Origin of the sequence: Paucibacter sp. M5-1, assembly GCF_027498415.2 — a bacterium.
Taxonomy (GTDB): Bacteria; Pseudomonadota; Gammaproteobacteria; order Burkholderiales; family Burkholderiaceae_C; genus Roseateles_E.
In genome coordinates, this window is the sequence record NZ_JAPZLM020000001.1 from 4,739,031 (window position 1) to 4,794,236 (window position 55,206).

The following is a 55,206-nucleotide window of genomic DNA, read 5'->3' on the forward strand; positions in this document are numbered from 1 at the left end:
CCACGATGCCGCTCGCCCGCTACGCCTGTGATCCTCTGAGCAGCCGTGGCCGGCGTTTCGCCGAGCCGCCGGCCCCGACGCGCAGCGAGTACCAGCGCGACCGAGACCGCATCGTGCACAGCACCGCGTTCCGGCGCCTGGTCTACAAGACCCAGGTCTTCCTGAACCACGAGGGCGATCTGTTCCGCACCCGGCTGACGCATTCGCTGGAGGTGGCGCAACTGGGCCGCTCGATCGCCCGCACCTTGCGGCTGGATGAGGATCTGGTCGAGGCGATCGCGCTGGCCCACGATCTGGGCCACACGCCTTTCGGCCATGCGGGCCAGGACGTGCTGGACGAGTGCATGCGCTCGCATGGCGGTTTTGAACACAATCTGCAGAGCTTGCGCGTGGTCGACCAGCTGGAGCAGCGCTACCCGGCCTTCGACGGGCTCAACCTGAGCTTCGAGACCCGCGAGGGCATTCTGAAGCACTGCAGCAAGCGCAATGCGCAGTTGCTGGAGGCGGCCGAGCCGGGTGGGGTGGCGGCGCGCTTTCTCTGCGGCCAGCAGCCCGGCCTCGAAGCTCAGCTCTGCAATCTGGCCGACGAGGTGGCCTACAACGCCCACGACATCGATGACGGGGTGCGCTCCGGGCTGATCGAGCTGGAGCAACTCGAAGAGGTCTCGCTGGTGCAGCGCTATCTGCGCCAGGCGTTGGCCGAGTTTCCGCATCTCAAGGGAAAACGGCTGCTGTTCGAAACCATACGCCGCATGCTGTCGGAGCAGGTCTACGACATCATCAAGGCCAGTCAGGCCGCCTTGGATGCGGTGGCGCCAGCCGACGTCGACGCCGTCCGCGCGCAGGCGCCGCTGCTGTGCTTCAGCCCCGAGATGCGCGCCGCCAGCACCGAGCTCAAGCGCTTTCTCTTTGCCAAGCTCTACCGCCACCCGCAGGTGCAGGACACGCGGCTGCGCGCCGAACAGGTGCTGCGAGAGCTGTTCGAGATCTACATCAACGACAGCCGCCAGCTGCCCGCCGAGTACACGCAGACCGAGGATGCGCACCGCGCCTGCGCCGACTACATCGCCGGGATGACCGACCGCTTTGCACTGCGCGAGCACCAGCGCCTGACCGGCAAGCAGCTGTTCTGATCTTCCCCTTCATAATGGGGTCAGGTTCAATTAAAGCCCGATCCCATGGCCCGACTTCCCCGCCTGGTGCTACCCGGCCAGCCCCACCACATCATTCAGCGCGGCAACAACCGCCAGGCCATCTTCGTCGATGACCAGGACCGGCAACACTTCCTCGCCACCTTGCGGGAGTGTGCGCTAACCCATCAGGTCGCCATCCATGCCTATGTGCTGATGGACAACCATGTGCACTTGCTCGCCACACCACAGCACCTGGATGGCCTGAGCCGCATGATGCAGTCGCTGGGGCGGCGCTATGTAGGCTGGTTCAACCATCGTCATGGCCGCAGCGGCACCTTGTGGGAAGGGCGCTTCCGGGCGGCGCTGATCGAGGGCGAGCGTCATCTGCTGGCCTGTGCGCGCTATATCGAACTGAATCCGCTGCGGGCCGGCATGGCGGTGGATGCTGGCGCCTACCCCTGGTCCAGCTGCGCCCACCATCTGGGGCGCCGGCGCGATCCTTTGGTCACCGAACATCCGATGTACTGGGCGCTGGGCAACACGCCTTTCGAGCGCGAGGCGGCCTACCGCGAACTGCTGGAGCAGGGCCTCAGCGCCGAGGAGGTCGGGGCACTGACGGCCTCGGCCCTGAAGGGCTGGCCGCTCGGCTCGGCAAGTTTCTTGCAAGGGCTTGCCGCACAGGTCGACCGCCCGATGGCGCCTCGCAGCCGGGGGCGCCCGCGCAAGCGTGTCGGTGACTCTGTCCCCAATTAATCGGCGCAGCCTGATTCAATGGGTTTTAAATTGAGTCTGACCCCATTTAATCGGACTTGATGGTTTTGCTGCGGCGCAGTACGCTTCGCGCCATTGCTGATAGCGTGGAGAGAGCCATGACCAAGGCCACAGAGTTGCAACAAGCCGAAATCCAAGACCTGACCGAACATGGCTTGTATCGCCCGTCGAACGAAAAGGATGCCTGCGGCCTCGGATTCGTCGCTCACATCAAGGGGCTGAAGGCCCACTCCATCGTTCAGCAAGGTCTTAAGATCCTCGAAAACCTGGACCATCGCGGTGCTGTCGGCGCCGACAAGCTGATGGGCGATGGCGCCGGCATCCTGATCCAGATCCCGGACGACTACTACCGCGCCGAGATGGCCCAGCAGGGCATCACCTTGCCGCCCCCGGGCGAGTACGGCGTCGGCATGGTGTTCCTGCCCAAGGAGCATGCCTCGCGTCTGGCCTGCGAGCAGGAGTTGGCCCGCGCGATCAAGGCCGAGGGTCAGGTCTTGCTGGGCTGGCGCGATGTGCCGGTGAACCGCGAGATGCCGATGTCGCCGACGGTGCGCGAGAAGGAACCCATCATCCGGCAGATCTTCATCGGCCGCGGCACCGATGTGATCGTGCCCGACGCGCTGGAGCGCAAGCTCTATGTGATCCGCAAGACCGCCTCGAGCGCGATCCAGGCGCTGAAGCTGACCCACAGCCGCGAGTACTACGTGCCCAGCATGAGCTGCCGCACCGTGATCTACAAGGGCCTGCTGCTGGCCGACCAGGTGGGCAGCTATTACAAGGACCTGGCCGACCCACGCGTGGTCTCGGCCATCGCGCTGGTGCACCAGCGCTTCTCGACCAACACCTTCCCCGAGTGGCCGCTGGCCCACCCGTATCGCATGGTCGCGCACAACGGCGAGATCAACACGGTCAAGGGCAACTTCAACTGGATGCGGGCCCGCGAGGGCGTGATGAAGTCGCCGGTGCTGGGCGAGGACCTGAAGAAGCTCTACCCGATCAGCTTCGAGCACCAGTCCGACACCGCCACCTTCGACAACGCGATCGAGCTGCTGACGATGAGCGGTTATCCGCTGGCGCATGCGGCGATGATGATGATCCCGGAAGCCTGGGAACAGCACGAGCTGATGGACCCGCGCCGCCGCGCCTTCTACGAGTACCACGCCGCGATGATGGAGCCCTGGGACGGCCCGGCCGCGATGGTCTTCACCGACGGCCGCCAGGTCTGCGCCGCACTGGACCGCAATGGCCTGCGCCCCGCCCGCTACTGGGTCACCGATGACGATCTGGTCATCCTCGCCTCCGAGTCCGGCGTGCTGCCGATTGCCGAGGGCAAGGTGGTCAAGAAGTGGCGTCTGCAGCCGGGCAAGATGTTCCTGATCGACCTGGAGCAGGGCCGCATCGTCGATGACGAGGAGCTGAAGAACCAGTACGCCAACGCGCGGCCCTACCGCCAGTGGATCGACAACGTCCGCGTCAAGCTCGACGACATCGAAGTGACCGAGGTCAAGCCCGTGGTCTTCGAGACGCCGCTGCTGGAGCGCCAACAGGCTTTCGGTTTCACGCAGGAAGACATCAAGTTCCTGATGGCGCCTATGGCCACCAATGGCGAAGAGGGCATCGGCTCGATGGGCAATGACTCGCCGCTGGCGGTGCTGTCGAGCAAGAACAAGCCGCTGTACAACTACTTCAAGCAGCTTTTCGCCCAGGTCACGAACCCGCCGATCGACCCGATCCGCGAGAACATCGTGATGAGCCTGAACAGCTTTGTCGGCCCCAAGCCCAATCTGTTGGACATCAATGCGGTGAACCCGCCGATGCGGCTGGAAGTGACCCAGCCCATCCTGGACTTCAAGGACATGGCGCGCCTGCGCGGCATCGAGTCGCACACCAACGGCAAGTTCAAGTCCTACGAGCTGGACATCACCTACCCGCTGGCCTGGGGTCATGAAGGTGTCGAGGCCCAGCTGGCCTCGCTGTGCGCTTCAGCCCAGGACGCGATCCGCAGCGGCCACAACATCCTGATCATCTCGGACCGGCACCTGAGCGCCAGCCGTGTCGCCATCCCCGCGCTGCTGGCCCTGTCCGCCGTGCACCACCATCTGGTGCGCGAAGGCCTGCGCACGACCGCCGGCCTGGTGGTCGAAACCGGCACGGCCCGCGAGGTCCATCACTTCGCCGTGCTGGCCGGTTTCGGGGCCGAGGCCGTCCACCCCTATCTGGCGCTGGAAACGCTCAGCAGCATGCATGCCGAGCTGCCCGGCAATCTGAGCGCCGACAAGGCCATCTACAACTACATCAAGGCGGTCGGCAAGGGTCTGTCGAAGATCATGTCCAAGATGGGCATCTCGACCTATATGTCCTACTGCGGTGCGCAGATCTTCGAGGCCATCGGCCTGAAGAAGGACTTCGTCGAGAAGTACTTCCGCGGCACCGCCACCCAGGTCGGCGGCATCGGCGTGTTCGAGGTGGCCGAGGAATCGATCCGCCTGCACAAGGCCGCTTTCGGCGACGACCCGGTGCTGGAAACCATGCTGGACGCCGGTGGCGAGTACGCCTGGCGCGCCCGCGGTGAAGAGCATATGTGGACGCCCGACGCGATCGCCAAGCTGCAGCACAGCGCGCGCTCCGGCAAGTTCGAGACCTACAAGGAATACGCGCAGCTGATCAATGACCAGAGCAAGCGCCACATGACCCTGCGCGGCCTGTTCGAGTTCAAGATCGACCCGAGCAAGGCGATCCCGCTGGACGAGGTGGAGCCCGCAGCCGAGATCGTCAAGCGCTTCGCCACCGGTGCGATGTCGCTGGGCTCGATCAGCACCGAGGCCCATGCGACCCTGGCCGTCGCGATGAACCGCATCGGCGGCAAGAGCAATACCGGCGAGGGCGGCGAAGATCCGGCCCGCTACCGCAATGAGCTCAAGGGCATCAAGATCACGGCCGGCACCAAGGTCAGCGATGTGATCGGCAACAAGGTCATCGCGGTCGACTACGAGTTGAAGGAAGGCGACAGCCTGCGCTCCAAGATCAAGCAGGTCGCGTCCGGCCGCTTCGGTGTCACGACCGAGTACCTGGTCAGCGCCGACCAGATCCAGATCAAGATGGCCCAAGGTGCCAAGCCCGGCGAAGGCGGCCAACTGCCCGGCGGCAAGGTGACCGACTACATCGGCATGCTGCGCTACTCGGTGCCCGGCGTCGGCCTGATCTCGCCGCCGCCGCACCATGACATCTATTCGATCGAGGATCTGGCCCAGCTGATCCACGATCTGAAGAACGTCAACCCGCGCGCCGATGTGTCGGTCAAGCTGGTCTCCGAAGTCGGTGTCGGCACGATCGCGACCGGCGTGGCCAAGGCCAAGGCCGACCACATCGTGATCGCCGGCCATGACGGCGGCACCGGCGCCTCGCCCTGGAGCTCGATCAAGCATTGCGGCACGCCCTGGGAGCTGGGCCTGGCCGAGGCGCAGCAGACCCTGGTGCTGAACCGCCTGCGCGGTCGCGTGCGCGTGCAGGCCGATGGCCAGATGAAGACCGGCCGCGATGTCGTGATCGGTGCGCTCTTGGGCGCCGACGAGTTCGGCTTCGCGACCGCGCCGCTGGTGGCCGAGGGCTGCATCATGATGCGCAAATGCCATCTGAACACCTGCCCGGTCGGTGTGGCTACGCAGGACCCGCTGCTGCGCGCCAAGTTCACCGGCAAGCCCGAGCATGTCGTCAACTATTTCTTCTTCGTCGCCGAGGAAGCGCGCCAGATCATGGCCCAGCTGGGTCTGCGCAAGTTCGACGAGCTGATCGGCCGCAGCGACCTGCTGGACACCAAGAAGGGCATCACGCACTGGAAGGCCAAGGGCCTGGACTTTGCCCGCGTGTTCCACCGCCCGGTCATGCCGCCCGAGGTGGCCCGCATCCACAACGACACGCAGGACCACGGCCTGGATCACGCGCTGGACGTCAAGCTGATCGAAAAGTGCCTGCCCGCCTTTGAGCGCGGCGAGAAGGTGCAGTTCATGCAGCAGGTCAGCAATGTGCGCCGCACCGTTGGCGCGATGCTGTCCGGCGAGCTGATCCGCCGCAAGCCCGAGGGCCTGCCGGACCAGACCATCTTCATCCAGATGGAGGGTACCGGCGGCCAGAGCTTCGGCGCCTTCCTGGCGCAGGGCATCACCTTCTATCTGATCGGTGACGCCAACGACTACACCGGCAAGGGTCTGTCCGGCGGCCGCGTTGTCGTGCGCCCCAGCATCGACTTCCGCGGCGACGCCACCAAAAACATCATCGTCGGCAACACCGTGCTGTATGGCGCGACCCGCGGCGAGGCCTTTTTCCGCGGCGTGGCCGGCGAGCGCTTCGCGGTGCGGCTGTCGGGCGCCTCGGCGGTGGTCGAGGGCACGGGCGACCATGGCTGCGAGTACATGACCGGCGGCACCGTCGTCGTGCTCGGCAAGACCGGCCGCAATTTCGCGGCCGGCATGAGCGGCGGCATTGCCTATGTCTATGACGAGGATGGCCAGTTCGCCGGCCGCTGCAACCCGGCCATGGTGGCGCTGGACAAGGTGCTGCCGGCCGCCGAGCAGGAAGCCACACTGGAGCGCGCGGTCTGGCACCACCTGGCCGGGGCCGAGCAGCAGACCGACGAGGCCATCCTGAAGAAGATGATCGAGGATCACCACCGCTGGACCGGCAGCCAGCGCGCCCGCGACATCCTGGACCACTGGGCCGCATCGCGCGCCAAGTTCGTCAAGGTCTTCCCGCACGAGTACCGCCGTGCGCTGGGCGAGATCCATGCAGCCAAGGAGGCTGCCGACACCATTGCTCATGCCAAGGCGCCTGCCTCGGCCGCCAAGGTTTAAGAGAGAAAGCAAGTCATGGGAAAAGTCACCGGCTTTATGGAGTACGAGCGTCTGGAAGAGGGCTATGAGCCCGTCGCCACGCGCGTGAAGGGCTACAAGGAATTCGTCATCGGCCTGAATGCCGACCAGGCCAAGATCCAGAGCGCGCGCTGCATGGACTGCGGCACGCCCTTCTGCAACAGCGGCTGCCCGGTCAACAACATCATTCCGGACTTCAATGATCTGGTGTATCGCGGCGATTGGAAAAACGCCATCACCGTGCTGCACTCGACCAACAACTTCCCGGAGTTCACCGGCCGCATCTGCCCCGCGCCCTGCGAGGCGGCCTGCACATTGAACGTCAACGACGATGCGGTGGGCATCAAGTCCATCGAGCACGCCATCATCGACCGCGCCTGGGAAGAGGACTGGGTCAAGCCCCAGCCGCCCAAGACCCGGACCGGCAAGACCGTGGCCGTGGTCGGCTCCGGCCCGGCCGGTCTGGCGGCGGCTCAGCAGCTGGCACGCGCCGGCCATGCGGTGACGGTGTTCGAGAAGAACGACCGCGTCGGCGGCCTGCTGCGCTACGGCATCCCCGACTTCAAGATGGAGAAGTCCCACATCGACCGCCGCGTCAAGCAGATGGAGGCCGAGGGTGTGGTGTTCCGCACCGGCGTGCTGGTGGCCGAGCTGCCGGCCGACAGCAAGATCACCAACTGGGCCAAGGAAAGCATCAGCCCGGACGAGCTGAAGAGCCAGTTCGATGCGGTGCTGCTGGCCGGCGGCGCCGAGACCTCGCGCGATCTGCCGGTGCCGGGCCGCGAGCTGGCGGGCATCCATTACGCGATGGAATTCCTGCCGCAGCAGAACAAGGTCAATGCCGGCGACAAGCTCAAGGGCCAGATCCGTGCTGACGGCAAGCATGTGATCGTGATCGGTGGCGGCGACACCGGCAGCGATTGCGTGGGCACGAGCAACCGCCACGGCGCCAAGAGCGTCACCCAGTTCGAACTGATGCCCCAGCCCCCCGAGGTCGAGGACCGCCCGCTGACCTGGCCTTACTGGCCGATCAAGCTGCGCACCTCGTCCAGCCACGAAGAAGGCTGCGAGCGCGAGTTCGCGATCGCCACCAAGGAGTTCCTGGGCGAGAAGGGCAAGGTCACCGGCGTCAAAACGGTGCGCGTCGAGTGGCAGGGCGGCAAGATGGTCGAGGTGGCCGGCTCCGAGCAGGTGCTGAAGGCCGATCTGGTTTTCCTGGCGATGGGTTTCGTCGCCCCGGTCGCGACCGTGCTGGACGCCTTCGGCGTGTCCAAGGACAACCGCGGCAACGCCAAGGCCACCGTTGATTTCACCGGCGGCTACCAGACCAATGTGCCCAAGGTCTTTGCTGCCGGCGATATGCGCCGCGGCCAGAGCCTGGTCGTCTGGGCCATTCGCGAAGGCCGCCAGGCGGCGCGGGCGGTGGATGAGTTCCTGATGGGGGAGAGTGAGTTGCCGCGCTGAGCAGCGGCCAAGCCCATCTCCAAAACGACAGCGCCGGCTTGATGCCGGCGCTTTGCTATTGGACTTGCTTACTGGTTGAGTTGGCGCCAGTTGAGTCGCCTCAGGCCTTGGCTTCCGCTGTACTTGCCGGGCAGCGGCGTGATCTTGCCCGTGTCCGTGCCTGCCAGCAGCCTCGGCTTGCCACTGACGCTGTAGAAGCGCAGATCGGTCACAACGCCGGCCAGATCGATGAAGGTCTTGTTGTTGGGTTCGAACGCTGACTGGCCAGTGCCCAGATCGATCGCATAGACCCGGCTGCTGCCCGACGGCGCACAGGCGTCGGCCGAGGAAGGCACCATCGCGGCGAAAGCCACAATGCCGTTGAAGGAGGCCGGGTCCGAGATCACCCGCCAGCCGGCGCCGGCACCCAGGCGCCCCAGGTCCACATACCAGCCGATCTCGCTTTTCAGATCCAGATCGATAGTCCGGGTCAGATCGGTCAGCTGCTTGAGTTTGGCATTGCCAATCGGGAAGCTGATGCCAGCCGGCAGGTCCGACGCCTTGTTGGGGCGCACGCCGACGCCGTCGATGATGGCGTAAAGGCGCTGGCCCTGGGTGTTGCCGCTGTCGGTGCTGTGCAGCAAACGGCCGGTGCCCACCGTCACATAGCGCCTGTTGGTTTTGGGCTGTATCACCACCAGGGGTCGCGAGGTGATGGGCAGGGCGACCGTGCCGGTCGAGTCCTTCAACTCGGCGAAGAGTTGCGGGCTCGGATAGTCGCCGGCATCGGTCTTGGTCAGGTCAAAGCGCCACAACTGGCCGAACAGATCACCGGCATAGACGCTCTCGACGGTGTTGTCGGTCAGGTCCGGCACATAGGCCTGCACATGGGCCATGCCCGTAGGTGCGGCGGCAGTGCCCTCTTTGCCGCCTTTCGCCTCGATCTTGGCAAGCAGCTCGCCGGTGCGCGCGTTGAGAATGAAGAGATAGCCCTTGCCGTCCTTGTTGTTGTAACCGGAGCCGAAGACCACGACCCAACCATACTTGCGTGTCTTGACCAAGGCCGGTTCGCCATAGGTGAAGCCCAGGCCGTCCTTGTCGCTAAACTCCCACAGCACCCTGGTGGCAGCGCCGCTCTCGGTGGCCATATTGGCCGCTTCAGTCGCGTCGGTCGTGCCGGCCGGGTTGGTGACATCAATCGCAAAAATGGATTTTCCGCCCTTGCCCAACGAGCCGATCAGCAAGGTGCGCCAGTTGGTACCGCTGCCGCCAACTGTGCGGCCGAGGTCGACGTCGGCCACCACCGGCGAGCCATCGACGAAGTTGTAGTGGGTGAACTCGGGCTTGCCCAGCGCTTGCAGGCCGTTAACGGCGGGTGTTTCGTTGGGGCCTTCATAGAGCGCGCCGGGCACATAGGCAAACACCTCATTGCCAGCCGTTGTGGTCGATGAGGCATCGACACCGTGCAGCATGCCTGCATTGGTCCCCACATAGACCATGGCCTTGCGCTTGGCGTACTTCTTCTTGAAGTCGTTGTAGCCGGGATTGGTGGCATCCGAGTAGCGCTCGTTGGGCTCCACCACGACACGTACGCGGGAGTTGACAATATCGCCTACTAGGCTGCTGCGATCCCTGTATACCTTGTCGGTTTTTTCGGTCGCTACCGATATCTCGTACTTGCGTTCGCCGCGCAGGTAGTTCACGTAGTCCTTGCCATCGTCGCCGCTGCGGTAGGCCGTGTTCAGGGCCGTTTTCTGCGATGCGGCCAGGCTGTCGTAGCGGAAGGGCACGCCACTGGTGCCGTTGTGCGTGACGATCACTCGGCCGGTGTCCCAGCCGGTGCCCTTGGCCTGGTTGCCAAGCTTGGCAGAGAAGCTCCAGGACTCGGTCTGCACCGGTCCGCCGGTGGTTTCATCGAAGGTCGATTTCGAGGCGACCAACTCACCGCTCCAGGTGGTGGCGTCAAACAGCGCCGCAAAGCTGGCTGAGCCACTGGTCGTGACCTGAGGCATGGCGGTCTGCAATGTGGTGGTGTTGGCCTTGAGCTTGGAGGCGATGCTGGCAAAGGCCTTGGTCAGGCCGTCCACCATCAAATCCGGGCGGTCGGCGGTGAAGTAGTTGTCCGGGCGCGGGATATTCGTTCCCACCGTGTCCGTGTTGGTGCGCCACCAGGACTCTGGCAGGGCATCAGTTCGCGCATCGGGGTCGAAGCCCTCAGGCACGGTGAAGCCGCCGAACTTGGTGGCCAGATAGAAGGGGTTGGTGTTCTGATTCTTGAACCCGGTTTCCAGCACGTCCAGCCAGTAGGTCTGGACGGCCTGCCGGCCCGGCCATTTCGACTCATCCGGTCGGATGTCCTTGGTGTTGGCGTAGTACGCCATGCCGGCCATCAGCGCACCGGCGTTGTTATTGGCGATGTTTTGCTGCGTGCCCAGAGACTTGTTGGAGTTCTGCAGCTCGCCGACCTTGTTGGTGGCTTTCACGGCATCGAACATTTTGTCGTTCGTCACCTCGCCGGGCTGCGTGGGTTCGGAGGCACCAGTCGCGCCCGGCAAGTTGCGGTCGGCATGGCTGTTGGTATCACCGATTCCCAGGATGAAGTTCTTCTGACATGAATAGAGCATGGGGTCTACCCAGTTCGTGACAACTGGGAACCCGTCGACCCAGGCTTTCTTGGTGGCCTCGCCCGCGTTGCCCATCGACGACCAAGCCGGCACATTGCCCGAATTCATGAAGTAGCGCAGGGCGGCATAGTGCAGTTCGCTCACCGGGTCATAAGTCTTGTAGCTCTTGTTGAACTGGCCGAACTGGTTCAGATAATTCATCACTCCGCTGCTAGTAATCGACACGCCAGTGGCCGCCAGCGTGACGGCCGCGTCGTCCTTCTCGGGGTCCTTGTCAGCATTGGGGTTGGGGGGCATGACTCCGTCGGTTGCGCTCCACTCGGGCTTGTCATTGCCTACCGGTAGACCTCCTGGCACCGGGCGTGTGGGGCCGACGAACTTCTGCGCGGCGCGCAGCACCGCGCCGTCGCGTTTGAGATCGCCATCATTGAGATAGCCAAAAGCGCTGTAGCGGATCTGGTCGGAATATTTCTGGATCAGCCCGGTGGGCTTGTAGTTGCCGGCCGGGTACTTGGTGCAGTTCTTCTCCATGTTGTCGACGCCAAGCGCCGGGTCGCAGACCTTGACCCTCACCGAGAGCTGGTAAACGGTGGCCGAGTCCAGGGGCTTGGTCGGGTCGTAGCGCGTGGGACTGGCGCCTGCCAGATTCCCGCTCGCCGTGAATCGCATGACATTGCCCAGGCCATAGGTTCTCGTGTTGAACGTCGTCCAGTTGACCGGCGTGGCCTTGGGTATGCTCGCGGCCGGGCTGATCGCGCGATCGGGGAAGTTGCCGATGCCACCCTGGACCGAGGCCCAGGCTTTCTCGAGAATTGTCTCCGTCGCCGTGTCGGTAGAGCGGTAACCGCCGGTCAGGGCCCAGCGGAACGGGTCGATGGTCTGCATCGTGGCCCAGTTCATATAGTTGCCGCTCCACTGGCCGCTGCAGGTACGACTCGTCGCCAGGCTAGCAGGGGAAAAATAGCTCGAATCCACCTTCGTGGTGGTGTCGTACTTGTAGTTGTACTCGTAGCACTTGTTGGGGTCGAAGTAGCCCAGATAAGTGTTCGCGCTGCTGTAGGTGCCACCCTTGTGCGCGACGCTGATCGCTGTCGGGAACTCCACCGACAGGGCCAGTGCCATATTGCCCGGCACGCTGACCGAGGAGAACACGGGCTGGTCGGCGAGCTGTATCTGGGCCCAGCTGCTGTTCAACAGGGACAGCAGCAGCAGGCCGGTGCAGTACCGGCGTGCCGGTGCGCTGATAGGCTTGGTTTTCATGAGACTCTCCTGCGGGCGGCCGGTCACGGCGTCGCTCAGTTGCTGTTCGTGAACGTGGATTGGAAGAAGGACTGGGTGCCGCGCGGCCCGTTGACACGGATGCTGACGCGGTACACCACCTGCAGGGGCACGGCGCCGGCGCCGGCGCTCGAGCTGTCCTCGGCGCGCAGCCGTTCGGACCAACTGACGCCGGACGGCGGCGGTGGGCCGGCCATGCTGCAGCGGGACGGGTCGACCGCGCCGGTGTCGCTGCACAGCCGGTCGATCACGTAGCGCACCTCGACGCCCGTGTCGGCCGGTTTAATGTCTCTGGTCGCGACTCCGACCTCAGCGAAGGCGGTGTCGGTGAGCAAGGCCAGCGGCACGCCTTGCGGATTGGTGGGCAGAATGACTTCGCTGTAGTTCTCGGCCTTGTTGGCCACAAGCCGGGCGGCTTCGGTACGGAGGTTGCCCGTGCTGAGTACGTCCACCACCTGGTTCATCGCGAGCTCGCCCTGGTTGGTCAGGTCGCGTTTGAAGCCGATATTGCCGGCGTTGGTCAGCGAGACATTCATCGAGCGCATCATCGCGGCTGCACCGACCAGCAGCAGCACCAGGGCGATCAGCGCGAAAACCAGGACCACGCCGCGCTGGCGGGCTGGGAGTCGGGGGGCTTGGAAGCGTTTCATGGCCGTACCGTCAGCATGATGTTGCGAAGAGGCACGGTGAACTCCACCGTGCGATGGCGTTGCCGCTGCTGAAGGCTGCTGATCTTGACCTCGTGCTGCAGCCCGTTCGGCATGCTGGCGAACAGCGTCAGTTTGTCTGGCGTGACCTCCTCGCCCTCCTTCTCCACCCGGTCGCTGCGCAGCACCAGTCCCACGCGCACCGCCATGATGCTCATCAGGCGGGCCTGGGCATCTGCCGAACCGTCGGTGAGCTTGGCCGGCTCGAAATCACCGGTCGGGGTCACCCATTGGGTCACGGTAAAGGGGGCTGTGGCGGGGGTGCTGTCGATGCCGTAAAGCACCCGGAGGTCAGCAATGCCATCGGCCATCACCTGTACCGCATCCTGCGCGCCGAGTTGCAGCAGGTCGTAGGACACCAGGGCCGAATCAGCATTCACGCCCAGCAGCTGAAAAGAAGGCTGGTTGCCCGCCACATTGCCGAGCGCGGCTACCGAGGCACTGCCTGTCGTCGCGAAGCCTGCCATCGCCACACCGTTGATAACGGCGCTGGCATAAACACCACCCAGGTTGAGCTGCTGGGTGGCACCGCCTGCGAACGGACTGGCGACCTCCTGCATCATGCAGCCCACACCCGGTTCGGCCACCAACAGCAGATCGCCGCCGCGCATACCGACGGTATTGGGCACACGCAGGGACGTGGCCGTGGTCGAGGTAGGCAGCACGGTGGAAGTGGTCTCGGCCAGGCCCGAGGTGCCGGTTGCGATGGCGAGCACATCCGAACCGCCGTTGCCGGCACCCGGGAAGACCAGCACCGGGGCCAGGCGCACTTGCTGGGGCACGGCGGCGAAGGGGGCGGGGAAGGGCGCCAGGCGCGGCAGGATCTGCTGACCGTTTCGAGAGACATTCAGCAGGCAGCTGAGATTGTCTCGCCAGCCCTGGATATAGCCCGAGCCCGCGCTGCGCAGCTGACGGTCGAGCTCGTAGGAGACGAAGTTGCCGTTGGCCGTCATGTCATTGGCCGTGCCCAGCACCCGCTTGCCGCTTTCATACCTGACGGTGATCATGGTCATCGCCAGGGTCAGGGTCAGGCCGATGACCAGGGCCACCATCAGCTCGATCAAGGTCAGCCCTCGCGCCAGGTGGCGCCCAAGGATTCGATAGGTTTTGATCGGATTCATGGCGCGGGGGCTGGAGGAGGAGGGACTGGCGCCACAGGGATGACCGGTATGGCCACATCGGTCGTGTAGCGGTTCTTGGACTCGTCCGTGGCCTTGGGAGGGCTCCATTCGACAGTGATCCTCACTGTGTTGGCGCCAAGGCCTGCGACCGTGACGGTGCCGTTGGGAAGCCCGCCGCCAGTCGGAGCCTTCGCCAGCTGTCCCCACTTTTTCAGCGTTTCGGCATCGAGATTGACGCTGCCAAGCCCCCACATTTCCGATGCCAGCTCATTGGCCAGCAGCGCGGCGCGGGCGCGATCATCGGCGCCGACCGAGAACTGGGTGGCGCGCGACTGCAGCGAGATCAGGCCCAGCAGGCCGAAGGAGATCAGCAGGGCTGCGACCAGCACCTCGATCAAGGCAATGCCACGCTGGGAGCGGCGCCTGCGGTGTACGCGCGAATTCATGGAGGGCATCCTTCCGGGGTGTCGGCGGCAAAGGTCTTGGACTTGTCGCACATTCGTACGCTGCCGCCCAAACTGATACGCACGCGCATCGGCCGGCTGCCTTCGCTGGTACCGCCGCTGACGTCGTAAACGCTGGCGACGCCGTTGATGGCGCAGGTCGGGGCTCCCACGCCGGGTGCCGCATTGGCCATCAGGCGGCCGTTGGAACTGAAGCAGATGGCTGTCGGGCCAAAGACTTCGACGCCCGAGCCGGCCTCCACCAGTGATCCACAGTGCACTGTTTCGGCCGGCGGACCGCCGGCGTTCGGCACGGTGCGAATGGCCCAGACGGCGCCGGTGGCCGAGGCCGTCGTGGCCAGGGGGCAGTTGGCCTGCTCGGTTCGGAAGAAAACCACCTGCTGATAGCGGCGCACGGCCTCGGCCTGTGCGAGTCGCACGCCCGACTGCAAGGACTCGCTGACCGAGCGCACCTGGGCGTTGCGAATCCAGGTGCGAAACGATGGCGCGGCCAGGCTCATCAGCAGCGCGCCCAGCGCGACCGTGACCATTAGCTCGACCATCGTGAAGCCGCGCATGCGCACTAGCATGTCTCGCCTTTCTTCATCATCCATTTGGTCGCGCAGGTGTTGTAGCCTTTACCAGGCGGCACGTTCGTCGTGCTCTTGACATCTGCTTGATTGACCTTGAAGGTGAAGCCTGACACGGTACCCGCGCCCACCGCCTGCAAGACGTAGGTGTTGTCCTCGGGTGTGCCGTCACAGCTCACCACGAAGCGTCCAAAAGTGCGTCCCGCTTCGGCAGCCGCGCAGGGCGTCGTGAAGGCCCCAACGGTTTTGTAGCTGCGGTTGTCCTGGTAGTGGCGCTCCATCTGCGCCCGCATGGTGGCCAGACCGCTGTTGGCGTCGGCCAGACTGCCACGCACGATGTAGTCGGTGTAGGCGGGGTAAGCCACCGAGGCAAGAATGCCGATGATGGCGACCACCACCATCACCTCGATCAGGGTAAAGCCTTGGAGGCGGCGAGTTCGGCGATTGAGGTTCATGAGCGACATGGGTCTGGTTCTCCGGCTGTGAGCTGATTGTTCCGTCTCGTCGAGATATCGTGGCGCCGTTAGTCGGGGCTCTGTGAACGCTTGTCGTCTGCTGGCGTTCATTCGTGAAATGCCTCACGTTCAGGCCGGTCTGGGACCTGAAAGAAAAGGTAACGAAACTCAACGCCGTATGCATCTCAAGGGACCGTTCGCTGTTTTTGCAGATGAGGAAAAGGCGTTCTCGTCAACAGCGGCAACTCGTGCTTTCCCCTATGATGCCGACTTTGCAAGCCGGGCCCTGGGCCCTCTTTTTGCGCCCACATGGCTCCACAACACACGGTATCGGCAGTTTCTGAGACCCCCTTAGTCGAACTCCGCGACGTCAGCTGCGGCTACGGCGACCGGATCATCCTGGAGCGTGTCAATCTGCGGGTGCCGCGTGGCAAGGTGCTGGCGCTGATCGGCACTTCGGGCGGGGGCAAGACGACGGTGCTGCGCTTGCTGGGTCGGCAGATCAAGCCGATCTCGGGCCAGGTGCTGTTTGACGGCCAGGATCTGGCGGGCCTGGATCAGGATCAGCTGTACGCGGTGCGCCGGCGCATGGGCATGCTGTTCCAGTTCGGCGCGCTGTTCACCGATCTGTCGGTATTCGAGAACGTCGCTTTCCCGCTGCGCGAGCACACCCGGCTGCCCGAGGCGATGATCCGCGATCTGGTGCTGATGAAGCTCAACGCCGTGGGCCTGCGCGGCTCGCGCGATCTGATGCCCTCCGAGGTGTCAGGTGGGATGGCCCGGCGGGTGGCACTGGCGCGGGCGATCGCGCTGGACCCGGATCTTGTGCTTTACGACGAGCCCTTCGCCGGCCTGGACCCGATCTCGCTGGGCGTGGCGGCGCGGCTGATCCGCGACCTCAACGACGCGCTGGGACTGACCAGCATCATCGTCTCGCATGATCTGCATGAGACTTTTGCGATTGCGGACCAGGTGGCGATGATTGCCAATGGCAGGGTCGTCGCGCAGGGCACGCCGGAGGAACTGCGGCGCAGCGAGGATCCGCTGGTGCAGCAGTTTGTCGGCGCCCAGCCCGATGGCCCGGTGCATTTCCACCAACCGGCGGTGCCGGTGGCCGAAGATTTTGGTGTCGGAGGTCGGCGATGATTTTTTCCCCTGTTGGGCGTGCGGTGCGCTTGTCGCTGGCCGATATCGGCGCCAGCGCCCGCCTGTTCTTTCTGCTGCTGGCGCGCAGCCCGCAGGCCTTGCTGCGCTTTTCGCTGGTGCGCGAGCAGGTGTTCTTCCTGGGCAACCGCTCGCTGTCCATCATCGGCGTGTCGGGCCTGTTCGTCGGCTTCGTGCTGGCCTTGCAGGGCTACTACACCTTGCAGCGTTATGGCTCGGCCGAGGCGGTGGGGCTGCTGGTGGCGCTGAGCCTGGTGCGCGAGCTGGGCCCGGTGGTGACGGCGCTGCTGTTCGCCGGTCGTGCCGGCACCTCGCTGACGGCCGAGATCGGCCTGATGAAGGCCGGCGAGCAATTGACGGCGATGGAGATGATGGCTGTCGACCCGGTCAAGCGGGTGCTGGCGCCGCGCTTCTGGGGCGGCGTGATCGCGATGCCATTGTTGGCGGCGGTGTTCTCGGCGGTGGGCATCATCGGCGGCTGGCTGGTGGCGGTGCCGCTGATCGGCATCGATGCCGGCGCCTTCTGGTCGCAGATGCAGGGCGGGGTCGATGTCTGGGCCGATGTCGGCAACGGCGTGGTCAAGAGCCTGGTGTTCGGCGTGACGGTGAGCTTTGTCGCGCTGCTGCAGGGCTATACCTGCAAGCCGACGCCCGAGGGCGTTTCCCAGGCCACCACCCGTACCGTGGTGGTCTCGTCGCTGGCGGTCTTGGCACTGGACTTTGTGCTGACGGCCATGATGTTTTCGATTTGATTCTGGAGAGATGGGCATGCAATCTCGTCGCGATGCGTGGGTGGGTTTTTTCGTGCTGCTGGGGGCCGCGGCCCTGCTGTTCCTGGCGCTGAAGGCCGGCAATCTGCTGAGCCTGAACTTCGATGAGACCTATCAGGTGACGGCCCGCTTTGACAATATCGGTGGCCTGAAGCCGCGCGCGGCCGTCAAGAGCGCCGGTGTCGTGATTGGCCGGGTCGAATCCATCGAGTTCGATGACAAGACCTTTCAGGCCCGGGTTGTTCTGAATCTGCACAAGAATGTGGCTTTTCCAAAGGACAGTTCGGCCAAGATCCTGACCTCGGGTCTGCTGGGCGAGCAGTACATCGGCCTGGAGCCGGGTGCGGAGGAGAAAAACCTGGTTGCCGGCGACCGCATCTCGCAGACGCAGTCGGCCGTTGTGCTTGAGAACCTGATCGGCCAGTTCATCAATAACAAGGCGGCCGATATGGGCAGTGCTGCTGGAGAGAAGCAATGAACAAATCCCATGCCGGCGCGTCCTGGCGTCGGCTTGCTCTGCTGGGTGTGATGGCCTTGAGCCTGGGCGGCTGCACCAGTCTCAAGGGGCCGGGCTCGCCCGGCCAGAAGCTCGATCCCTGGGAGAACTGGAACCGCAAGGTCTTTGGCTTCAACGAGAAGATCGACGAGAACGTCCTCAAGCCCGTGGCCACCGCGTACAGCGAAGTGGTGCCGGCGCCGGCCCGACTGGGTGTGGACAATTTCTTCGGCAATGTCGCCGATGCCTGGTCGGCGGTGAACCTGTTCCTGCAAGGGCGCCTGAAGACCGGTGTGCTGCAGACCATGCGGTTTGCGGTCAACACGACGCTGGGCTTTGGCGGCGTGCTGGACATCAGCACCGAGGTCGGGCTGGAGCGCCATAGCGAGGACCTGGGCAAGACCTTCGGTCGCTGGGGCACCGGCACCGGCGCCTATATCGTCTGGCCCTTGTTGGGTCCTTCGTCGGTGCGCGACTCGTTTGCGCTTCCTTTCGACCGGCGCGCCAGCCCGGCGCTGCTGCTCGACTCCGGCAATGCGCAGTTCGGCATCACCGTTCTGCAAGCCGTCAATGCGCGCTCGAATTTCCTGCGCGCCGGTGAGATGCTGGACGGCATCGCACTGGACAAGTACACCTTTATCCGCGACGCCTACCTGACCCGGCGCGGCAGCTTCGAGGAAGATGGCGGCGACGAGTACGAGGTCATCAGCCCGGAGCCGCCGAGCGATCCTCAGGCCGGGCGTTGAATCCCTGAATCAAGAAGGACCCTCATCGATGAATGCAAACAAACGTGGCCTGATGCGCACCCTGCTGGCCCTGGGCTTTGCCGCAGTGAGCGCGCTGCCGCTGGCGGCGCGGGCCGCCGACGCCAGCGCTGCCGACACGCTGATCCGCCAGCTCTCGCTGGAGACCATCGAGGCCGTCAAGGCCGACAAGGCGATACAGGCCGGTGATGTGCAGAAGATCATCGCCCTGGTCGACGCCAAGGTGATGCCGCATATCAACTTCCAGCGCATGACGGCCTCGGCCGTCGGCCGCTTCTGGCGCCAGGCCACGCCCGAGCAGCAAAAGCGCCTGCAAGACGAGTTCAAGATCCTGCTGGTGCGCACCTATGCCGGTGCGCTGACCCAGGTCAAGGACCAGACCATCGCGCTGCGCCCGCTGCGCGCCAGCCCGGACGATACCGAGGTGGTGGTGCGTACCGAGGTGCGAGGCCGCGGCGACCCGATCCAGCTGGACTACCGGCTCGAGAAGGCCGGCAATGTCTGGCGCATCTACGACGTCAATGTGCTGGGCATCTGGCTGGCCGATCAGTATCGCAACAGCTTTGCGCAGGAGATTGGCGCCAACGGCATCGATGGCCTGATCAAGACCCTGGCCGAGCGCAACCAGAAGGCGGCGGCCGCTCCGGCCGCCAAGTCCTGAGTCGATGCCGGCCTCGATGCTGAAGCTGCCCGAGTCGGTGCGGCTTGATGAGGCGCCCCAGCTCTGGGCGCATCTGCAGGCCGGCCTGCAGGCCGAGGCGGCCCAGGTGGGCAACGCGGCGGGCAAGGCTGTGCAGCTCAATGCCGGCGAGCTGCGCCATTTCGACTCCGCGGCGCTGACCCTGCTGCTCGGCGCGGCGCGGCTCTGTACCCAGCAGGGCTTGAGCCTGCAGATCCACAACGCACCCGACAAGCTGCAGGAGCTGGCTCGGGTCTACGGCGTGACCGAGCTGCTCTGGCCGGTGGCGTCCTGATTAGGCCGCGTAGCGCTTGCTGCGCAGATTGCGCTTGATCTCCTGTAGCATGGGCCGCAGCTTCTGCCCCAGCTGCAGTGCGACGCCGGTGGTCAGGATGTCGATCGCGATCAGGTGCAGCAGCCGCGACACCATCGGGCTGTAGCGGTCGAAGTCTTCCGGATGATCGACCGCCAGCAAGATCTGGCCCGGTGCCTGGCCCATCGCCGCGAGCGGCGAGCCGCTGGTGGTGATGATGATGGTGGTCGCGCCTTTCTTGCGCGCGATCTCGGCCGCATCCATCAGGTCGCGGCTGCGCCCCGAGTTGCTGATGATGACGGCGCAGTCGCCGGTCTGCAGCATGGTTGCGCTCATCAGCTGCACATGGCCGTCGCTGCAAGCGGCGGTGTTGACCCCCAGGCGGAAAAACTTGTGCTGGGCGTCCTGGGCCACGATGCCTGAATTGCCGACGCCGTAGAACTCGATGCGCCGGCCGTTGCGGCCCGACTCTGCCAGCGCGGTGATGGCGCGCTCGAAGGCGTGGCTGGCGGCGTCGTTGCGGTAATGCAGCAGCGCGGCCACCGCGTTGTCGACCACCTTGACGATCAGGTCGCCCGGCTTGTCGTCCTCGTCGACCGCGCGGTGCACAAAGGGCACGCCCTCGTTGACGCTGCCGGCCAGCTTGAGCTTGAAGTCGGCCAGTCCGTCATAGCCGACGCTGCGGCAAAAGCGCACCACCGTCGGCTTGCTGACATGGGCCCGGTCGGCCAGCTCGCTGACCGGCAGGCTGGCGAAGGCACGCGCGTCGATCAGCAAAAGCTTGGCAACGCGCTGCTCGGCCGGCGGCAGCGCGGGCAGCGCCGCCTTGATTCTTTCGAGAATGCTCACTGTTCCTCAGCCCAGGTGAAACCATCGCGTGCCACCAGCGCGCTGGCCGCCGGCGGGCCCCAGGAGCCGGCCGTGTAGGTGCGGGGGCCGGCGCTGTCGCGCTTCCAGGCGTCCAGGATGGGTTCGACCCAGCGCCAGGCCTGCTCCTGCTCGTCGCTGCGCACGAACAGGTTCAGGCGACCGGCGATCGCATCCAGCAGCAGGCGCTCGTAGGCGCCGACGCGGTTGGCCGCGAAGGCCTTGTCGAAGTCCAGATCCAGCGACACCGGGGTCAGGGCCTCGCCGCTGCCCTTGGTGGCCAGCAGCTGCAGCTCCAGGCCGTCCTCGGGCTGCAGCTTGATGACCAGGCGATTCGGCTGATTCGGCCCCGGGAAGATCGGATGCGGCACCTGGCGGAAATTGACGACGATTTGCGCGTCGCGCGCCGCCAGGCGCTTGCCGGTGCGCAGATAGAAGGGCACGCCGGCCCAGCGCCAGTTCTGCACCTCGGTGCGCAGCGCGACAAAGGTCTCGGTGGCGCTGTCGGCCGGGATCTTGCCCTCGTCCAGATAGGACACCACGGCCTTGCCGTCCACCGTGCCGGCGCGGTACTGGCCGCGTACCACATCACGCGCCACGCTCTCGGCGGTGAAGGGCTTCAGCGAGCGCAGCACCTTGAGCTTCTCGTCGCGGATCGCGTCGGCATCATTGGTCGACGGCGGCTCCATCGCGATCATCGTCAGCAGCTGCAGCGCATGGTTCTGGATCATGTCGCGCAGGGCGCCGGTGCCGTCATAGAACGGGCCGCGGGTGCCGACACCCAGGCTTTCGGCCAGGGTGATCTGGATATTGGCAATGCTCTCGCGGCGCCACAGCGGCTCGAAGAAGGCATTGCCGAAGCGCAGCGCCATCAGGTTCTGCACCGAGGGCTTGCCGAGATAGTGGTCGATGCGGAAGGCCTGCTCCTCGGCGAACACCGAGCGCACCACCTTGTTGATCTGCTGGGCGCTGGCCAGGTCGTGCCCCAGCGGCTTCTCCAGCACGACGCGCACCTTGGGCTGGTTCAGGCCGGCCACACCCAGCTGTTCGCAGATCTGGGTGAACAGATGCGGGCTGGTGGCCAGATAAAGCACCACGGTGTCGGCATTGCGCTCATCCAGCCAGTCCTTGAGCTTCTGGTAATGCTCGGGCTGGGACAGGTCCATGCGCCGGTAGTGCAGCAGCGCGGCGAAGCGCTCGAACTCCTCGTCGCTGGGGCGCTTCGGTCCGTCGACCTCTCTGAAACGTTCCTTGAGCCATTCGCGATAGCGCTCGTCGGGCATATCGTCACGGGCCACGGCCAGAATACGGCCACCCTCGGGCAGCTTGCCGTGGCGGAAGGCCTGGAACAGCGCCGGCATCAGCTTGCGCCATGTGAGATCGCCAGTACCGCCGAAGAAAACGAGATCGAATGACATGCGCGCTTGCTGTTGGAATGTTTTGTTGATGTAACGAAGTTACCGGATTTATGATGCACGAGTTTCTTCCGGGGGTCAATCCGTGTCGCCCTCGCGGTTCTAATAAGGGATCTGCATCACCAACGGACCTCGCTCATGAATCAGCTCGAACAACTGAAGACCTGCACCACCGTCGTCGCCGATACCGGCAACTTTTTGCAGCTGGCGCAGTTCGCGCCGCGCGACGCCACCACCAATCCCTCGCTGATCCTGAAGGCCGTGCAGTCGGCCGACTATGCCCCGCTGCTCAAGGACACGGTGGCGGCGCATCAGGGCAAGTCGCTCGACGAGATCGTCGACCAGGTGCTGGTGCGTTTCGGCCTCGAAATCCTGAAGGTGGTGCCGGGCCGGGTGTCGACCGAGGTGGATGCGCGTCTGAGCTTCGACAAGGCGGGCACTCTGGCGCGAGCCCGCCGCATCATGGCCTTGTACGAGGCTGCGGGCATTGGCCGTGAACGGGTGCTGATCAAGATCGCCTCGACCTGGGAGGGCATCCAGGCCGCCGCCGAGCTGGAGCGCGAAGGCATCCACTGCAATCTGACCCTGCTGTTCTCGTTCTGCCAGGCGGTGGCCTGCGGTGCGGCCGGCATCCAGCTGATCTCGCCCTTTGTCGGCCGCATCTACGATTGGTACAAGAAGAGCGCCGGCGCCGCCTGGGACGAGGCCGCCCAGGCCGGCGCCAACGATCCGGGCGTCAAGTCGGTGACGCAGATCTTCAACTACTACAAGAAGCACGGCATCGCCACCGAGGTGATGGGTGCGAGCTTCCGCAATATCGGCCAGATCCGCGCGCTGGCCGGCTGCGATCTGCTGACCATCAGCCCCGATTTGCTGGCCCAGCTGCAGTCCTCGGAAGAGCCGCTGGCCCGCGCGCTGGATGCCGAGGCGGCGCGTGCCGCCGACATCCCCGCCGTTTCCTTCGACGAAGCGGGCTTCCGCTTTGCCCTCAACCAGGACGCCATGGCCACCGAGAAGCTGGCCGAAGGCATCCGCCTGTTTGCCGTCGACTCGGCCAAACTGGACCAGATGATTGAAGAGAGCCGCTGATGACTTTCTCGCGTTGTGATCAAAGCCCGGCCTGGGCCGCCTTGCGCAGCCACTATGAAAAGGCCGGTCAGGCCTTTGATTTGCGCAGTGCCTTTGCCGACGATGCCGGCCGCTTTGCGGCCTGGTCCTTCGAAGCGCCGGAGGTCTTCGCCGATCTGTCGAAGAACCGCATCGATGCGGCCACGCTGGACCTGCTCTTGCAGCTGGCGCGCGACTGCGGGCTTGAATCACAACGCGAGGCCTTGTTCAAGGGCGAACCGATCAACCATACCGAGGGCCGCGCCGTGCTGCACACGGCCCTGCGCGCGCCGGCCGGCGAGGGCTTGTTGAGCGACGAGGTGCAGGCCTCGCTGGCGCGCATGCTGGCCTTTGCCGAGAGCGTGCGCGATGTGGCCAGCAGCGGCTTTCGCGACATCGTCCATATCGGCATCGGCGGCAGCGATCTGGGTCCGGCCATGGTGGTCGGCGCGCTGAATGCCTACACCCAGGCCGGGCAGCGCCTTCACTTCGTCTCGAACGTCGACGGGCATGACCTGGCCCCGGTGCTGCGCGATCTGGATCCGGCCAAGACCCTGTTCGTGATCGCATCCAAGACCTTCACGACCCAGGAGACCCTGGCCAATGCCTTGGCCGCCAAGGCCTGGTTCCTGGGCAATGGCGGCAGTGATGTGGCGCGCCACTTCGTCGCCACCAGCAGCAATACCGAGGCGGCGGCGGCTTTCGGCATCCACACCAGCTTCGGTTTCTGGGACTGGGTCGGCGGCCGCTATTCGCTGTGGTCGGTGATCGGCCTGCCGATCGCGATCGCGATCGGTGCCGACAACTTCCGCGCGCTGCTGGCCGGCGCCCATGCGATGGACCTGCATTTCCGGCAAGCGCCGCTGGCGCGCAACCTGCCGGTGCTGCTGGGCCTGATCGACATCTGGTATCGCAACTTCCATGGCTTTGGCAGCCGCAGCGTCGCGCCCTACCACCAGGGCCTGAAGCGCCTGCCGGCCTATCTGCAGCAGCTGGAGATGGAGAGCAATGGCAAGGGCGTGGACCGCGAGGGTCAGGCCTTGCCCTATGGCACCAGCCCGGTGGTCTGGGGCGAGGCCGGCACCAATGGCCAGCATGCCTATTTCCAGATGCTGCACCAGGGCACGGATGTGATCCCGGTCGAGTTCATCGCGGTCAAGCACACCCATCATGGCCCGCATATCGGCGGCGAGCTGGCCGGCTTGCTCCAGGACCAGCACAGCAAGCTGCTGGCCAACTGCCTGGCCCAGTCGCAGGCGCTGATGCAGGGCAAGACGGTGGAGGAGGCGCTGCACGAGAAGGCGCCGACGGCGTCGAAATCGCTGGGCGCGCTGACCGTGGCGCGGCATCGCAGCTTCCCCGGCAACCGGCCCAGCACGACTCTGGTGCTGGACGAGTTGAGCCCGCGCTCGCTGGGTGCGCTGATCGCGCTTTACGAGCACCGTGTCTTCGTGAGCGGTGCGCTGTGGGGCATCAACAGCTTCGATCAGTGGGGCGTCGAGCTGGGCAAGGCCTTGTGCAACAGCCTGCTGCCGCGCTTGAGCAACGGCGATACCGCAGGCCTGGATGCCTCCACCGCCGGCCTGCTGCAGAGGCTGCGCGCATGAATGTAGTGTTCGATTTCGGTGCTGTGCTGTTTCGCTGGCGTCCAGCGAGCTTTCTCGCTCGGGTCTGGCCGCACCGCGTGGCCGATGCCGAATCGGGCACGGCCGTGGCGGCCGAGTTCTTCCAGAACTACAGCGGCGATTGGGGCGCCTTCGACCAGGGCCTGATCGACGCGGCGACCGTCACCGAGCGCGTTGCAACCCGCACCGGTTGGCCCTACGCCGAGGTCGAGCAGGTGGTGCGCGCGGTGCCGGACGAGCTGCAGCTCTTGCCTGACACGGTGGAGCTGATCAAGGAACTGAAGCAAGCCGGCCATCGGCTCTTCTATCTGTCCAATATGCCCGAGCCCTATGCCGATCATCTGGAGCGGCATTACCCGCTGCATGAATGGTTCGAATCGGGCCTGTTCTCGGGCCGGGTCAAGCAATCAAAGCCGGGCGCCGAGATCTATCGTCTTGCGATCGAGCGTTTTGGCGTGGCGCCGGCGAGCTGCCTGTTCCTCGACGACCATCCGGCCAATATCGAAGCGGCCCGGGCGGCCGGCTGGCAGGCCTTGTTGTTCAGCGACGCGGCCGCGATGCGGCCGCAGCTGCAGGCTCTGGGCCTATTGCTCTAGGTCGCGGTCTTCCGGCGGCGGCGCCGCCTCGACGCGGAAACTCTCGCTGGCCCAGGCGCCCAGATCGATCTGGCGGCAGCGCTGGCTGCAGAAGGGGCGCCAGCTGTTGCTGGGCGCGAACACGCTATCACCGCCGCAGGTGGGGCAGCGCACGATGCGCGGCGGCTTTTTGCTCTCGTCGGTCGTCATCACAAGTCATCACAAATTCAGGCGCACAACGTCAGCTCGAAGCTGGCGTCCTGCGGGGCCAGCTTGAGCCGGCCTTCCTCGTCCTGCCGCATCAGGCGGATATTGATCATCAGGCGGTGGCCGCTGATCTCGGGGATCAACCCCAGGCTGGGGTCCAGCTTCATGCGCAGCAACTGATAGACGCGGCCGGCGGCCAGGCTTTGCTGGAACTGGCCGGCCTGTGCCGCGACCTTGTGCGGCGCACCCGAGTCGCGCAGCAGGCCCAGCAGCACCTGCAGGCCCTCGGCCAGCGGCATCAGCGACTGGGTCCACTGCATCAAGTCGTTGCGGCGGCGCGCCGGCAGGAATTGCTGCCAGGTGTAGTAGGCCGGCAGATCGAATTCGCAGGTGCCGCCGGGGATGCTGATGCGGCTGCGTATGCTCATCAGCCAGTCATTGGTGGTCAGCACATGGCCCGCCTTGCCGACCAACTGGTTCAGGCCGCTGTAGGCATGGTCGATGCGTGCAACCACCTCGTTGAGCGCGTCCTCGGCGATGGCCGGATTGCCGCGGTAGCTGTTGAGCTGGGCCTTGTGGCGCTCGAGCTCCTTCAGCAGATCGGATTTCAGATCGGCGCGCGAGGCGACATCCATGATCTCGAAAATCGTCACCAGGGCGAAATGATGGTCCAGCGGCGTCTCGCGCGGGATCAGCTGTCCCAGGCGGTCGAAAAGGTGTTCGAGACGCAGCATCGTGCGGATGCTTTCGTTGAACGGGTATTCGTAGAGAACCAAGGGGGCCATTCCTCGTCTGTCAGCGTGGGAGGCAAGCCGGGCGCCGAGTGCGCGCCGGTGAGCGCTATTGTTTCATACGCTGGCGACGCTGCGCCAATGAGCCGCAAGGGTCAGGACTTGCGCTCGCAAGCCGGCCAGATCCAGACCTTCGTTGTGGATCACCGCATCGGCCGCCGCGCGCCGCTGCGCACGGCTGGCTTGTTGCCGAAGCACCGCTTCCACTGCGGCCGGCGTCCATCCCGAGCGCTGTGTGACCCGCGCGATCTGACTGGCCTCGTCACAGTCAACCACCAGCACGCGCAGCATTTGCGAGCGCCAGCGCCCCGACTCGACCAGCAGCGGCACATCGAACACCAGCAGATCGCTGCTCGCCGCCTCCGCCTGAGCCCGGGTCTCGGCACCTATCATCGGGTGCATGATGGCCTCAAGGCGGCGCAGCGCCTCAGGGTCGGCAAAGGCCAGCTCGCGCATATGGGCCCGGTTCAGCGCGCCCTCCGCCGTCAGGGCCTGGAGGCCGAAGGCGGTGGTGATTGCCGGCATCGCGGCCCCGCCGGCGGCCGTCAGCTGTCGTGAGATCGCATCGGTGTCGATCAGGGCGGCACCGGCCTCGCGCAAAAAGCCCGCGACCGTGCTCTTGCCGCTGCCGATGCCGCCGGTCAGGCCGATCCGCAAGGCCATCAGGCCCAGCCCAGCCAACCGAGCACCCGCTCCGAGCCGGCAAACAGCACGACCAGGCCGCCGCCGGCGAGGAAGGGACCGAAGGGCACATAGCGGCCTTCGCGCAGGCTGCTGCTCATCTTCATCGCGATGCCGACGATAGCTCCGATCACCGAGGCGCCCAGCACGATGGGCAGAATCATCTGCCAACCCAGCCAGGCACCCAGCGCAGCCAGCAGCTTGAAGTCGCCGTAGCCCATGCCTTCCTTGCCGGTGGTCAGCTTGAACAGCCAGTAGACCGACCAGAGCGAGAGATAGCCGACCAGGGCACCGATCAGGGCCTGGTCCAGCGCAATCGTCCAGCCCAGCAGCGCGGCCAGCAGGCCGGCCCACAGCAGGGGCTGGTTCAGTGAATCGGGCAGCAAGGTGGTGTCCCAGTCGATCGCCGCCAGGGCCAGCAGGCAGGCCGCGAAAGCGCACCACATCAGGCTTACAGGCTGGGCGCCGAAACGCCAGCCGATGGCGGCGAACAGCAGGCCGGTCAGCAGCTCGATGATGGGATAGCGGGCCGAGATGCGGGTCTTGCAGGCCGAGCAGCGGCCACCCAGACGCAGCCAGCCGATCAGCGGCAGGTTCTCATGCCAGGTCAGTTGGTGACCGCATTGGGGGCAGCGAGAGCGCGGTATGGCAATGCCCAGCCCGGGCAGCTTGTCCAGGTGCCGGGCCAGTTCTTGCGCGGCTGCCGCCAGCTTGTCTGCGGGCGCCTTGGACAGGCCGGAGCGCTGCAAGTCGGGGCTGTCGGACAGCTGGGCTGCGGCATCGCCCAGCCACTGCCGCTCCAACATCAAAGGCAGCCGATGCACCACCACATTGAGAAAGCTGCCTATGCACAGGCCCAGGACTCCCAGGCTATACGGAGACAACAGCCATTCGATTTCTTGTGTCATGCAGTGGCTTGCTCAGACCACCTGGCCGAGTTTGAAGATGGGCATGTACATCGCGACGACGATGCCGCCGATGAGGCCGCCAAGGATCACGATGATGAAGGGCTCCATCAGGCTGGACAGCGCCTTGACGGCCTCGTCGACCTCGTCCTCGTAGAACTCGGCCGACTTGGCCAGCATATGATCCAGCGAGCCGGACTCTTCGCCGATCGATGCCATCTGCAGCACCATGGTCGGGAAGATGCCGGTGGCCTGCATCGAGGTGGTCAGGGCCGCGCCGGTGGAGACATCGCGCTGGATCTTCTCGGTGGCCTCGGCGAACACCGCATTGCCGGAGGCGCCGCCGACCGAGTCGAGCGCCTCGACAAGAGGCACGCCGGCCGCAAACATTGTCGACAAGGTGCGGGTCCAGCGCGCCACCGCCGACTTGTAGAGCAGGTCGCCAAACACCGGGATCTTCAGCAGCACGCGGTCCATCGTATGCTGCATCTTTACCGAGCGCTTCCAGGACTGCAGGAAGAAATAGATGCCACCGCCGAGGCCACCGAAGATGGCCCACCAGTAGGAAACGAAGAACTCCGACATTGCGATCACCATCAGGGTCGGTGCCGGCAGGTCGGCGCCGAAGGACTGGAACACGTCCTTGAAGGCCGGCACGACGAAGATCATGATCACCGCGACGACGATGAATGCGACGGTCAGCACCGCGACCGGGTAGGTCAGGGCCGACTTGATCTTGTTCTTGAGCGCAACGGTCTTCTCCTGGTAGATCGCCAGCCGGTCCAGCAAAGCCTCCAGAATACCGCCCGACTCGCCGGCCTCGACCAGATTGCAGTACAGCGCGTCGAAGTACATCGGGTGCTTGCGGAAGGCCGAGGACAGGCTGGTACCGGTCTCGACATCCTGGCGGATGTCGTTGAGCAAGCGGGTCAACCGCGGATTGGTACTGCCGCGCGCAACGATGTCGAAGGACTGCAGCAAGGGCACGCCGGCCCGCATCATCGTGGCCAGTTGTCGGGTGAAGACGGCAATGTCCTTTTGCTTGATGGACTTGCCACCGCTGGCCCGGCGCTTCTTGACCTTGCTGACCAGGATGCCCTGGCGGCGCAAGGTCGCGCTGACCATGGCTTCGCCGCCGGCGCGCAGTTCACCGCGCACGGTCTTGCCGTTGCGGTCCTTGCCCTCCCATTCGAAGACAAAGTCCTTCACGCTTTTGGCTATTGCGCTGGTCGCCATGGTTTCTCCTCGAGATGTTCGGCCGGCCGCTTGATATGCGGATTGCGTTTATTCATTGGTAGCGGCCAACACCTCTTCCAAGGTGGTGACACCGGCGCGGACTTTCACCAGTCCCGATTGGCGCAGATCGCGCACGCCTTCCGCCTGGGCCTGGACGGCGATGTCCATCGACGTTCCCTCGGACAGGATGATGCGTTGAATCGCCTCGGTGATGGGCATCACTTGGTAAAGGCCGACCCGGCCCCGATACCCGTTGTTGCAACTGGAGCAGCCGACGGCGCGATAGGGCTTCCAGCTGCCGTCCAAGTCTTCCTCAACGAAGCCGCCGCGCAGCAAGGCTTCGCGCGGGTACTCGGCCGGGGCCTTGCAGTGCTCGCACAGGCGGCGCACCAGACGCTGTGCGGTGATCAGCAGCACGCTGGAGGCGATGTTGAAGGGTGCCACGCCCATATTCAGCAGCCGGGTCAGTGTGGTCGGCGCGTCATTGGTGTGCAAGGTCGACATCACCATATGGCCGGTCTGCGCGGCCTTGATCGCGATATCGGCCGTCTCCAGGTCACGGATCTCACCCACCATGATGATGTCCGGGTCCTGGCGCAGAAAGGACTTCAGGGCAGCGGCAAAAGTCAGGCCGGCCTTGTCGTTGACATTGACCTGGTTGATGCCGGGCAGGTTGATTTCGGCCGGATCTTCCACCGTCGAGATGTTGACGCCCGGCTGATTCAGGATGTTCAGGCAGGTGTAGAGCGAGACGGTCTTGCCCGAGCCGGTAGGGCCGGTGACCAGCACCATGCCATAGGGGCGCTGGATGCAGGCCATCAGCCGGTCCTTCTCGATCTTCTCGTAGCCCAGGGCCTCGATGCCCAGCTTGGCCGAAGACGAGTCGAGAATCCGGATCACGATCTTCTCGCCGAACAGGGTCGGGAGGGTGCTGATACGGAAGTCGATCGACTTGGCGCCGAACTTGAGCTTCATCCGGCCGTCCTGCGGCACCCGGCGTTCCGCAATGTCGAGTCGAGAAATCACTTTGATGCGAGAGGACAGCTTGTCCTTGATCGCGATCGGCGGCTGGGTGATCTCTCGCAGTTCACCATCGACCCGAAAGCGCACCCGGTAGTGGTATTCATAGGGCTCGAAGTGCAGGTCCGAGGCCCGCATATTGATCGCGTCGACCAGCATCTTCTGCAGAAAACGCACGACGGGCGCGTCTTCCACATCGGCGATGTCGGCGGCCGATTCCTGCGCTGCGCTGCTGTCTTCCTCGGCGATATCAAAATCGAAGTCGCCGCCGGCAATGGCGTCCAGCGTCTCGGCCGCCGTGGCTGCCGAGCCCTGCAGCATCTTGGTGAGTTTGTCGTACTCGACGATGACCCACTCGGGCGCCAGCTGGGTGGCGAACTTGATCCTCTCGACCACTTCCTGATCGGTCGGGTCGGCGCCGCCGATGAAAAGCCGGTTGCCGCGCCGCCCCAGGACGACGACCTGGTACTGCTGCGCCAGCTTGTTGTCGATCACATTGCTGGGCATGCGCTGTGGATCCATCGCATTCAGATCCAGCACCGGCAGGGCCAGCGCGAGCGACAGCGTATGGGCCAGATCCGTCGGCGAGACGGCATTGGCCGCCATCACCGACGAGACAAAGCTGATCTTCTTCTCGCGCGCCTGGCGCGCCAGGTCTTCGGCAGTCTTGACGGGCAGCTTGCCGGCGTGCACGAGCACGCGCGCGACGCCGGACAGCGCGGAATGAGGCGGCTCGATCAGAGTGGTGTCCACGGGCTTTGGTAGTGACGGGCAGCAGGGCGGGTCGAAAGATCCGCCATCTCAGCAGCTCATCTTCTCGCAAGGATTTCACACTGTAAACCGAGTGAAAGCCTGGAAAAGCCTGTCAGTCGTGTGCAAGCTCACGCTTCGGGGAGCGAGGCAGGCAAACTGATGCGTGCAAGCATCACCGCGGGCGCACCGTGACATGGCGCTGCTCGCGGCAATTGACTCTGTAGGAGATTTGATTTGGAAGGGGCCATCATGGCCCTCAACATCTTGGCGCGCTGGCGATGCGCGCAGCGGCGAAAAAACTGGTCGGGGTGAGAGGATTCGAACCTCCGGCCTCTACGTCCCGAACGTAGCGCTCTACCAGGCTAAGCTACACCCCGATTTTTTGAACTTCTGCTTGAGGGGCTCAAGCGTTCAAGCTTCGATCTACCGCAAATCCTTAGAAGGACCTGTCAACCGACCGAGCACAAAATTCTAGCAGAGCTTCGCGCCAAATTGAAGGGGGGAGCAAATTTAAACATTCGCGGGCGTGCTCGGCCTCGCGACGGGCGGCCTCGCGAGTGGCTTCCAGAGCGCCGGTGCTGCGCACGATCTTGACGATGTCGCTGAGGCCTTGGACCTCGCCATGTTCGATGGCGTGGCGTATCAGGCTGCGCTCTGCCGGTTGGCAGCGCTCCATGGCGAGCAGCAGCGGCAGCGTGGGCTTGCCCTCGCGCAGATCGTCGCCGACGTTTTTGCCCAGTGCGCTCGGGTCGCCCTCGTAATCGAGGACGTCGTCGATCAGCTGGAAGGCGGTGCCCAACGCCCGGCCGTAGCCGGCGCAAGCCTCTTCGATCTCCGGTGTGCTTTGGGCCAGCACGGCGCCAAGTCTGGCGCTGGCCTCGAACAGCTTGGCGGTCTTGTAGCGGATCACGCGCAGATAGCGATCCACCGCAACATCCGGGTCATGCATATTCATCAGTTGCAAGACCTCGCCTTCGGCGATCACATTGGTGGCTTCGGCTAGCACCTCCAGGACGCGCATGCGGTTCACCGAGACCATCATCTGGAAGGCGCGCGAGTAGAGGAAGTCGCCCACCAGCACGCTGGCGGCGTTGCCGAACAGTGCATTGGCCGTCTGCTTGCCACGGCGCAGCGATGATTCGTCGACCACATCGTCATGCAGCAAGGTCGCTGTATGGATGAACTCGACCACGGCCGCCATCTCAAAGCGCTCGTGCTTGTCGAAGCCCAGGGCATTGGCAAACAGCAGGACCAGTTTGGGTCGCATCCGCTTGCCGCCGGCATGCACGATGTAGCCGGCGATCTGATTGATCAGGGCCACATCGGAGGTCAGTCGCTGCGCGATGACGGCATCAACCTCACGCATTTCGGCGTCCAGTTTGGCTTGAACCTCGGCGACGGGGGAGGGGGACGAGGCGGACGCAGCGTGCACACTCAGCTCTCTGTTTGGCGAAGCCGGGATTATAGGAACAGCCAGGGCTTGCCCGGGGTCCGGTGTGATCTCGCGGCAGCGGTGCTGGACCGGTCTTGGTGTTTTCCCCGGTGCATGCTACACTCGCGGGCTCTGCGCCGTTGACGGTGCGGGGTTTGAGGCTTGCGCGCACTCGCTTTGCGGGTGCTGGCAAGTGGGTTTTATTGAAAGGGCTGATATGTACGCGGTCATAAAAACCGGTGGCAAGCAATACAAAGTTGCTGCTGGCGAAAAGATCAAGGTAGAACAGATTGCTGCGGATGTTGGCCAAGAGATTGTGATCGACCAGATTCTGGCTGTCGGAAACGGCGCTGAATTGAAGATCGGCACTCCCTTGGTTGCTGGCGCAAGCATTACCGCCACGGTTGTGGCTCACGGTAGGCACGACAAAGTGCGCATCTTCAAGCTGCGCCGTCGTAAGCACTACAAGAAGAGTCAAGGCCATCGCCAGAACTTCACCGAGCTGGAAATCAGCGCGGTGAATGGCTGATCGATAGTCGATTCTTCTTCGCCAACAGTTTCAAGGAGCTAATCCATGGCACAGAAAAAGGGCGGCGGTTCCACACGGAACGGCCGCGACTCCAAACCTAAGATGTTGGGTGTGAAGGCCTTCGGCGGCCAGACCATCTCGGCAGGTTCCATCATCGTGCGTCAGCGCGGCACCAAGTTCCATCCCGGCACCAATGTCGGTATCGGCAAGGACCACACGCTGTTTGCACTGGTCGACGGCCAAGTGTCGTTCGCCATCAAGGGTGAGAAGAGCCGTCAAACGGTGTTCGTCACGCCGGTCTGATTGACCGCGTGTATCGCTGGCGGCAGCGCTGCAGCCGTTCGCCAGCGACCTGAAGCCCCGGCTCGCCGGGGCTTTTGCTTTTTGAGGCTGCGGCAGCGGGGAAGGTCGCAACAGGCCTTGCCTTACCATAGCCCTCAAAAGGCGCAGACAAGCATATGAAGTTCGTAGACGAAGCCACCATCGATATCGTGGCCGGCAATGGTGGTGCCGGTTGTGCGAGCTTTCGCCGCGAGAAATTCATCCCCTTCGGCGGGCCCGATGGCGGTGATGGCGGTCGCGGCGGCAGCGTCTGGGCGGTCGGCGATGTCAATCTGAACACGCTGATCGACTACCGTTACGCACGCCGCCACGAGGCCCGCAACGGCGAGGCTGGCCGCGGCTCCGATCAGTATGGCGCGGCTGCCGACGACATCGTGCTGCGCATGCCGGTCGGCACCATCATCAAGGATCTCGAGACCGACACCGTCATCGCCGAGCTGATCGAGCCGGGCGAGAAGATGCTGCTGGCCAAGGGTGGTGACGGCGGCTTCGGCAATCTGCATTTCAAGACCAGCACCAATCGCGCACCGCGTCAGAAGACGCCGGGCTGGCCCGGTGAAGCCAAGAAGCTCAAGCTGGAACTGCGCGTCCTGGCCGATGTCGGTCTGCTGGGGCAGCCCAATGCCGGCAAGTCGACGCTGATCACGGCCGTCTCCAACGCCCGCCCGAAGATCGCCGACTACCCCTTCACGACCCTGCATCCGAATCTGGGGGTGGTGCGCGTCGCGCCGGAGAAGAGTTTCGTCGTCGCCGACATCCCCGGCCTGATCGAGGGCGCGTCCGAAGGTGCCGGTTTGGGTCATCAGTTCCTGCGGCATCTGCAGCGCACCCGCCTGCTGCTGCATGTGGTCGACCTGGCGCCTTTCGATCCCGAGGTCGATCCGGTCGTTGAGGCCAAGGCCATCGTCAACGAGTTGAAGAAGTACGACGAATCGCTCTACAACAAGCCGCGCTGGCTGGTGCTGAACAAGCTGGACATGGTGCCGGAGGACGAGCGCGCCAAGCGCGTCAAGGACTTCGTCAAGCGCTACAAGTGGAAGGGTCCGGTGTTCGAGATATCGGCGTTGACCCGCGAGGGCTGCCAGCCTTTGATCCACGCGATCTATGACCATGTGGCGGCCGAGCAGCGCGTCATCGTCGAGCCGGATATCCGCTTCACACCGGCGGAGGGTGGCGAGCAGGAGCAGGCATGAGCGGCCATGCGCTAAAGGACGCGCGCCGCATCGTCGTCAAGGTCGGCTCCAGCCTGGTCACCAATGAGGGCCGTGGTGTCGACGCCGAAGCCATCGGCAACTGGTGCCGGCAACTGGCCGCACTGGCGGGCCAGGGGCGCGAACTTGTGATGGTGTCCAGCGGCGCCATCGCCGAAGGCATGAAGCGCCTGGGCTGGGCCACCCGACCCAAGGAGATCCACGAGCTGCAGGCCGCAGCCGCCGTCGGTCAGATGGGCCTGGCCCAGATGTACGAGACCAAGCTGCGCGAGCAGGGCATGGGTAGCGCCCAGGTCTTGCTGACGCACGCCGACCTGGCCGACCGCGAACGCTATCTGAACGCGCGCTCGACCCTGCTGACCCTGCTGCAGCACCGCGTGCTGCCGGTCATCAACGAGAACGACACCGTCGTCAACGACGAGATCAAGTTCGGTGACAACGACACCTTGGGCGCCCTGGTGGCCAATCTGGTCGAGGCCGACGCGCTGGTGATACTGACCGATCAGAAGGGCCTGTACTCGGCCGACCCGCGCAAGGACCCGAATGCCCGCTTCATCGACGAGGCGGTGGCCGGCACGCCCGAGCTGGAGCTGATGGCCGGCGGTGCCGGCTCATCACTGGGCCGTGGCGGCATGATCACCAAGATCCTGGCCGCCAAGCGTGCAGCCGGCTCGGGCGCCAGTACCGTGATCGCCTGGGGGCGCGAGCCCGATGTGCTGCTGCGCCTGGCCGCAGGCGAGGCCATAGGCACGGCCCTGCTGGCCAGCACGCCCAAGTTGGCGGCGCGCAAGCAGTGGATGGTGGACCATCTGCAGATGCGCGGTGCGGTGACGGTGGATGCCGGTGCGGCGCTCAAGCTACGCGAGGCCGGCAAGAGCCTATTGCCCATCGGTGTCGTCGAGGTGCAGGGCGAATTCCATCGGGGCGATGTGATCGCGGTGCGCGATCCGGCCGGGATGGAGCTGGCCCGCGGCCTGACCAACTACTCCAGCGCTGAGGCGCGCCTGATCGCGCGCAAGGCCTCCGGCGAGTTCGAGCGCCTGCTCGGCTATGCCGCCGAGCCGGAGCTGATCCACCGGGACAATCTGGTGCTGGTCTGACAGTAGCGGCGCTTCAGTCGCCCTCGGTGCTGGTCTCCGGCGGCGGGGCGCAAGGGTCGGGCTGGGTCGCCGGGCCCGAGTCGCGATGCTGCGGCCGCATGCCGGCGCGCAGATAGCGATTGTGGTGGTTGATACGCGGCAGATAGCGGGCCAGCTCGGTCAGCGCCATCTGGTAGACGCCGCGCTTGAACTCGATCACCGCTTCCAGCGGCACCCAGTAGTCATTCCAGCGCCAGGCATCGAACTCCGGATGGTCGGTGGCGCGCAGATTCATATCGCAGTCGCGACCCATCAGTTGCAGCAGAAACCAGATCTGCTTTTGTCCGCGGTAGTGGCCGCGCGCATCCCGGCGGATGAAGTGCTCGGGCACCTCGTAGCGCAGCCAGTCGCGGGTGCGCGCGACGATGCGCACATGGTCGGGCAGCAGCCCCACTTCCTCGTGGAGCTCTCGAAACATCGCCTGCTCAGGCGTCTCACCATGCTTGATGCCCCCTTGCGGGAACTGCCAGGAATGGGTGCGGATGCGCTTGCCCCAGAACACTTCATTCCTGTGGTTGAGCAGGATGATGCCGACGTTGGGCCGGAAGCCTTCACGGTCGAGCATAATCAACCTCAAATCTTTAGTTAGATCGATTATTGCATTGGGCCGCCCTCCGGGCATTACCCTCGCTAACCCTCACACCTTTTGACTCTGCTTGGCCTCAGGCCAGGCCCCGCTCTTGCCATGAAAGCCAGCCAGTTCTTTGTCTCGACCTTGAAAGAAGCGCCCGCCGATGCCGAGGTCGTCAGCCACAAGCTGATGATGCGCGCCGGCATGATCAAGCGACTCGGCGCCGGCATCTATAACTACATGCCGATGGGGCTGCGCGTGATCCGCAAGGTCGAGGGCATCATCCGCGAGGAAATGAACCGCGCCGGCGCGGTCGAACTGCTGATGCCGGTGGTCCAGCCGGCCGAGCTGTGGCAGGAGACCGGCCGCTTCGACAAGATGGGCCCCGAGCTGCTGCGCGTGAAGGATCGCCACGATCGCGACTTCATCATCCAGCCGACCAGCGAAGAGGTGATCACCGATATCGCCCGCCAGGAACTGCGCAGCTACAAGCAGCTGCCGAAGAATTTCTATCACATCCAGACCAAGTTCCGCGACGAGCGTCGCCCGCGCTTCGGCATCATGCGGGGTCGCGAGTTCACGATGAAGGACGCCTACTCCTTCGACCGTGATGTCGAGTCGGCCGGCCGCAGCTACGAGACCATGTACGGCGCCTACTGCAAGATCTTTGATCGCCTGGGCCTGCAGTACCGTGCCGTGGCGGCCGATACCGGCGCCATCGGCGGCGACCGTTCGCACGAGTTCCAGGTCATTGCCGATACCGGCGAAGACGCCATCGTCTACTGCCCGACCAGCGACTTCGCGGCCAATATCGAGCTGGCCGAGGCCGTGGCCTTGCTGGCCGCACGTGGCGCGGCCACCCAGCCGCTGAGCAAGACGCCGACGCCGGGCAAGAGCACCTGCGCCGACGTGGCCGAGCTGCTGGCCTTGCCGCTGGCGCAGACCGTCAAGTCCCTGGTGCTGGCCACCGACGAACTGGACGACAAGGGCGACATCAAGAAGTCCACCGTCTGGCTGCTGCTGCTGCGCGGCGATCACGACTTGAACGAGGTCAAGGCCGGCAAGCTCGAGGGCATGAAGGCCGGTTTCCGGTTCGCCACCGTGGCCGAGATCGAGGAGCACTTCGGCTGCAAGCCCGGCTATCTGGGCCCGATCGGCTTGAAGAAGCCGGTCAAGATCGTCGCCGACCGCACCGTTGCCCATATGGCCGACTTCGTCTGCGGCGCCAACGAGGCCGACTTCCACTACACCGGTGCCAACTGGGGCCGCGACCTGCCCGAGCCCGATCTGGTGGCCGATATCCGCAATGTCGTGGTCGGTGACCCGTCACCGGATGGCCAGGGTGTGCTGGCCATCCAGCGCGGCATCGAGGTCGGCCATGTGTTCTATCTGGGCACCAAATACTCGCTGGCGATGAACGCCAACTACCTCGACGAGACCGGCAAGCCCAAGCCGATGGAGATGGGCTGCTACGGCATCGGCGTGACGCGAATCCTGGGCGCGGCCATCGAGCAGAACCATGATGAGCGCGGCATCATCTGGCCGGATTCGATCGCCCCGTTCACCGTCGTCCTCTGCCCGATCGGCATGGATCGCAGCGAGGAGGTCAAGGCCGCCGCGACGCAGCTGCATGATGAACTGCAGGCGCTCGGTGTCGATGTGCTGCTGGATGACCGTGGCGAGCGCCCGGGTGCGATGTTTGCCGACTGGGAACTGGTCGGCGTGCCGCATCGTGTGGTGCTGTCGGATCGCGGGCTCAAGGAGGGGCAGGTCGAATACCAGGGCCGCCGCGATGCCGAGGCCACGAAGCTGGCGCTGAGCGAGGTGCTCGGCCATCTGAAGGGCAAGCTCAAGCTTTGAGCGGGCTGTATCGACGCGCTCTGCTGCTGGGCGCGCTGCTGACGCTGCCCGGTAGGCGGGTGCTGGCGGGTGCCCAGGTCGAGGAGCCGCTGGCCGATGCGGTGCGCTCGGCCCTGTCGGCGGCCATCGCCAACAGTGCGCCGCCCAAGCCTCGTTTCGAGCGGGTCGAGGACCGGCTGGCCTATCTGCGCTGGTTGGGCGAAATGAGCGAGCGGCTCAAGCGCCGACTCTCGGAGAGCCTGACCCGCATCGAGTTTCTCGAGACCCTGTGGTACGAGAGCAAGCGTGCGGGTCTGGACCCGGCCCTGGTGCTGGGGCTGGTGCAGGTCGAGAGCGGTTTCCGCAAATACGCGATCAGCTCGGCCGGCGCGCGCGGCTATATGCAGATCATGCCCTTCTGGGCGCGCCTGATCGGCGATGGCCAGGCCTCCCGGCTCTTCCATATGCAGACCAATCTGCGCTTCGGCTGCGTGATCCTGCGCCACTATCTGGACCGCGAGCGCGGCGATCTGTTTCTGGCGCTGGGCCGCTACAACGGCAGCCGTGGCCGGGCCGAATACCCGAACGCGGTGTTTGGCAACCGCAAGCGCTGGTTGATGCCCGGGGAAGTCTAGGCCTTCAGCCCCGTCCAGGCCTTGGGCGTGGCGCCGGCCACGCCGGCCAGCTCCAGCACCCGCTCTGCGCTTTCGTTCACCAACTCCTCGATGCTTTGCGGGTGGTGATAGAAGGCCGGCAGCGGCGGGAAGACGATGCCGCCCATCTCGGTGACGGCCGTCATATTGCGCAGATGCGCCAGGTTGAAGGGCGTCTCGCGCACCATCAGGATCAGGCGGCGGCGCTCCTTGAGTGTCACATCGGCCGCACGCGTCAGCAGATTGTCGCCAAAGCCATGGGCGATGGCCGCCAGGCTCTTCATCGAGCAGGGGGCGATCACCATCGCGGCCGTGGCGAAGCTGCCGCTGGCCACGCAAGCGCCGACATCGGCCGGCGCATAGGAGAAGGAGGCCTCGGTCTCCAGCGCCTTGCGATCCAGCCCGAGCTCATGGTGCACATTGAGCACGCCGGCGGGCGTGACGATCAGATGCGTCTCCAGGCCCAGCTCTCGGCCGCGGCGCAAAAGTCGCAGCCCGTAGGCCGCGCCGGTAGCGCCGGTGATGCCGACGACCAGCCTCTGCCCGATCATTGTGCGGGCGTCAGCACCTGCTGCAGCTCACCGGCCTGGTACATCTCCATCATGATGTCCGAGCCGCCGACGAACTCGCCGTTGACATAGAGCTGCGGGATGGTCGGCCAGTTGGCGTAGTCCTTGATGCCCTGGCGCACGGCCTCGTCCTCCAGCACATTGAAGGTCTTCAGATCGCTGACGCCGCAGGCCTTCAGGATCTGGATCGCGCGGCCCGAGAAGCCGCACATCGGGAACTGCGCCGTGCCCTTCATGAACAGCACGACCCGGTTGTTCTTGACCAAGTCGTCAATGCGTTGCTGTACGTCGCTCATATCGTCTCGCCTGAAGTGGTGGAAAGCGCGCCGGCTCCGAGCCGGCGCATGCTGCCTATTATCGGCGAGGGCGGCGATGCCTGCCGGCCCGAGGCTTTGCCAGCTCAGTAGCTGTAGCTCAGGCCCAGTTGCAGCACGGGCCGCAAGCGCATGTCCATCAGCAGGTCTTCCAGGCTCTGCGAGCCCGGCGCGCTGCGGCCCAGGCGCAGCTCATCGCGCGGGCTCGACTTGGCGAGCCCGAGATCGGCGCTGAAGCCCCAGCCGCCACGCAGCGACTGGCCGGTGTAGCCGATGCCCAGGTAGGAGCGGGCATGGCCGGCATCGATGCCGGGGGGTAGCGTGCCGCCGAACAGGCTGACGCTGCGCTGGCCCACAGCCAGGCTCTGGCCCAGGCCCAGCGAGCTGTGGCCCAGTGCCAAGCCGCCGCTGCTTTGCGACAGCGTCGGCGAACCCATCAGCAGGCCGCCGGTGGCGCGCAGGCCGCCCTGGGTGTGGGGGCCTAGCAGGGAGCCGGTCAGGTAGTAGTCGCCCAGCAGATTGGCACTGAGCACCCGCGAACTCCCGCTCAGGCTGTCCAGCTGGCTCAGCTGGACGCGGGTCTGCCAACGCAAGGAGCCGATCTCGGGGACCTTGAGCTTCAGGCCTTCGGCATGTGCGGAAGCGCCAGCCATCAGCAGCAGGGCCAATGGCATCAGCCAGCGCGGGTTCGCGGCAAGGACATGGGCGACGGTACTCATGGCGACCTCCTCGTAAGCTGGCGCCTGAGGTCCAGGCGCAACTGATGCTAACCCGGTCGGCGCAAGTCTGCAGACCGAACTGAGGCGCTATGGGCCGGCAAATGTGGCTTTTTGGACAGCGTCAGCCCGGCCAGCGCCCGCCGCTGACCCGGGGCTGGCCGCCGAGGTCGCGGCGGCACTCGATCCGCTCGAAACCGCGGGCCGCCAAGGCCTGGCCGACCGCCTCGGCCTGGTCGTAGCCATGCTCCAGCAGGAGCCAGGCACCGGGCCGCAGATACCCGGGTGCACCGGTGATCAGGGCTTGCAGCGCCGACAGGCCGTCGCCACCGGGCGTCAGCGCGCCCAGCGGTTCGTGACGCAGCGCCGGCAGATGCGGGTCGGCGCCGGCGATATAGGGCGGGTTGCTGACGATCAGGTCGAAGCGACGGTCGGCCAGCGGCTGCCACCAGTCGCCCTGGCAGAGATCGACGGCCAGGCCCAGGGCCTGGGCATTGGCGCGCGCGACGGCCAAGGCGCCGGCGCTGAGATCGACCGCCGTGACCCGGGCTTGCGGGTGCCGGTGCTTGAGCGCCAGCGCGATCGCGCCGCTGCCGGTGCCCAGGTCGACCAGCTCCGGCTGCGCCAGCGCGCCGACCTGCAGCAGCTCCAGCGCCCAATCGACCAGCACCTCGGTATCAGGCCGGGGCACCAGCGTGTCGGCATTGACCCGCAGCCGCAAGCCATGGAACTCCTTGTGCCCGCTCAGATAGGCCAGCGGCACCCCCTGCAGACGCTGCGCCAGCCAGTCCTCGAATCGGCAGGCCTGCTCCGCGCTCAGCAGGTCCTGGTCGTGCGTGATCAGCCAGGCGCGGTCGCGGTCCAGCAACTCGGCGAGCAGCAGCTGCGCTTCGAGTCTTTCCAGCCCGCGCTCTCGCGCTCGGGCCAGCGCAGCGGCCACGCTGAGACTCACCGGCCCTCCAGGCTGGCCAGTTGCTCGGCGGCTTGAGCCGCTTGCAGGCCCTGGAAGACGTCGTCCAGATCGCCGTTCATGATGGCGTCCAGCTTGTAGAGCGTCAGATTGATGCGGTGGTCGGTCAGCCGGCCTTGCGGGAAGTTGTAGGTGCGGATGCGGTCGCTGCGGTCGCCCGAGCCGATCAGGCTCTTGCGCTGGGCGGCCTCCTTGGCGGCGCGCTCGTTCTTGTCTTTGTCGCGCAGCCGGGCGGCCAGCACGGCCATGGCCTTGGCCTTGTTGCGGTGCTGGCTGCGGTCGTCCTGGCACTCGGCCACCAGACCGGTGGGCAGATGGGTGATGCGGATCGCGCTGTCGGTCTTGTTGACGTGCTGGCCGCCGGCACCACTGGCGCGGAAGGTGTCGATGCGCAGCTCGGCCGGGTTCAGCTGGATCTCCTCGGCTTCGTCGGGCTCGGGCATCACAGCCACGGTGCAGGCGCTGGTATGGATGCGGCCCTGGCTTTCGGTGGCCGGCACGCGCTGCACGCGATGGCCGCCGGACTCGAACTTCAGTCGGCCATAGACCTGCTCGCCCTCGATGCGCACGACCAGTTCCTTGTAGCCGCCCAGGTCGGAGTCGCTGGCCGACAGGATCTCGGTCTTCCAGCCCTGGCGCTCGGCAAAGCGCAGATACATGCGGGCCAGATCGCCGGCAAAGAGGGCCGACTCGTCGCCGCCGGTGCCGGCGCGGATTTCCAGAAAGGCTGGGCGCTCGTCGTCCGGGTCCTTGGGCAGCAGAGCCAGCTGCAGGGTCTCGTGCAGGCGGGCGATGTCGGCCTCGGCCGCCGCGATTTCCTCGCGCGCCATCTCCGCCATGTCCGCGTCGGCCAGCATCTCGTGTGCCGTCGCCAGGTCGGCTTCGCGCTGCTGGTACTGGCGATAGTGGCCGACCAGGGTCGAAGCCTCGGACTGTTCCTTGCTCAGCGCGCGGTAGCGCTTCATGTCAGCGGCGACCGAGCCCTCGGCCAGGATGGTGTCCAGCTCGCTCAGGCGATAGGCGAGTCGTTCGAATTGCTGGCGCAGCGAGTCTTTCATTGGGGGAGGGCGGTGGAGCTGAAGGGCCGGCAGCGGTTGCCGGGGCGGGCTTCAGGACCGCTAATGCTCGGCCGATGAGTCGAAATTGCCGCGCGGGCTGCTGCGCAGGAACAGGCGCGAAACGGTCTGCGCCAGCTGCACGCGCTGCTCGCCGTCGCTGGCATGCAGCTCGGCCAGCGCGCCATGCAGCATCTTCTGGGTCAGGCCACGCGACAGCGCTTCCAGCACCGCGTCGACATCCTCGCCGCGCGCCAGCAGCTTGCGGGCCCGCGCGATCTCATGGGCGCGCCACTCGTCGGTCTGCGCGTTCAGGGCCTGGATCAGCGGCACCGTGTGGCGCTGACCCAGCCAGTGGACAAAGCTCTGCACGCCGCTCTCGATGATGGCTTCGGCCTGCTGGACGGCGGCCTGGCGCTTCTCGCCGGCGCTCTGCACCAGGGTCGAGAGATCGTCCACCGTGTAGAGGTAGACATCGTCCAGCTGCGCGACCTCGGGCTCGATATCGCGCGGCACGGCCAGGTCAACCATGAACATCGGCCGGTGCTTGCGGGCCTTCAGCGCACGCTCGACGGCGCCCAGGCCGATCAGCGGCAGGCTGGAGGCGGTGCAGGAAATCACCGCATCGAATTCGTGCAGGCGCTGCGGCAGATCGGCCAGCCGGATCGCCTCGGCGCTCAGATGGCCGGCCAGTTTCTCGCCGCGCTCCAGCGTGCGGTTGGCCACGGCCATGGCCTTGGGTGCCTTGGCGGCGAAATGGGTGGCCACCAGTTCGATCATCTCGCCGGCGCCGACGAACAGCACCTTGATCTTGCTCAGATCCTCGAACAGCTGCGAGGCCAGGCGCACCGAGGCGGCCGCCATGCTGATCGAGTGTGCGCCGATCTCGGTGGAACTGCGCACCTCCTTGGCGACCGAGAAGCTGCGCTGGAACAGCTGGTGCAGCGTGCTGCCCAGGGTGCCGGCCTGGTCGGCCTCGCGCACCGCCTGCTTGAGCTGGCCGAGGATTTGCGGCTCGCCCAGCACCATAGAGTCCAGCCCGCTGGCAACGCGGAAGGCATGGCGCGCGGCGGCGCCGCCTTCCATCACATAAGCATGGTCCAGCAGCGCATTGCTACCGACACCGCCGACCCGCGCCAGCCAGTCGACGGCCGGCTGCACCATCGCCGCGCTGCCGGCCACATAGAGCTCGGTACGGTTGCAGGTGGAGAGCAGGGCAGCCTCGGGGCCGGCCGCCGTCTTGCGCGTCTGCCCGCTTTGCAGCTGATCCTTGAAGCCCAGCAAGGTAGGGGCCAGTTGTTCGAGCGAGAACGCAAAACGTCCACGCAGATCCAGCGGCGCGGAGTTGTGATTCAGACCAAGGGCGAACACGCTCATGACGGGATTATAAAATTCGGCGTTCGGCTGTGCCCCGGCGGGGCTGTTGTGGGGCGCACATGCGATTGATGCGCATCAATTCCAGGCCACTTTTTTCTTCTCTACTCTTTGGCAAGCCGAGGCTTATGAATCTGCTGGACGTTGTATGGCACCTGGGCAACTTCCTCGCGCCCGCCTGGTTTGTCGCCGCCCTGACGGCGCTGGGGCTCAAGCTGCTGTGGCGCCGCGAACTCAAGGCCCTGGCCTGGCGCCGCCTCGCGCTGTGGGGGGCGTTGGGCGGCTGCCTGGGTCTGGTCGCGGCCCTGCTGCTGTTGGGCCGGGACGGCAAGATGCTCGGCTATGGCTTGATGATCGTCTGCATTGCGCTGCCGCAATGGGGGCTCAGCCTTAAGCGTTGATCGGGCGCTGATCAGGCGCTGGCGTCCTCGGTGATCAGGACCTCGGCGCGCAGCGAATGCGCAAAGGCCTGGGTGATGCGCACATCGATCAGCTGATTCATCAGCCGCGGCGCGCCCTTGAAGTTGACGATGCGGTTGCACTCGGTGCGGCCCATCAGTTCGGTCGGGTCCTTGCGGGCATTGCCGGTCACGAGAATGCGCTGGGTCGAGCCGACCATGGTCTCGCTGATCCTGACGGCGTTGGCCTCGATCACGGCCTGCAGTTCCTGCAGCCGGCGCACCTTGACCTCGTAAGGCGTCGTGTCCTCCAGCGCGGCGGCCGGCGTGCCGGGGCGCGGGCTGAAGATGAAGCTGAACGAGGCATCAAAGCCGACCTCGTGCACCAGCTTCATCAGCTTGGCATGGTCGTCCTCGGTCTCGCCGGGGAAGCCGACGATGAAATCGCTGGCGATGCGGATGTCCGGGCGTATCGCGCGCAGCTTGCGAATCGTGCTCTTGAACTCCAGCGCGGTGTAGCCGCGCTTCATCGCCATCAGGATGCGGTCGCTGCCATGTTGGACCGGCAGGTGCAGATGGTTCACGAGCTGCGGCACCTTGGCATAGGCCTCGACCAGGCGCTGGCTGAACTCGTTCGGATGGCTGGTCGTGAAGCGCAGGCGCTGGATGCCGGGGATCTCGGCCGCGTATTCGAGCAGCAGGGCCAGGTCGGCGTACTCGGCCGTGTCGCCCATCTTGCCGCGATAGGCATTGACGTTCTGCCCCAGCAGATTGATCTCCATCACGCCCTGGTCGGCCAGGCCGGCGATCTCGGTCAGCACATCCTCGAAGGGGCGCGAGACCTCCTCACCGCGGGTGTAGGGTACGACGCAGTAAGAGCAGTACTTGGAGCAGCCTTCCATGATGGAGACAAAGGCGCTGGCGCCCTCGACCTTGGCCGGCGGCAGATTGTCGAACTTCTCGATCTCGGGAAAGCTGATGTCGACCTGCGGGCGGCGCTGCTCGCGGCGGGCCTCCAGCATCTGGGGCAGGCGGTGCAGGGTCTGCGGGCCGAACACCACATCCACATACGGCGCGCGCTCGATGATGGCCGCACCTTCCTGCGAGGCGACGCAGCCACCGACACCAATCAGCACACCTTTTTCCTTCAGGTGCTTGACCCGGCCGAGGTCACTGAACACCTTCTCCTGTGCCTTCTCGCGCACCGAGCAGGTGTTGAACAGGATCAGATCGGCCTGCTCGACGTCCTTGGTCTCCTCATAGCCTTGGGCCGCGCCCAGCACATCGGCCATCTTGCCCGAGTCGTACTCGTTCATCTGGCAGCCAAAGGTCTTGATGAATACTTTCTTGCTCATGGCGGCCTCTCTCAGCGCTTGGTCCAGGTCTGTGTGGCCGGCTCGAAGGCCCAGCTCGCGGCTTCTTGCGGCGTGCGGGGCCAGGTCTTGTTGGCCAGCTCGGCCGGGTTCAGCACCCAGACATCCATCAACATGCCCGACGAAGGCTCGATCGTGTAATGCACGATGAGCTTCTGCCCGGCGACGCTGGCCGGTTGCAGCAGCAGATGGGTGTCGCCGCGCAGACGGGCACCGGGCGCCAGGCGGGCGGGCTGGCCGTTCAGGCTGACCTGAGGTGTTTGCAAAACCACCAGCTCGCCGCGCAGCGCCTGCACGGGGAAGGGTCGGTGCACCTGGGCCTGGGCCGAGATGCAGACGGTGCTGGCCGCGAAGGCAAGAAGAGCACAGCGGTACATGGTATGTGTCCAGTGGCTGCGTTGATCGGATAAAGCAAAACGGCCCGAGGGTTGCTCGGGCCGTTCACTTATTTTGGTGGCGCTTCAGGGATTCGAACCCCGGACCTGCGGATTATGATTCCGTCGCTCTAACCGGCTGAGCTAAAGCGCCTCAAGCCCGCCATTCTAGCGAGCTTTTGGGAGACAATGCAAGCCCCTCCCGGCATGTTTTTAAAAAATGTGCCTTGCTCTCTAGAGAAGCGTATCGATGTTCAGTTTCTTCAAGAAGAAGTTTGGTTCCGCGCCGGCGCCGGCCGAGGCACCTGTAGTGGCAGTGAATGTGGCGGTGGACGTGGTGGCCGAGCCCGTTGTTGTGCCGCCCCCCGCTGAAGCGCCGCGCAAGAGCTGGCTGGACAAGCTGCGCCAGGGTCTGCGCAAGACCGGCTCCAGCATCGCCCAGGTCTTCACTGGCACGCAGATCGATGACGCGCTGTACGAGGAGCTGGAGGCTGCGCTCTTGATGGCCGATGCCGGCGTCAAGGCCACCGAGTTTCTGCTCGAGGATCTGAAGCGCCGCGTCAAGGAGGCCAAGGCCGCCGATCCGGCCGCCGTGCGCGGCCTGCTGATTGAGGCGTTGACCGATCTGCTGCGGCCGCTGGAGAAGCCGCTGGCGGTGGGGCAGCACAGCCCGACCGTGATGATGGTGGTCGGCGTCAATGGCGCCGGCAAGACCACCAGCATCGGCAAGCTGACCCGCCATCTGGCCGACGCCAATGCCAAGGTGCTGCTGGCCGCTGCCGATACCTTCCGCGCGGCGGCGCGTGAGCAGCTGTCGGTCTGGGCCGACCGGGCCCAGGTCGAGATCGTCAGCCAGGAGGGCGGCGACCCCTCGGCCGTGACCTTCGATGCGGTGGTGGCCGGCCGCGCGCGCGGCTGTGATGTGGTGCTGGCCGACACCGCCGGCCGCCTGCCGACCCAGCTGCATCTGATGGAGGAGCTGAAGAAGATCAAGCGCACCATCACCAAGGCCCAGGCCGACGCGCCGCACGAAATCCTGCTGGTCGTTGACGGCAATACCGGCCAGAACGCGCTGAGCCAGGTCAAGTCCTTCGACGATGCGCTGGGCCTGACCGGCCTGATCGTCACCAAGCTCGATGGCACGGCCAAGGGCGGGGTGCTGGCGGCGATCGCGCGCGAGCGCGCCATCCCGGTCTATTTCATCGGCGTGGGCGAGAAGCTGGAAGACCTGCAGACCTTTGACGCGGCGGAGTTTGCCCAGGCCCTGCTGGCCTGAGCTCCACTTCCAGGCCGGCCTGCAGCTGCGCGAACTCGCGCGCCAGCCAGTCGGCAAAAGCCTGCAGCGGCGCCGCGTCCAGGCGGGCCGGGCTGAGCAGCAGCCGGTACCCATAGCCGGAGTCCAGCGCGGGTGTGTTCGCGCGCAGCAGCCGGCCGCGCTGCAAGTCCTCATGGGCCAGCGCATAGGGCGCCAGCGCGACGCCCAGCCCGGCCGCAGCCGCCTGCACCAGCAGGCCACCATGGCTGTAGGCGCGCGAGAAATCCAGATGACGAGTCGGCAGGCCCAGCGATGTCAGCAGGCTTAACCAGGCGTCCGGTTCGCCCTCGTGCAGCAGCGGCTGGCGCAGCAGCGCGGCCAACTCGGCCTGCGGGCCGGCCAGGGCCGGGCTGTAGACAGCGACCAGGCGTTCGGCGTAGATAAAGCTGTCCGAGGCGCTGCCTTCCAGGCTTTGGTAGCGCAGCGCCAGATCGCAACCACCGCCGGCCAGATCGGCCAGCTGATCGCTGGCTTCGAGGCGGACATCCAGGGCCGGATGCTGCGCGGTGAAGCCATGCAGCCTCGGCACCAGCCACTTCATCGCCAGCGAATGCGTGGTCGAGACGCGCAGCAGATGCGGGTCCTGGGCCAGGCGCAGTGCCGCCACCTGGGCGCGCAGCTCGGCCAGCGAGCGCCTCACCGTGGCCGCCAGCTCGCGGCCGGCCGGCGTGATCGCGACGTGACGCGGATGCCGTACGAACAGGGCCAGCCCCAGCGCCTGCTCCAGCTGCTTGATCTGCTGGCTCAGGGCGGCCGGGGTCTTGTGCAGCTCGGCGGCGGCCGCGCGAAAGCCGCCGTGACGGGCCGCCGCTTCGAAGTCGATCAGGCCGGCGAGGCTGGAGAGTTCGGCTGCAGGCATCGTGAGGGCAGGAATTTCTGAGTCTCAGGGCCAGGCATTCTCGCTTTCGTGCGGCTGATATCAAGGGAAAACTTCGGTCATCTACAACTTTCCAGGTTTTCCATGAGTCAATCCATCTTGGTCATCGGCGGCACACGCTATTTCGGCATCCGCCTGGTCGAGGCGCTGCTGGCGGCCGGTCACCGGGTCACGCTGGCGACCCGTGGCCGCGCGGCCGACCCCTTTGGCACGCGGCTGCGACGCCTGCGGGTGGACCGGCGCGACGCGGCGGCGATGCGCGCCGTCTTCGATCAGGGCGCGCGCTACGACCTGGTCTATGACCAGATGTGCTACAGCCCGGGCGATGCCGCGATCGCGATCGACTGCTTCGGCGGGCGGGTCGGGCGCTATCTGATGACCTCGACGATAGAAACCTATGAAGCGCTGCATGGCCGGGTCCTGCGGCCTTACCGCGAGGCCGACCTGGATCTGGCCGCCGAGCCCATCGACTCGGCGCTGCCCTGGACCGATCCGGTCTTTGCCGAGCGCCACTACGGCCGCGGCAAGCGCCAGGCCGAGGCGCTGCTGGCCCGCAGCGGGGCCGGCCTGCCCTGGGCCAGCCTGCGGGTGGCCCATGTGCTGGGCGGGCCGGAGGATTTCACCGGCCGGCTGCGCCAGCATGTCGAGCTGGTGTGGCGCGGCGACGCGCCGCTGTGCCATGCGGCGGCGGCCGGGCTCAGCTCCTTCATCGATGTGCCGGGCGTGGTTGATGTCCTGCTGTGGGCCGGCGGCCAGGACTTCAGGGGGCCGGTCAATGTGGCGGGCGAGGGCTTGTTATCGGCGCCGCTGCTGCAGCAGCGCATCGCGCGCCGGCTCGGGCGGCCGGTGCTGGCCCAGCCGCAGGCAGCGCCGGGGCCGCTGGCGTTTGACTACGCCGCGCCCCATGTGATGGACACCGACCGGGCGCGCGCGCTGGGCTGGACCTTCGGGCATAGCGATGCCTGGCTGGATGCCTTGATCGACGCGCATGCCGAGGAGCTGGCGCGCGAGGAGCACGACCATGCTCGCGCCTGAGACCCTGTTTGCCTTCATCTCGGCGGCGCTGCTGGTGATTGCGGTGCCGGGGCCGGCGATGCTGATGGTGCTGGGCCAGCTGCGCCATTCGCGCATGCGGGCCGTGGCGGCGGTGGCCGGGCTGGTGGTCGGCGATCTGCTGCTCATCTCGGCGGCCGGCCTGGGCTTGGCGACCCTGTTGCGCCAGTGGCCGCTGCTGCTGACGGTGCTGCGCTGGGCCGGCGCGGCCTATGTGGGCTGGATGGGCTGGGCGATGCTGCGCGCCGCACCCGCAGCGGTGGCGGCGCCCGCCGCCGGCGGCTTCCGCGCGGCCCTGCTGCTGACCTTGATCAATCCGAAGCCGGTGCTGTTCTTCGCAGCCTTTTTCCCGTTGTTCCTCGGCGCGGGGCCGCAGCCCTGGCTGCTCGGCTTTCTGGGCCTGGGCCTGCTGTTCGAGCTGCTGAACATCGGCTTCTACGCACTGCTGATCGCCGCCGCCGGACTGCTGGGCGCGCGGCTCGGCGGGGCGGGGTGGGGCGCGGGCCTGTGGTTGCAGCGCGGCGGCGGCGTGGCGCTGCTGCTGTGCGCGCCGCTGGTGCTGCTGGCCTGAGCGGGCCGGGCGGCCTGTTCGCTTACTTCATGCCGGGCGGCATCATGCCGCCCAGGCCCTTCATGCCGCCCATCTTCTTCATCATCTTCATCAGGCCGCCGCCCTTCATCTTCTTCATCATGCCCTGCATCTGGTCGAACTGATTCAAGAGGCGGTTGACCTCCTGGATCTGCACGCCGGCGCCGGCGGCGATGCGGCGCTTGCGGCTGGCCTTGCTCTTGCCGTCCATCAGTAGATTCGGATGGGCGCGCTCCTTGGCCGTCATTGAGTTGAGGATGCCCTCCATGCGCTTCATATCGCGCTCGGCCTTGTCCATATCGCCCTGGCCGGCCTTGGCGGCCATCTGGGCCGGCAGCTTGTCCATCAGGCTGGACAGGCCGCCCATCTTCTTCATCTGCGAGATCTGGGCCAGGAAGTCGTTCAGGTCGAAGCCGTCGCCACTCTTGAGCTTGTTGGCCAGCTTCTCGGCCGCCGCCATGTCGACGCCCTTGGTGACCTCCTCGACCAGAGCGACGATATCGCCCATGCCCAGCACGCGGCCGGCATGGCGCTCGGCGTCGAAGACCTCCAGCCCGTCGATCTTCTCGGACACGCCGGCAAACTTGATCGGCGCGCCGGTGATCTGGCGCACCGACAGCGCGGCGCCGCCGCGCGAGTCGCCGTCCAGCTTGGTCAGCACGACGCCGGTCAGCGGCAGCGCCTCCTTGAAGGCCTTGGCGGTGTTGATCGCATCCTGACCCTGCATCGCATCGACGACGAACAGCGTCTCGACCGGGTTCAGCACCGCGTGCAGATCCTTGATCTCGGCCATCAAGGCCTCGTCGATCGCCAGACGACCGGCGGTGTCGACCAGCAGCACCTCGAAGTGATGCTTCTTCGCGTAGTCGATCGCGGCCAGCGCGATGTCATGCGGTTTCTGGTCGGGGGTCGACGGGAACCATTCGGCGCCGGCCTGCTTGGTGACGGTCTTCAGCTGCTCGATCGCGGCCGGGCGGTAGACGTCGGCCGAGACCGTCAGCACCTTCTTTTTGCGCTTCTCGATCAGGTGCTTGGCCAGCTTGGCCGTGGTCGTGGTCTTGCCGGCGCCCTGCAGACCGGCCATCAGGATCACGGCGGGCGGCTGGGCGGCCAGGTTGATGTCGGCAATGCCCTCGCCCATCGTCGCGATCAGCTCCTTGTGCACCACCGAGACCAGCACCTGGCCGGGGTTCAGCGAGCCCACCACCTCCTGGCCCAGCGCCTTCTCCTTGACCCGGGCGATGAAGTCGCGCACCACCGGCAGCGCCACATCGGCCTCCAGCAGGGCCATGCGCACTTCGCGCAGCATCTCCTGGACATTCGTTTCGGTGATGCGGGCCTGGCCGCGCATCGTTTTGACGAGCTGGCTCAGGCGGTTGGTCAGATTGGAGGCCATCAAGGTTCGCACCGACCGGCAAGGCGGGCGCGCAAAAGTACACTGTGGCGATGATTTTATCGTTTGCGTCCGAAGGGCTGCCCGCCATGCTGCTGAGCCTCAGCAGTCTGGCCGCCTTGCTGGCCTATGCAGTGGCCGCCGGCATGCGGGAATCGGCGGGGGCGGGCGCCGGCCGCCTGCGTGCCGTGCTGTTGCTGGCCTGGCTCTTCCATCTGGTGGCCCTGGTGCTGGACATCGCCGGCTTCGGCCTGGCAAGACCTGGCGCCCGCTTCGGTTTTGCGCCGGCGCTGTCGATGACGATATGGCTGGTGCTGGCGGTCTATCTGGTCGAGAGCCGCTTCGTACCGCTGCCGGGCGCACGGCGCGTGCTGGCCGGCCTGGCGGCGCTGACCGTGCTGCTGGCCTGGGCTTATCCGGGCGAGAGTCGCCCGCTGGCCGCCTCGCCCTGGGCGCCGCTGCACTGGGTGCTGGGCCTGGCCTCCTATGGTCTGTTCGGCGTGGCGGTGCTGCATGCGGTGATGCTGAACCGGGCCGAGCGGCAGATGCGGCTGAAGTCCGCCCAGGGGCCGGCGACCCTGGGCATGCCGCTGCTGAGGCTGGAGCGGCTGACCTTTCAGTTCGTCGGCTCCGGTGTCGTCGTGCTGTCGCTGGCCTTGCTGCTGGGCTGGTGGTTCACGCCGCAATGGCATTGGGACCACAAGAATCTTCTGTCCATGCTGGGCTGGCTGGTGCTGACCGGGCTTTTGACCGGCCGGCGCGTGTTCGGCTGGCGCGGCCGGCGCGCGACGCGCTGGCTTTATTTCGGCGCGGCCCTGCTGCTGCTGGCCTACGCCGGCACCCGTTTCGTGTTGGAGGTGCTGCTGCAACGCGGCGCGGGCTATTGATATGAAGTACCTGCTGATCATCCTTGTCATCGGTCTGGTGTTCTTCATGCTGGGCTTCAAGCGCAGCCGTCCCGGTGTGAAGCCGCCGGCACCACCACCGGCGCCGCCCGCGCCACCGGCCGCGCCGCAGCACATCGTCAGCTGTGCCCATTGCGGACTGCACCTGCCGCAGTCGGAGGCCCTGCCCGGGCTCGGCGGGGTGTTCTGCAGCGCCGCCCACCGGGCGGCCCATGAGGCCGGCAAGACGCCATGAGCGAGGCGCGGTCGAACCGGGATCGCCGAGGAGCCGACCGCCGACGTGGTGACCGCCGCCGCAGCGAGCGACGCGGGCCGGCCGCCGACGGCCGCGACCAGTCCTGGTTCGGCCCGCCGCACGAGGGCGAGGGCGAAGCGGCCGCCGGCGTGGACTCGGCCAGCAACGCGACTGCCGACGCGGCCGACTCGCAGTTCTTCTTTCAGCAGGCGCGCCGGCTCGCGCACGCCGGCGGCAGCGCCTTCCAGCGCTTGTACCGGGCCTTTCTGGCGGCGCGCGCGGCGCTGGGGCTGGCCCTGGTCGGCGCACAGGCGCTGGCGGCGCTGCTGGGTTCGACGACCCCGTTCTGGACTCTGGCACTGAGCGGGGTCTATGCGCTCGAGGCGGTAGCGCTGTGGCTGTTGCCGCGCCTGCAGCGCGGCGCCTCGGCGCAGTCGTTGGCCCGACTCAGCAGCCCGCGCTGGTGGCTCAGCATCGGCCTGGACCTGGGCCTGTTCGGTCTGCTGCTGGCGCTGGACCGCAGCGCCGGGGTCAGCTATGGCGCGCTGTTCGTGCTGCCGGTGCTGATGGCCGGCGTGCTGACACCGCGTTTGCTGGCGCTGGCCACGGCCGCGATGGCGGCGCTGATGACCCTGGGCGTGGCCTGGTGGTCGGTGTTGCAGGGGGCCGATGCCGGGCTGCGCATGACGCAGGCGGGCCTGGTCGGCGTCGGTTTCTTTGTGATCGGGCTGCTGGCCAGCGAGCTGGCGAGCCGGCTGGCGCGCGAGGAGCGCGCCGCGCGCGGCAGCATGGAGCTGGCGCGCCAGCAGGCGCAGCTGAATCGGCTGGTGATCGACGAGATGACCGAGGGCGTGCTGGTGGTGGACAGGCGCGGCCATGTGCGCGCCGCCAATCCGGCCGCGCGCGGCCTGTTGGCCGAGCAGCAGATGGTGCGTACCGCGCCCTTCCAGCTGCGCGGTGTGCCGGCCTGGGAACCGCTGGTGGCGGCGGTGGAGCAGGCCTTCTCGGCCGGCGGCTGGCCGGAGGAGGGGCGCGATGTGGCGCTGGTGTTCAATGCGGCCGAGCGGCGCGCCTTGCGCCTGCGCATGCGCTTCACGCGCCGGCGCGAGGTGCATGGCACCGAGGACCTGTGCGTGCTCTTCGTCGAGGATGTGCGCAATCTGCTGGCGCGCAGCCGTCAGGAGAAGCTGGCCGCGATGGGCCGCATCTCGGCCGGCATTGCCCACGAGATCCGCAATCCGCTGGCCGCCATCGATCAGGCCAATGCGCTGCTGGCCGAGGATTGCGCCGACCCGCAGTCGCAGCGCCTGACGGCGATGGTCAACTCCAATGTGCAGCGCCTCAAGCGCATCGTCGACGATGTGATGGAGGTGGCGCCCGGCGTGCCGCCGCAGCCGGTGCCGGTGGACGCCAGCGCGCTGGTCAGCGAGGCCTGTCTGGACTGGGCCCGCACCAACAAGCTGCCGGCGGGCCCGGACAGCCCGCTGGGCCTGAGCCTGCCCACCCATGCGCTGCGCATCAGTTTCGAGCCCGAGCATCTGCGCCGCGTGCTGATCAATCTGCTGGACAACGCGCTGCGCCATGCGACACCGGGCCCGCGCAGTGTGCAGGTCAGCCTGCGCGCGCAGTCCGAGCAATGGGTCAGCCTCGGTGTGTTCAGCGCCGGCGAGCTGATCGCGCCCGAGGTCGAGCGCCATCTGTTCGAGCCCTTTTTCTCGACGCGCAGCCGGGGCTCGGGCCTGGGCTTGTATATTTGCCGCGAGTTGTGCGAGCGCTATGGCGGGCGCATCGATTACCGCAGCCAGCGCTCGGCCGCACTGGGCGGCAATGAATTCGTCGTGACCCTGCGTCGTCTGCCGGCCGACGCGCCTCTTGCCCCGGCTTCTTCCTGATGAGCTCTGCCAATCCCGCCTTCAGCCTGCTGGTCGTCGATGACGAGCCGGATCTGCGCACGCTTTACGAACTGACCCTGCTGCGCGAGGGCTATGAACTGGAGACCGCCGGCACGGTGGAGGAGGCGCTGGCGCGGCTGCAGCAGCGCCGCTACAGCGCCGTCATCACCGATATGCGCCTGCCCGATGGCAGCGGCCTGGATGTGCTGGCCTGGCTGGAGCAGCAGGGCCGGCCGGAAAAAGCGCTGGTGATCACCGCCTATGGCTCGGCCGAGAACGCGGTCGAGGCGCTGAAGGCCGGTGCTTATGACTACCTGACCAAGCCGGTCGATCTGCGCCAGTTCCGCAGCGTCGTCGCCTCGGCGCTGGGGCGACTGCCGCAAAGCCAGCCCTCGGTGGTGCCGACGCAGCTGCCGTCGGAGCGGCAGTCGGTGGCCGAGCTGCCCAGGCCGGTGAAGGTCGAGGCGCGCGTGTCGACAGCCGCCGCATCGCGCGCGCGCGTCGAAGATCCGGCAGCGGCGCCGCCGGCTGGCGCGCTGCAGCGTCTGGCCGGCGAGTCGACCGCGATCCGGCAGGTGCGCTCGCTGATCGAGAAGGTGGCGCGCAGCATGGCGCCGGTGCTGTTGCAGGGCGAGTCGGGCACCGGCAAGGAGCTGGTGGCGCGCTCCATCCACGAGAGCAGCGTGCGCGGCAGCCAGGCTTTCGTCGCGGTCAATTGCGGCGCGATTCCCGAACAGCTGCTGGAGGCCGAGTTCTTCGGCTATCGCAAGGGCGCGTTCACCGGCGCCAACGAGGACCGCGAGGGCTTCTTCCAGGCCGCCCATGGCGGCACCCTGTTCCTCGACGAGATCGGCGACCTGCCGCTGGCGATGCAGAGCAAGCTCTTGCGCTCGATCCAGGAGCGCTCGGTGCGGCCGGTCGGCGCGGTGGCGGAGGCGCCGGTCAATGTGCGCATCCTCAGCGCCACCCATAAAGACCTGGGCGCCGAGGTGGCGGCCGGGCGCTTCCGCCAGGACTTGTTCTACCGCCTGAACGTGATACAGATCCGCGTGCCGCCGCTGCGCGAGCGCATCGAGGACCTGGCTGCGATCAGCGAACGGGTGCTGGAGCGCATCGCCCGCGATGCCGGTGTGTCGCCGGTGCCGCGGCTGACGCCAGCGGCGCTGTCGCAACTGGCGCGTTATGCCTTCCCGGGCAATGTGCGCGAGCTCGAGAACCTGCTGCACCGGGCGCTGGCGCTGTCGGGTGGCGAGCTGATCGACGCCGAGGATCTGGGCCTGCCCGAATCGC

53 protein-coding genes and 2 tRNA genes (1 of these 55 cut by a window edge) are annotated in these 55,206 nt (G+C 65.9%); 27 read left to right on the forward strand and 28 right to left on the reverse strand.

From position 1 onward, the window contains the following. Positions 1-5 precede the first annotated feature (5 nt). From O5M90_RS22560 to O5M90_RS22575, 4 genes are all read left to right on the forward strand, one after another. The gene (locus O5M90_RS22560; protein ID WP_269837991.1) at positions 6-1,133 is read left to right on the forward strand and encodes a deoxyguanosinetriphosphate triphosphohydrolase; all 1,128 of its coding nucleotides are present in this window, start codon (positions 6-8) and stop codon (positions 1,131-1,133) included. A gap of 45 nt (positions 1,134-1,178) precedes the next feature. Continuing rightward, complete coding sequence (locus O5M90_RS22565) at positions 1,179-1,886, forward strand: REP-associated tyrosine transposase (protein ID WP_269837990.1); 708 nt, start codon at positions 1,179-1,181, stop codon at positions 1,884-1,886. A gap of 116 nt (positions 1,887-2,002) precedes the next feature. Continuing rightward, positions 2,003-6,751, forward strand: coding sequence for a glutamate synthase-related protein (locus tag O5M90_RS22570; RefSeq protein ID WP_262971295.1), 4,749 nt, complete (start codon positions 2,003-2,005; stop codon positions 6,749-6,751). 15 nt (positions 6,752-6,766) lie between these two features. Then, positions 6,767-8,233, forward strand: coding sequence for a glutamate synthase subunit beta (locus tag O5M90_RS22575; protein WP_137941507.1), 1,467 nt, complete (start codon positions 6,767-6,769; stop codon positions 8,231-8,233). A gap of 68 nt (positions 8,234-8,301) precedes the next feature. Here O5M90_RS22575 and O5M90_RS22580 read toward each other — a convergent pair whose 3' ends face one another. Genes O5M90_RS22580 through O5M90_RS22605 form a run of 6 tightly spaced genes read right to left on the reverse strand, consistent with a single transcriptional unit; the run spans position 8,302 to position 15,430 of the window. Continuing rightward, entirely contained in the window at positions 8,302-12,123 is a 3,822-nt protein-coding gene (locus tag O5M90_RS22580; protein WP_269837989.1) for a pilus assembly protein, read from the reverse strand. Positions 12,124-12,131: 8 nt separating this feature from the next. Continuing rightward, positions 12,132-12,764: a hypothetical protein gene (locus O5M90_RS22585; protein WP_269837988.1), complete on the reverse strand. Its 633-nt coding sequence runs from the start codon at positions 12,762-12,764 to the stop codon at positions 12,132-12,134. Beyond that, the gene (locus tag O5M90_RS22590) at positions 12,761-14,050 is read right to left on the reverse strand and encodes a PilW family protein (protein ID WP_440402351.1); all 1,290 of its coding nucleotides are present in this window, start codon (positions 14,048-14,050) and stop codon (positions 12,761-12,763) included. Before O5M90_RS22590 ends, O5M90_RS22585 begins: the two co-directional genes overlap by 4 nt. Next, positions 13,939-14,388 (reverse strand): type IV pilus modification PilV family protein, encoded by a 450-nt coding sequence (locus tag O5M90_RS22595; RefSeq protein WP_269837987.1) that lies wholly within the window; start codon positions 14,386-14,388, stop codon positions 13,939-13,941. The genes O5M90_RS22590 and O5M90_RS22595 overlap by 112 nt, the downstream gene beginning before the upstream one ends. Beyond that, complete coding sequence (locus O5M90_RS22600) at positions 14,385-14,963, reverse strand: pilus assembly FimT family protein (RefSeq protein ID WP_269837986.1); 579 nt, start codon at positions 14,961-14,963, stop codon at positions 14,385-14,387. Before O5M90_RS22600 ends, O5M90_RS22595 begins: the two co-directional genes overlap by 4 nt. 5 nt (positions 14,964-14,968) lie before the next feature. Further along, positions 14,969-15,430, reverse strand: a complete 462-nt coding sequence (locus tag O5M90_RS22605) for a type IV pilin protein (protein ID WP_440402352.1) — start codon at positions 15,428-15,430, stop codon at positions 14,969-14,971. A 309-nt stretch (positions 15,431-15,739) separates the two neighbouring features. Between O5M90_RS22605 and O5M90_RS22610 the strand changes: the two genes are divergently transcribed. From O5M90_RS22610 to O5M90_RS22635, 6 genes are read left to right on the forward strand one after another with little or no spacing between them, the layout of a single operon-like run. After that, on the forward strand, positions 15,740-16,576 hold the full coding sequence (locus O5M90_RS22610) for an ABC transporter ATP-binding protein (RefSeq protein WP_269837984.1): 837 nt from the start codon (positions 15,740-15,742) through the stop codon (positions 16,574-16,576). Beyond that, complete coding sequence (mlaE, locus tag O5M90_RS22615) at positions 16,573-17,346, forward strand: lipid asymmetry maintenance ABC transporter permease subunit MlaE (protein WP_440402354.1); 774 nt, start codon at positions 16,573-16,575, stop codon at positions 17,344-17,346. The genes O5M90_RS22610 and mlaE overlap by 4 nt, the downstream gene beginning before the upstream one ends. Positions 17,347-17,362: 16 nt before the next feature. Continuing rightward, positions 17,363-17,842: an outer membrane lipid asymmetry maintenance protein MlaD gene (gene mlaD / locus O5M90_RS22620; protein ID WP_262971286.1), complete on the forward strand. Its 480-nt coding sequence runs from the start codon at positions 17,363-17,365 to the stop codon at positions 17,840-17,842. Then, complete coding sequence (locus O5M90_RS22625; protein ID WP_269837982.1) at positions 17,839-18,606, forward strand: MlaA family lipoprotein; 768 nt, start codon at positions 17,839-17,841, stop codon at positions 18,604-18,606. The genes mlaD and O5M90_RS22625 overlap by 4 nt, the downstream gene beginning before the upstream one ends. Before the next feature lie 28 nt (positions 18,607-18,634). Further along, positions 18,635-19,285, forward strand: a complete 651-nt coding sequence (locus O5M90_RS22630) for an MlaC/ttg2D family ABC transporter substrate-binding protein (RefSeq protein WP_137941518.1) — start codon at positions 18,635-18,637, stop codon at positions 19,283-19,285. 16 nt (positions 19,286-19,301) lie between these two features. Continuing rightward, entirely contained in the window at positions 19,302-19,598 is a 297-nt protein-coding gene (locus O5M90_RS22635) for an STAS domain-containing protein (protein ID WP_440402356.1), read from the forward strand. Here O5M90_RS22635 and O5M90_RS22640 read toward each other — a convergent pair whose 3' ends face one another. Next, on the reverse strand, positions 19,599-20,459 hold the full coding sequence (locus O5M90_RS22640) for a MurR/RpiR family transcriptional regulator (protein WP_269838367.1): 861 nt from the start codon (positions 20,457-20,459) through the stop codon (positions 19,599-19,601). A 2-nt stretch (positions 20,460-20,461) separates the two neighbouring features. After that, positions 20,462-21,901 (reverse strand): glucose-6-phosphate dehydrogenase, encoded by a 1,440-nt coding sequence (zwf, locus tag O5M90_RS22645; RefSeq protein WP_137941520.1) that lies wholly within the window; start codon positions 21,899-21,901, stop codon positions 20,462-20,464. Between the two features lie 135 nt (positions 21,902-22,036). On the opposite strand from zwf, the gene tal reads away from it, so the two are divergent. From tal to O5M90_RS22660, 3 genes are read left to right on the forward strand one after another with little or no spacing between them, the layout of a single operon-like run. Further along, positions 22,037-22,987, forward strand: a complete 951-nt coding sequence (gene tal / locus O5M90_RS22650) for a transaldolase (protein ID WP_269837981.1) — start codon at positions 22,037-22,039, stop codon at positions 22,985-22,987. Beyond that, positions 22,987-24,612, forward strand: a complete 1,626-nt coding sequence (gene pgi, locus O5M90_RS22655) for a glucose-6-phosphate isomerase (RefSeq protein WP_269837980.1) — start codon at positions 22,987-22,989, stop codon at positions 24,610-24,612. The genes tal and pgi overlap by 1 nt, the downstream gene beginning before the upstream one ends. Beyond that, positions 24,609-25,226, forward strand: a complete 618-nt coding sequence (locus O5M90_RS22660; protein WP_269837979.1) for an HAD family hydrolase — start codon at positions 24,609-24,611, stop codon at positions 25,224-25,226. Before pgi ends, O5M90_RS22660 begins: the two co-directional genes overlap by 4 nt. Here O5M90_RS22660 and O5M90_RS22665 read toward each other — a convergent pair. The 8 genes from O5M90_RS22665 to O5M90_RS22700 form a co-directional block, all read right to left on the reverse strand. Further along, the gene (locus O5M90_RS22665; protein WP_262971279.1) at positions 25,215-25,415 is read right to left on the reverse strand and encodes a DNA gyrase inhibitor YacG; all 201 of its coding nucleotides are present in this window, start codon (positions 25,413-25,415) and stop codon (positions 25,215-25,217) included. The two genes, O5M90_RS22660 and O5M90_RS22665, sit on opposite strands and share 12 nt — an antisense overlap. Positions 25,416-25,432: 17 nt before the next feature. Further along, positions 25,433-26,188 carry a cell division protein ZapD gene (gene zapD, locus O5M90_RS22670; RefSeq protein WP_137941653.1) on the reverse strand — a complete coding sequence of 252 codons (756 nt, stop codon included), beginning with the start codon at positions 26,186-26,188 and terminating at the stop codon, positions 25,433-25,435. Positions 26,189-26,260: 72 nt separating this feature from the next. After that, entirely contained in the window at positions 26,261-26,866 is a 606-nt protein-coding gene (coaE, locus tag O5M90_RS22675) for a dephospho-CoA kinase (protein ID WP_269837978.1), read from the reverse strand. Beyond that, positions 26,866-27,792 carry a prepilin peptidase gene (locus O5M90_RS22680; protein WP_269837977.1) on the reverse strand — a complete coding sequence of 309 codons (927 nt, stop codon included), beginning with the start codon at positions 27,790-27,792 and terminating at the stop codon, positions 26,866-26,868. The genes coaE and O5M90_RS22680 overlap by 1 nt, the downstream gene beginning before the upstream one ends. Before the next feature lie 12 nt (positions 27,793-27,804). Continuing rightward, positions 27,805-29,025 (reverse strand): type II secretion system F family protein, encoded by a 1,221-nt coding sequence (locus O5M90_RS22685; RefSeq protein ID WP_269837976.1) that lies wholly within the window; start codon positions 29,023-29,025, stop codon positions 27,805-27,807. A 48-nt stretch (positions 29,026-29,073) separates the two neighbouring features. Further along, the gene (pilB, locus tag O5M90_RS22690; RefSeq protein WP_262971275.1) at positions 29,074-30,798 is read right to left on the reverse strand and encodes a type IV-A pilus assembly ATPase PilB; all 1,725 of its coding nucleotides are present in this window, start codon (positions 30,796-30,798) and stop codon (positions 29,074-29,076) included. A 300-nt stretch (positions 30,799-31,098) separates the two neighbouring features. Next, positions 31,099-31,175 (reverse strand) — tRNA-Pro (locus tag O5M90_RS22695). Positions 31,176-31,234: 59 nt separating this feature from the next. Continuing rightward, on the reverse strand, positions 31,235-32,164 hold the full coding sequence (locus tag O5M90_RS22700) for a polyprenyl synthetase family protein (protein WP_440402357.1): 930 nt from the start codon (positions 32,162-32,164) through the stop codon (positions 31,235-31,237). Between the two features lie 283 nt (positions 32,165-32,447). Here O5M90_RS22700 and rplU point away from each other — a divergent pair, with 283 nt between their 5' ends. The 4 genes from rplU (at position 32,448) to proB (ending at position 35,412) form a co-directional block, all read left to right on the forward strand. Then, positions 32,448-32,759 carry a 50S ribosomal protein L21 gene (gene rplU / locus O5M90_RS22705; protein ID WP_137941551.1) on the forward strand — a complete coding sequence of 104 codons (312 nt, stop codon included), beginning with the start codon at positions 32,448-32,450 and terminating at the stop codon, positions 32,757-32,759. Positions 32,760-32,804: 45 nt separating this feature from the next. Further along, positions 32,805-33,062, forward strand: a complete 258-nt coding sequence (gene rpmA / locus O5M90_RS22710; protein ID WP_124447444.1) for a 50S ribosomal protein L27 — start codon at positions 32,805-32,807, stop codon at positions 33,060-33,062. Positions 33,063-33,217: 155 nt separating this feature from the next. Continuing rightward, on the forward strand, positions 33,218-34,294 hold the full coding sequence (gene obgE / locus O5M90_RS22715) for a GTPase ObgE (protein WP_137941552.1): 1,077 nt from the start codon (positions 33,218-33,220) through the stop codon (positions 34,292-34,294). Further along, on the forward strand, positions 34,291-35,412 hold the full coding sequence (gene proB / locus O5M90_RS22720; RefSeq protein WP_262971271.1) for a glutamate 5-kinase: 1,122 nt from the start codon (positions 34,291-34,293) through the stop codon (positions 35,410-35,412). Before obgE ends, proB begins: the two co-directional genes overlap by 4 nt. A 13-nt stretch (positions 35,413-35,425) precedes the next feature. Here the strand turns inward: proB and O5M90_RS22725 are convergent, their stop codons facing one another. Further along, positions 35,426-36,016: an RNA pyrophosphohydrolase gene (locus tag O5M90_RS22725; protein WP_269837975.1), complete on the reverse strand. Its 591-nt coding sequence runs from the start codon at positions 36,014-36,016 to the stop codon at positions 35,426-35,428. A 120-nt stretch (positions 36,017-36,136) separates the two neighbouring features. Here O5M90_RS22725 and O5M90_RS22730 point away from each other — a divergent pair, with 120 nt between their 5' ends. Then, entirely contained in the window at positions 36,137-37,882 is a 1,746-nt protein-coding gene (locus O5M90_RS22730; RefSeq protein ID WP_269837974.1) for a proline--tRNA ligase, read from the forward strand. 5 nt (positions 37,883-37,887) lie between these two features. Then, a complete protein-coding gene (locus O5M90_RS22735; protein WP_269838366.1) occupies positions 37,888-38,496 on the forward strand; it encodes a lytic transglycosylase domain-containing protein in 609 nt (202 codons plus the stop codon). On the opposite strand, the gene O5M90_RS22740 is transcribed toward O5M90_RS22735, so the two are convergent. From O5M90_RS22740 to hemA, 6 genes are all read right to left on the reverse strand, one after another. Further along, positions 38,493-39,065, reverse strand: a complete 573-nt coding sequence (locus O5M90_RS22740) for a UbiX family flavin prenyltransferase (RefSeq protein ID WP_269837973.1) — start codon at positions 39,063-39,065, stop codon at positions 38,493-38,495. The two genes, O5M90_RS22735 and O5M90_RS22740, sit on opposite strands and share 4 nt — an antisense overlap. After that, positions 39,062-39,379 carry a Grx4 family monothiol glutaredoxin gene (grxD, locus tag O5M90_RS22745; RefSeq protein ID WP_137941557.1) on the reverse strand — a complete coding sequence of 106 codons (318 nt, stop codon included), beginning with the start codon at positions 39,377-39,379 and terminating at the stop codon, positions 39,062-39,064. Before grxD ends, O5M90_RS22740 begins: the two co-directional genes overlap by 4 nt. A gap of 104 nt (positions 39,380-39,483) precedes the next feature. Then, positions 39,484-40,116 carry a hypothetical protein gene (locus O5M90_RS22750; protein WP_269837972.1) on the reverse strand — a complete coding sequence of 211 codons (633 nt, stop codon included), beginning with the start codon at positions 40,114-40,116 and terminating at the stop codon, positions 39,484-39,486. Between the two features lie 121 nt (positions 40,117-40,237). After that, positions 40,238-41,065: a peptide chain release factor N(5)-glutamine methyltransferase gene (prmC, locus tag O5M90_RS22755; RefSeq protein ID WP_269837971.1), complete on the reverse strand. Its 828-nt coding sequence runs from the start codon at positions 41,063-41,065 to the stop codon at positions 40,238-40,240. Further along, positions 41,062-42,141 carry a peptide chain release factor 1 gene (gene prfA / locus O5M90_RS22760; RefSeq protein WP_269837970.1) on the reverse strand — a complete coding sequence of 360 codons (1,080 nt, stop codon included), beginning with the start codon at positions 42,139-42,141 and terminating at the stop codon, positions 41,062-41,064. The genes prmC and prfA overlap by 4 nt, the downstream gene beginning before the upstream one ends. Before the next feature lie 60 nt (positions 42,142-42,201). Beyond that, complete coding sequence (hemA, locus tag O5M90_RS22765) at positions 42,202-43,515, reverse strand: glutamyl-tRNA reductase (protein ID WP_269837969.1); 1,314 nt, start codon at positions 43,513-43,515, stop codon at positions 42,202-42,204. A 125-nt stretch (positions 43,516-43,640) separates the two neighbouring features. On the opposite strand from hemA, the gene O5M90_RS22770 reads away from it, so the two are divergent. Continuing rightward, positions 43,641-43,913, forward strand: a complete 273-nt coding sequence (locus O5M90_RS22770) for a hypothetical protein (RefSeq protein WP_137941561.1) — start codon at positions 43,641-43,643, stop codon at positions 43,911-43,913. Positions 43,914-43,924: 11 nt separating this feature from the next. Here the strand turns inward: O5M90_RS22770 and miaB are convergent, their stop codons facing one another. The 3 genes from miaB to O5M90_RS22785 all read right to left on the reverse strand — a co-directional run bounded on the left by miaB (position 43,925) and on the right by O5M90_RS22785 (position 45,811). Continuing rightward, positions 43,925-45,265, reverse strand: coding sequence for a tRNA (N6-isopentenyl adenosine(37)-C2)-methylthiotransferase MiaB (miaB, locus tag O5M90_RS22775; protein ID WP_269837968.1), 1,341 nt, complete (start codon positions 45,263-45,265; stop codon positions 43,925-43,927). A gap of 11 nt (positions 45,266-45,276) precedes the next feature. Then, entirely contained in the window at positions 45,277-45,660 is a 384-nt protein-coding gene (locus O5M90_RS22780; RefSeq protein ID WP_269837967.1) for a hypothetical protein, read from the reverse strand. Positions 45,661-45,734: 74 nt separating this feature from the next. Continuing rightward, positions 45,735-45,811 (reverse strand) — tRNA-Met (locus tag O5M90_RS22785). 96 nt (positions 45,812-45,907) lie between these two features. Between O5M90_RS22785 and ftsY the strand changes: the two genes are divergently transcribed. After that, positions 45,908-46,933 (forward strand): signal recognition particle-docking protein FtsY, encoded by a 1,026-nt coding sequence (gene ftsY, locus O5M90_RS22790; RefSeq protein WP_269837966.1) that lies wholly within the window; start codon positions 45,908-45,910, stop codon positions 46,931-46,933. Here ftsY and O5M90_RS22795 read toward each other — a convergent pair. Continuing rightward, a complete protein-coding gene (locus O5M90_RS22795) occupies positions 46,857-47,831 on the reverse strand; it encodes a LysR substrate-binding domain-containing protein (protein WP_262971263.1) in 975 nt (324 codons plus the stop codon). The two genes, ftsY and O5M90_RS22795, sit on opposite strands and share 77 nt — an antisense overlap. Before the next feature lie 102 nt (positions 47,832-47,933). Between O5M90_RS22795 and O5M90_RS22800 the strand changes: the two genes are divergently transcribed. After that, positions 47,934-48,884 carry an NAD-dependent epimerase/dehydratase family protein gene (locus tag O5M90_RS22800; RefSeq protein ID WP_269837965.1) on the forward strand — a complete coding sequence of 317 codons (951 nt, stop codon included), beginning with the start codon at positions 47,934-47,936 and terminating at the stop codon, positions 48,882-48,884. Continuing rightward, entirely contained in the window at positions 48,871-49,473 is a 603-nt protein-coding gene (locus tag O5M90_RS22805; RefSeq protein WP_171018140.1) for a LysE family translocator, read from the forward strand. The genes O5M90_RS22800 and O5M90_RS22805 overlap by 14 nt, the downstream gene beginning before the upstream one ends. 22 nt (positions 49,474-49,495) lie before the next feature. On the opposite strand, the gene ffh is transcribed toward O5M90_RS22805, so the two are convergent. Next, positions 49,496-50,887, reverse strand: a complete 1,392-nt coding sequence (gene ffh / locus O5M90_RS22810) for a signal recognition particle protein (RefSeq protein ID WP_262971260.1) — start codon at positions 50,885-50,887, stop codon at positions 49,496-49,498. Between the two features lie 86 nt (positions 50,888-50,973). Between ffh and O5M90_RS22815 the strand changes: the two genes are divergently transcribed. The 4 genes in view from O5M90_RS22815 to O5M90_RS22830 are tightly spaced (at most 1 nt apart) and all read left to right on the forward strand, a layout consistent with a single transcriptional unit that may run on beyond the window. Continuing rightward, a complete protein-coding gene (locus O5M90_RS22815) occupies positions 50,974-51,771 on the forward strand; it encodes a cytochrome c biogenesis protein CcsA (RefSeq protein ID WP_262971259.1) in 798 nt (265 codons plus the stop codon). Between the two features lies 1 nt (position 51,772). After that, complete coding sequence (locus tag O5M90_RS22820) at positions 51,773-52,024, forward strand: PP0621 family protein (RefSeq protein ID WP_269837963.1); 252 nt, start codon at positions 51,773-51,775, stop codon at positions 52,022-52,024. Then, positions 52,021-53,916, forward strand: a complete 1,896-nt coding sequence (locus O5M90_RS22825; RefSeq protein ID WP_269837962.1) for a sensor histidine kinase — start codon at positions 52,021-52,023, stop codon at positions 53,914-53,916. Before O5M90_RS22820 ends, O5M90_RS22825 begins: the two co-directional genes overlap by 4 nt. After that, positions 53,916-55,206, forward strand: partial view of a sigma-54-dependent transcriptional regulator gene (locus tag O5M90_RS22830; protein WP_440402361.1) — the 5' portion only. 290 nt of this gene lie beyond the right edge of the window; the window shows 1,291 of its 1,581 coding nt (coding positions 1-1,291); its start codon is at positions 53,916-53,918; its stop codon lies beyond the right edge, outside the window. The genes O5M90_RS22825 and O5M90_RS22830 overlap by 1 nt, the downstream gene beginning before the upstream one ends.

Excerpts from the sequence above, each read along its gene's own strand:
- O5M90_RS22560 (WP_269837991.1), top strand. The coding sequence starts at position 6 with ATGCCGCTCGCCCGCTACGCCTGTGATCCTCTGAGCAGCCGTGGCCGG.
- O5M90_RS22565 (WP_269837990.1), top strand. The coding sequence starts at position 1,179 with ATGGCCCGACTTCCCCGCCTGGTGCTACCCGGCCAGCCCCACCACATC.
- O5M90_RS22570 (WP_262971295.1), top strand. The coding sequence starts at position 2,003 with ATGACCAAGGCCACAGAGTTGCAACAAGCCGAAATCCAAGACCTGACC.
- O5M90_RS22575 (WP_137941507.1), top strand. The coding sequence starts at position 6,767 with ATGGGAAAAGTCACCGGCTTTATGGAGTACGAGCGTCTGGAAGAGGGC.
- O5M90_RS22585 (WP_269837988.1), bottom strand. The coding sequence starts at position 12,764 with ATGAAACGCTTCCAAGCCCCCCGACTCCCAGCCCGCCAGCGCGGCGTG.
- O5M90_RS22590 (WP_440402351.1), bottom strand. The coding sequence starts at position 14,050 with ATGGAGCCCTCCCAAGGCCACGGACGAGTCCAAGAACCGCTACACGAC.
- O5M90_RS22595 (WP_269837987.1), bottom strand. The coding sequence starts at position 14,388 with ATGAATTCGCGCGTACACCGCAGGCGCCGCTCCCAGCGTGGCATTGCC.
- O5M90_RS22600 (WP_269837986.1), bottom strand. The coding sequence starts at position 14,963 with ATGCGCGGCTTCACGATGGTCGAGCTAATGGTCACGGTCGCGCTGGGC.
- O5M90_RS22605 (WP_440402352.1), bottom strand. The coding sequence starts at position 15,430 with ATGAACCTCAATCGCCGAACTCGCCGCCTCCAAGGCTTTACCCTGATC.
- O5M90_RS22610 (WP_269837984.1), top strand. The coding sequence starts at position 15,740 with ATGGCTCCACAACACACGGTATCGGCAGTTTCTGAGACCCCCTTAGTC.
- mlaE (WP_440402354.1), top strand. The coding sequence starts at position 16,573 with ATGATTTTTTCCCCTGTTGGGCGTGCGGTGCGCTTGTCGCTGGCCGAT.
- mlaD (WP_262971286.1), top strand. The coding sequence starts at position 17,363 with ATGCAATCTCGTCGCGATGCGTGGGTGGGTTTTTTCGTGCTGCTGGGG.
- O5M90_RS22625 (WP_269837982.1), top strand. The coding sequence starts at position 17,839 with ATGAACAAATCCCATGCCGGCGCGTCCTGGCGTCGGCTTGCTCTGCTG.
- O5M90_RS22630 (WP_137941518.1), top strand. The coding sequence starts at position 18,635 with ATGAATGCAAACAAACGTGGCCTGATGCGCACCCTGCTGGCCCTGGGC.
- O5M90_RS22635 (WP_440402356.1), top strand. The coding sequence starts at position 19,302 with ATGCTGAAGCTGCCCGAGTCGGTGCGGCTTGATGAGGCGCCCCAGCTC.
- zwf (WP_137941520.1), bottom strand. The coding sequence starts at position 21,901 with ATGTCATTCGATCTCGTTTTCTTCGGCGGTACTGGCGATCTCACATGG.
- tal (WP_269837981.1), top strand. The coding sequence starts at position 22,037 with ATGAATCAGCTCGAACAACTGAAGACCTGCACCACCGTCGTCGCCGAT.
- pgi (WP_269837980.1), top strand. The coding sequence starts at position 22,987 with ATGACTTTCTCGCGTTGTGATCAAAGCCCGGCCTGGGCCGCCTTGCGC.
- O5M90_RS22660 (WP_269837979.1), top strand. The coding sequence starts at position 24,609 with ATGAATGTAGTGTTCGATTTCGGTGCTGTGCTGTTTCGCTGGCGTCCA.
- O5M90_RS22665 (WP_262971279.1), bottom strand. The coding sequence starts at position 25,415 with ATGACGACCGACGAGAGCAAAAAGCCGCCGCGCATCGTGCGCTGCCCC.
- coaE (WP_269837978.1), bottom strand. The coding sequence starts at position 26,866 with ATGGCCTTGCGGATCGGCCTGACCGGCGGCATCGGCAGCGGCAAGAGC.
- O5M90_RS22680 (WP_269837977.1), bottom strand. The coding sequence starts at position 27,792 with ATGACACAAGAAATCGAATGGCTGTTGTCTCCGTATAGCCTGGGAGTC.
- O5M90_RS22685 (WP_269837976.1), bottom strand. The coding sequence starts at position 29,025 with ATGGCGACCAGCGCAATAGCCAAAAGCGTGAAGGACTTTGTCTTCGAA.
- O5M90_RS22700 (WP_440402357.1), bottom strand. The coding sequence starts at position 32,164 with ATGCGTGAGGTTGATGCCGTCATCGCGCAGCGACTGACCTCCGATGTG.
- rplU (WP_137941551.1), top strand. The coding sequence starts at position 32,448 with ATGTACGCGGTCATAAAAACCGGTGGCAAGCAATACAAAGTTGCTGCT.
- rpmA (WP_124447444.1), top strand. The coding sequence starts at position 32,805 with ATGGCACAGAAAAAGGGCGGCGGTTCCACACGGAACGGCCGCGACTCC.
- obgE (WP_137941552.1), top strand. The coding sequence starts at position 33,218 with ATGAAGTTCGTAGACGAAGCCACCATCGATATCGTGGCCGGCAATGGT.
- proB (WP_262971271.1), top strand. The coding sequence starts at position 34,291 with ATGAGCGGCCATGCGCTAAAGGACGCGCGCCGCATCGTCGTCAAGGTC.
- O5M90_RS22725 (WP_269837975.1), bottom strand. The coding sequence starts at position 36,016 with ATGCTCGACCGTGAAGGCTTCCGGCCCAACGTCGGCATCATCCTGCTC.
- O5M90_RS22730 (WP_269837974.1), top strand. The coding sequence starts at position 36,137 with ATGAAAGCCAGCCAGTTCTTTGTCTCGACCTTGAAAGAAGCGCCCGCC.
- O5M90_RS22740 (WP_269837973.1), bottom strand. The coding sequence starts at position 39,065 with ATGATCGGGCAGAGGCTGGTCGTCGGCATCACCGGCGCTACCGGCGCG.
- grxD (WP_137941557.1), bottom strand. The coding sequence starts at position 39,379 with ATGAGCGACGTACAGCAACGCATTGACGACTTGGTCAAGAACAACCGG.
- O5M90_RS22750 (WP_269837972.1), bottom strand. The coding sequence starts at position 40,116 with ATGAGTACCGTCGCCCATGTCCTTGCCGCGAACCCGCGCTGGCTGATG.
- prfA (WP_269837970.1), bottom strand. The coding sequence starts at position 42,141 with ATGAAAGACTCGCTGCGCCAGCAATTCGAACGACTCGCCTATCGCCTG.
- hemA (WP_269837969.1), bottom strand. The coding sequence starts at position 43,515 with ATGAGCGTGTTCGCCCTTGGTCTGAATCACAACTCCGCGCCGCTGGAT.
- O5M90_RS22770 (WP_137941561.1), top strand. The coding sequence starts at position 43,641 with ATGAATCTGCTGGACGTTGTATGGCACCTGGGCAACTTCCTCGCGCCC.
- miaB (WP_269837968.1), bottom strand. The coding sequence starts at position 45,265 with ATGAGCAAGAAAGTATTCATCAAGACCTTTGGCTGCCAGATGAACGAG.
- O5M90_RS22780 (WP_269837967.1), bottom strand. The coding sequence starts at position 45,660 with ATGTACCGCTGTGCTCTTCTTGCCTTCGCGGCCAGCACCGTCTGCATC.
- ftsY (WP_269837966.1), top strand. The coding sequence starts at position 45,908 with ATGTTCAGTTTCTTCAAGAAGAAGTTTGGTTCCGCGCCGGCGCCGGCC.
- O5M90_RS22795 (WP_262971263.1), bottom strand. The coding sequence starts at position 47,831 with ATGCCTGCAGCCGAACTCTCCAGCCTCGCCGGCCTGATCGACTTCGAA.
- O5M90_RS22800 (WP_269837965.1), top strand. The coding sequence starts at position 47,934 with ATGAGTCAATCCATCTTGGTCATCGGCGGCACACGCTATTTCGGCATC.
- O5M90_RS22805 (WP_171018140.1), top strand. The coding sequence starts at position 48,871 with ATGCTCGCGCCTGAGACCCTGTTTGCCTTCATCTCGGCGGCGCTGCTG.
- ffh (WP_262971260.1), bottom strand. The coding sequence starts at position 50,887 with ATGGCCTCCAATCTGACCAACCGCCTGAGCCAGCTCGTCAAAACGATG.
- O5M90_RS22815 (WP_262971259.1), top strand. The coding sequence starts at position 50,974 with ATGCTGCTGAGCCTCAGCAGTCTGGCCGCCTTGCTGGCCTATGCAGTG.
- O5M90_RS22820 (WP_269837963.1), top strand. The coding sequence starts at position 51,773 with ATGAAGTACCTGCTGATCATCCTTGTCATCGGTCTGGTGTTCTTCATG.
- O5M90_RS22825 (WP_269837962.1), top strand. The coding sequence starts at position 52,021 with ATGAGCGAGGCGCGGTCGAACCGGGATCGCCGAGGAGCCGACCGCCGA.